Below are 57,671 nucleotides of genomic sequence, written 5' to 3' on the forward strand. Positions count from 1 at the left end.
CCAAGGCACCTTGCTCTCCTTGCAAAGGCCGAAAGTGTAACCCATGTCTCCGGAATGAACTGTCACCCATCTCTCGGGAAGGGCATCATGCCCACTGACAGCCAGTACATCCTCGAACGCATCCGCCAAGGATGCGTGGAGTTGTCCGACGACGAGTTCGTCATCGACAGGCTGGCAAAATATGTCGGCAACGGCAGGATCCGCTGGCATGTCGAATTGCGTAGGCACCGCATCGAACTGACGACCGGCCAGATCAAGAAGCAGCCGACCTTTCGCAGGAAAATCCTCGAACAGGCTGGCGTGCTGCCGCCGCAGCGTACCGGGGCCGACTACCGGCGATGGGCTCTCGATCTGAGGCGGAACGCCATCGAGCTTCCCTGGCGGGACAGGCCGGTCGATGCCGGTTTTGCCATCGACAGGCTGACCAGCCACGGCGATGGGCGCTGGACGGTGGAATACCAGGGCAAGGCGATAAAATTCACGACGACCAAACTGCGCAGGCAGCTCAGCTTCCGTAAACGCATGCTGGCCAAGGCCAAGGTGCTGCCGCCCGAACTGGCCCCAGCCGCTTATCGAAAGTGGATGGACTGGCTTATTCAAAACGCCACTGAGGCGGCACCACAGGCCGGCGAAATCTTGATGACGGAGAAAAGCTGGCTGGACGACCTGCCGGAGCTGGCCGGCTGGCAAGATGAGGCGCCGCCCGAGAATTGATTGGGTTCCAATGATGTCATACGCCGCTGGCGTCCGATCCGGTCGACGCTGTTGGGCACTTCACGCAAACAGGCTAAGATCGGTCCCGGCAGGGAGGACATTTGCAATGGCCGAACCAGAGGACAGAGATATCAGGGAATCGCGCCGCATCCTCCGGGACATCAAGCAACAGAACGGCCCGGCAGGCTTTAGTCGTCTCCCTTACGAGGACCGGTTGCTTAGCCTGAGCGAGAAATATCCTGATCAGATCGTACGGTATTGGCCAGTTGGACTTATCGTTGTCTTTGGACTCCTCGCCCTGTTGATCTATTTCGCCCAGCGCAGTGGGCATTGCCCTCGGTGCGCTTTGACGAGGTTCCTCGGCATCCCAACGCGGATCTATCCGCATTTTAACTAATGTAGACAATCTCACGGAGAACGTTCTCCCGGCTGGTGAGCAGTGTGGAATGGACTAACCTTGTGGATGAGGATGAGCTTCCGGCACCCAGCCGATCAGGCCGCTGGCGCGCAATAGCTTTGGCGGCACTCCAAATCGTCCCACCGGTCATTTCGGTGGGATGCGCCATCATGGCCGGCTATTTCACCTATGTGGCTTCAAACAACAAGCCGCCCGCGGACATGGCCGCTTTGGCCGTGTCGATCATGAAATCCGGCGATGCCTCTCCGGAACTGCGCGATTGGGCAGCGGACGTTCTGGGGATACAGACCGATATCGGAATGCCTGCCAAAATTGCCCAGCAATAATCGCCTACCCGCCTCATATTCCTCCGGCGGGAATTTGGTCGCCGCCCAAATCAGCGGCCGGCGCCGCTCATTCAAGAGATGGCCTGAGGAGGCGCCGGCCAGGCGGGCATTGGGGTACCCGCCGACGCTACATTAGCATTCACGCATAGATTTGGAATGGCGCGAACGCGGAAGGCCGGCTGCCTTCACAGCAGCATTACCGCAATTTTTCCCAAGACCAGGAACCCGCAACGGTGCAAGGGTTGGAACGCCCAGCGTTTCGGCGCGGCTTGCCTGGAGACAATCATGGCGACGTTTCTTACCGCTCTCGCATCCGAAGGTCCGCCAGCCGACCGGGCGAAAGACATGGACCTGTATGGATGGTTGATCGGCAGTTGGGACATGGAGACGCTCCACCACCGCAACGACGGCACAATTCAGAAATGGGATGGCGAGTGTCACTTTGGTTGGGTGCTCGAAGGCCGCGCCATTCAGGACATCTGGATCAGGCCCAGGCATGTATGGCACGACCTTGCGCGTCTTCGATCCCGGGATTGGTGGCTGGCACATTATCTGGAGCGATCCGCTCAACCAGGATTACTCGCGCCAGATCGGGCGGGCCGAAGGCAAGGACATCGTCCAGATGGGCGCCGACTCGCGCGGCCTGCAGGCGCGGTGGCGGTTCACCGAGATCACCGCCGACAGCTTTCACTGGATCGGCGAGGAGAGACGCGCGGAGAGCGACCCCTGGCGCGTGACCTATGAACATTTCGCCCGCCGGGCGGTTTCTGAAGCACGCCTGCGCGTTCCGCCCTCGTGCCCTTGCGCAACGCTCGATCATTTTCCCAACCGGCGCGATAACCCTCGTCCCGGTCGACGCCCCCGGCGAGAGCACGAAGGCGGTGGTCCCGCCGCCTGCCCCGCCCGCGAAAGGCAACAGCGCGCATACCGGCGTTTGAGCGAAAGACGGAAGCTTACTCCGCCGCTTTCGTAGCCTGCGATGCCCCTGATCGAGAGGAAATCCTCGAGCCTGTATCCGGCGTATTCGGCCGTTGCCGGATTGCTTTGCGCCGCCCGACCGGCAGCCTGCGCCAGCCGGGATGGTTGATGCAGACATTGTGGTGCGCATGGCGGGCGAGGTACGACCATAGATTAGCGATAGCTCAATTAACACCAAACGAGTATCTCAAAACCCGCCGGTACAAGCGCGCCCAAGAACCTTCATATGTACTGAGCGCGAACAGAGGCTAGACAAGCGAAGATTCCAATAGCATTGTTGGCACTGGGACGGGGCTCGACCGGCAAACGCAAACGATGCTTGTCGGTGGTTGGCAACTGCTAAACCGTACAGCCGTAATTGCCACGGCTGCGAGACCAAGGAGTCCCAAGGATGCCGAACCCAAGCCAAACCAGCGATCAATGGTGGGTCAACGACCAGACGCCGGACAACCCGTACGGCAAAAGCGAAGATTACGGAGCCTTCCTCACCTATCTTGGAGCGCTGGACCGGTCGATAACGCCGGCGATCGCGGCGGGAACGCTGAGGATCAATGTCTCCGAGCTCAATGACCATCCCGAATACAAGGCCGCCGCGATCGGCGCCTTGCAGATGTGGGCCAGTGTCACCCCGTTGAAGTTCGAAATCGTCGACAATGCACCATACAACAGCGCAACGGACTGGATGCAGGTTGTCAGCCCCGAACTGGGCGAAGAGGACGACGGCAGCGCCTATTCCAACGACCGCTATGTCAGCATCGGCCAGCGTTTCCACGACACCGAGGTCAACAAGACGGATATTGGCGGCTATGTCTTCGATTCCTTCATCCATGAATTCGGTCATGAGTTCGGCCTGAACCACCCCGGGCTCTACAATTACAGCGGCCCCGGCGGCGTACAGATCAATTATCTGAACAATGCGACCTGGACCTACGACCGTCAGCAATACAGCGTCATGTCCTATTTCGACGGGATCGATGTCGGTGAAACCAGCCGCTGGTCGGCGTCAACGCCGATGATGGCCGACATCGAGGCAGTCATCCGCCGCTTTTTCTCCACCGTCGACGAGAACGGCGTGCGCACCTATCAGCATATCGATCTCAACACGGGCGACAACGTCTACGGCTTCGGCAGTGCCGTGGATGGCTACCGGCTGACCTCGTCGGGCATGCAGCACGATATCGGTTTCGTCATCCATGACACCGGCGGAACCGACACGATAGACTTCTCCGGCTCGACGGCCGGCACGATCCTCGATTTGCGCGCCGGACAGTTCTCCAGCGTCAACGGCCACAGCAACAATGTGTCGATCTTTGCCGGGCACAACGCCGATGGCACCGATTATTACATCGAGAACGGCATCGGCAGCAGCTATGATGACGTCCTGATCGGCAATGACGGAGCCAACGTGCTGGATGGCCGCGGCGGCGGCGACCGCATGGCCGGCAATGGCGGCGACGACACCTACTTCGTCGATTCTCTCGACGACATCGTGCGCGAGGAAGCGAATGGCGGGAATGACACGGTCGTTCTGCTGAACCGGAACTTGAATATCCGGAAAATCGCCAACGTCGAACACATCATCTACGCCGACGAGTCGACACTCCAGCCTGGAGACGGCGGCACCGAAACCGCACCGACCATCGGCGACAACACGATGACCAGCGTCATCTTCGGCGACAATGGCAACAATACGCTCGACGGCGGCGCCGGCGACGACACGATCTTCGGTCAGGGCGGCGATGATCTCATCATCGGCGGCCGCGACTCGCTCGCCAGCCGCGACATCAACAACACCATCGATGTCGCCGACCTTCCAGACCAGACCGAGAGCGACGACGGCAATGACACGCTCTATGGCGGCCGCGGCAACGATACGATCCTCGGCGGCCAGGGCAACGACATCCTCGACGGCGGCGACGGCGACGATACGCTGAGCGGCCAGGATGGCGTCGATATATTCAGGGGCGGCGCCGGCGTCGACACGGTAGACTTCAGCAAGGAGAGCCCCTTCCAACTGCTCGTCAACCTCGAGACGAACGTGGCCAGCGGCGGAACCGCCACGGGCGACACCTTCTACAGCATCGAGAACCTGATCGGCTCCGATGACCGCATCGACCGTTTCATCGGTACGTCGGCGGCAAATCATTTCTGGGGCCGGGGCGGCGGCGACTATTTCAACGGCGGCGGCGGCAACGACATACTGGATGGCGGCAATGACGGCGACATCCTGTACGGAGAGGCCGGCAACGACACGATCATCGGCGGCGCCGGCCAGGACTATCTGGATGGCGGCGCCGGCATCGATACGGTCGTCTACGAAGGCAGCTCCGCCAGCGTGACGATCGACCTCGCCAATGGCACGGCCAATGGCGGCGATGGCGATGGCCCGGTGCAGATCGTCGGGCGCGGCACCGTTATCCGACACGACATCCTGGTCGGATTCGAAAACGCCGTCGGGTCGTTCTTCGACGACCATCTCATCGGCAACGCCCAGGCCAACAAACTTTCCGGCGGCGCCGGCAACGACACGCTGACCGGCGGTGGCGGCGCCGATATATTGAATGGCGGCGCCGGCAGCGACACGGCGGACTACGCCGACGCGGCCATCGGGCAAAACCTCAAGCTGGGTGGCGGCAAATCCGGCGGCGACACCTATATCTCGATCGAAAATCTGGCTGGCTCGGGCTTCAAGGATCACCTGACCGGCGATGGCGCGGCCAATGTGCTGACCGGCCAGGGCGGCGCCGACAAGATCGACGGCGGCGGCGGCGATGACACCCTGCTCGGCGATTTCGCCTATCAGGGCGATGCTCCGCCACGCCCGGGCATGGGCACCGGCTACGCCACGCTCGGACCGGACGCGACCAACAATTCGGTCTCGACCGCCTTCGACATCTCGAACAACTTCTCGCTGACGGCTGACCCCGACATCTTCGATTCGACGACCACCCTTCACACCACCGTCAATGCCACCGGAAACGGCCTCGGCGGATATTACAGCATCAACCTGGCGGCCGGCACGATCATCACCATCGACATCGATGGCATTGCCGACCCCAATGTCCATGACAGCATCGTCAGGGTGCTGGACAGCGATGGCAATATCGTCGCCCAGAACGACGATGGCGGCAACGACCCCGGCTCCAACAACGGCCGCGATTCGAGCACCAGCTTCATCGTTCAGGAAACCGGAACCTACTATATTGTGGAGGGCGAATGGTCGGACTCGGCTCCTGGCGATGGCTGGGTCGAATCCGTGCCGGAGGGCTCGACTTACAAGCTGAACGTGTCGGTCGAATTCCCGCCGGCACCAGCTCAGCCGGGCGTTGCGGGCGCGGATACGCTAAACGGCGGCGGCGGCAGCGACCTTTTGGATGGCGGGCTGGCTGCCGATACGCTGACCGGCGGCGCCGGCGACGACTATTTCCGCTTCTCGACAGAACTCGGGAACGGCAATATCGACTGGATCAAGGACTTCAAGGTCGCCGACGATACGATCCTGCTGGACAACCTCATCTTTGCCAGCGTTGGCGGCGACGGCGCCCTCGCTTTGGGCTCATTCTACAAGAGCGCAGCCGGCGCTGCTCATGATGCCGACGACCGCATCATCTACGACACCGACAGTGGAATATTGTCTTACGACGCCGATGGTTCCGGACAGGGAGCAGCCGTTCAGTTTGCACACCTGAACACAAATCTGGATCTTTCGGCTGCAGACTTCATCGTCATTTAACGCGTTGCCGGGGGAGGGGTGCCGTCAGGCTCCCCTCCCGCATACCCCAGCGCAGTGAAAAGGGAGAGGACGCGATGACCGACCGCCGCACAGTGTTAATGGCCGCCGGAGTTGCGGCAGTCGCCGCGGCCACCGGGGCAGCGGCAGCGCAATCGCCAGATATTCGCGCAACAGATATTCGCGGCGCCGTCACCTTTGTGGGCGGCAAGGCTATCCCGGAAGGTCATCTCGAGATCTATCTTGAGGATCCCGCCATTCAGGACAATGGGCGACGCCGCGCCGCCAAAACCAGCCTCAAGAGCGAGGGCGGCTCAAAGATCATAGAATTTTCCTTGCCCCTGCCCGCAAGCTCGACCGCTTCACCAACGCTGCAGGTCGTTGCGCGCCTGGAGCGTGCGGACGGCTGGCTGGTGGCGCGGGGCAGCGCGCAGTTCCAGGCCGGCTTGCCCGTCCATGTCACACTCAAGGCAGTTATCTATTGAAGGGACGAGATGCCATATCCTGATTGCGAGGCTGCATGCAGCTGACGCCATCGACGCCGCTTACGCTGGTCGGAATCCTGACGTCCTTTCGACGTGCGTTTTCGGGCATCGTCCTGATGAGCGGGGTCGTCAACGTGCTGACTCTGACCGGCTCGTTCTTCATGTTGCAAGTCTATGACCGCGTCGTTCCGGGTCGCAGCGTGCCGACGCTGGTCGGCCTGGCGGTGCTTGCGGGAACATTGTTCGTGTTTCAGGGCGTGCTGGAGTTGATCCGCTCTCGCCTCATGGTTCGGCTGGGACAGGGGCTGGACGCAAAGCTGAGCCCGTCGGTCTATTCGGCGCTGATGCGCCTGCCGCTGCGCGCCAAGCCTTCCGGCGACGGGCTGCAACCCCTACGGGATCTCGATCAGGTCCGCTCCTTTATCGGCAGTGCCGGACCGACCGCTTTGTTCGACCTGCCATGGATGCCGCTCTATATCGGCATCTGTTTCATTTTTCATTTCTGGATCGGCGTTACCGCGCTTGCCGGCGCCGTTGTCCTGTTTGCACTGACGCTTCTGGCCGAATTCCGGACCCGCGGCCCGACAAGGATCGCCGGGCAGCACGCGGCCGTCCGCAGCACGTTGGCCGAGGCGACAAGGCGCAATGCCGAAGCCATGCAGGCCATGGGTTTTGGCGGGCGTATCGCCGAGCGGTGGTCTGCCGTCAATGCCGAGTACCTGAACGCCCATGCGGCAGCCAGCGATGTCGCGGGAACGCTTGGCACGATTTCCAAGATCCTGCGATTGATGTTGCAGTCGGCAATGCTGGCGATCGGCGCTTATCTGGTCATCAAGCAAGAGGCGACCGGCGGCATCATGATCGCAAGCTCGATCATGATGGGCAGGGCGCTGGCTCCGATCGAACTGGCGATAGCGCATTGGAAGGGTTTCATTTCAGCGCGGCAAAGCTGGGCACGCCTGAAGCAGCTGTTGTCCGCGCTGCCGGAAGGCGCAACCGGCGTGACCCTGCCCGCGCCTGTCAGCGCCCTGGCGGTCGAGAATGTCAGTGTCGCGCCGCCGGGCGAACGCACGCCGGTGGTGTGGGATGCAAGTTTTTCACTGGCCAAGGGAGCAGGCCTGGGGGTCATCGGCCCGAGTGCTTCCGGCAAATCATCGCTGGTGCGTACGCTTGCAGGTGTCTGGCTGCCGGCGCGCGGCGCCGTGCGGCTGGACGGAGCGACGCTTGACCAGTGGCCGGCCGACGAGTTGGGCAAACATATCGGCTACCTGCCGCAGGATGTGCAGTTGTTCGACGGCACGATTGCGCAGAACATCGCCCGCTTCGACCCGGATGCGTCATCCGACATGGTGCTTGCGGCAGCCAAGGCCGCCGGCGTGCATGATCTCGTCGTGCATCTGGCCGACGGTTACGACACGAAGGTTGGCGAAGCCGGCGCCTCGCTGTCGGCGGGGCAACGGCAGCGTGTCGCCCTTGCCCGCTCTCTCTATGGCGATCCGTTCATGGTCATCCTGGACGAGCCGAATTCCAATCTCGACTCGGAGGGTGAAGTGGCCTTGTCCGCAGCGATCCAGGGCATCAGGGACCGCGGCGGCATCGTTATCGTCGTCGCGCACCGGTCCAGTGTGCTGGCCAACGTCGACACCGTGCTGGTGATGGCCAATGGCCATGTGCAGGCCTTCGGTCCGAAGGACGAGGTGCTGAACAAGGTCTTCCGATCGGCGGCACCGCTCAAGGTCGTTGCCGCCACGGAAAGAGGCGTTCCTGCATGAACGAGGACAGAAGCGCTTTGCATCATCGACAGGTCCGCCGCTATCTCGTGGCTGGCGTTGCTACCTGTCTGCTGCTTGTCGGAGGTGTTGGCGGCCTGGCGGCGGTGACCAAGATGTCGGGTGCGGTGATCGCAGCTGGCCGGCTGGTGGTCGATTCCAATGTAAAGAAGGTTCAGCATCCGACGGGCGGCGTGGTCGGCGAGATCAGGGTGCGTGAAGGCGACCGGGTAAAGGCGGGCGATATTCTGGTGCGGCTGGACGAGACGACAACGCGCGCCAATCTGGCGATCGTCTCAAAAGGCCTGGATGAGTTTTATGCACGGTTGGCGCGCCTGGAGGCGGAGCGTGACGGCAAGGACACGATCAGCTTTCCGGACGTTTTGACATCGCGGCGCGACGAAGCCGGTGTCGCCGCATCGATGGCCGGAGAACAATCGCTGTTCGATTTCCGGCACCAGGCGCGGTCTGGCCAGCGATCGCAATTGCGCGAACGGATCGCGCAGTTGACGCAGGAGAGTGCCGGCCTGACCGAGCAGTTGCAGGCGAAACGCCGCGAGATCGAGCTGATCCAGATCGAGCTGGAAGGCGTGCGGTCGCTCTGGCATCGCAAGCTGATAGGAATCGACCGCATGACGTCGCTGGAACGGGACGCGGTGCGGCTCGAAGGCGAGCATGGCCAGTTGACCGCGGGAATTGCCCAGGTGAAAGGCAAGGCGTCCGAGATCGAACTGCAGATCATCCAGATCGACCAGGATCTTCGCAGCGAGGTCGCGACCGATTTACGCGATACCCAGGGAAAGATCTCCGAGTTCGTCGAACGCAAGGTAGCGGCCGAGGACCAGTTGAAGCGCATCGATCTGCGCAGCCCGCAGGATGGCGTGGTGCTGCAGTTGGCGGTGCATACGATCGGCGGGGTCATTATCCCCGGCGAACAGGTGATGCAGATCGTACCGGTGACGGACGACCTGACCGTTGAAGCGCATATCGCACCGCAGGATATCGACCAGGTGACGATGGGCCAGAATGCGATTTTGCGCCTGTCGGCGTTCAATCGGCAAACCACGCCGGAGCTGACCGGGACGCTGTCGCGGATCTCGGCCGATCTCACCATCGAAGAGCGCACCGGAGCAGCCTTCTATGTGGCGCGGGTGACGCTGCCCAAAACCGAGGTCGCCAAGCTGCGCGGGCTGGCGCTGGCGCCAGGCATGCCGGCCGAAGTGTTCTTCCCGACGGGCGACCGGACGATGCTTTCCTATCTGGTGAAGCCGCTGTCGGATCAGATCCAGAAAGCTTTCCGGGAAGAGTGAAGCCGCACGTTTGAGAGCTGAAGCCTTGGGACCGGCTGGTTGCCGGTCCCCAAGGGGCAGCCCCTACTCCGCTGCCTTATACCCCGCGATGCCCTTGATCTCGAGGAAATCCTCCAGCCCGTATTCGGCGTATTCGCGGCCGTTGCCGGATTGCTTGTAGCCGCCGAATGGCAGGCCGGCGTCCCATTGCGGATAGTTGATGTAGACATTGCCGGTGCGCATGCGGGCGGCGACTTCGCGGGCCTTCTCGATATCCTTGGCCTGGATGTAGGACGCCAGCCCATAGACAGTGTCGTTGGCGGTGCCGATCGCCTCTTCCACGGTGTCGTAAGGCATGATCGCCAGCACCGGCCCGAAGATTTCCTCGCGCGCGATGCGCATATCTGATGTGACGTCGGCGAACACGGTGGGGCGGACATAGTAGCCGCGGTTGAGCTCGGCCGGACGCCCCGGTCCACCCGCGACCAGCGTGGCGCCTTCATCTATGCCGGCCTGGATCAGGTCCTGGATCTTGTCGAACTGGATCTGGCTGACCACCGGGCCGAGCTTAGTGCCGGCCGCATCGGCCGGGCCGACGGTCAATTTTTCGGCCGCCGTCTTGGCGTAGCCGGTCGCCTCGTCATGGCGGTCGCGCGGCACGAACATGCGGGTCGGCGCGTTGCAGGACTGGCCCGAGTTGCTGAAGCAGCCGGCGACGCCCTTGCTTACGGCCTTTTCGAGATCGACATCGGGAAACAGGATGTTGGCCGACTTGCCGCCGAGTTCCTGATGCACGCGCTTGACCGTGTCGGCGGCCGCCTTGGCGACCAGGATGCCGGCGCGGGTCGACCCGGTGAACGACATCATGTCGACATCGGGATGGCTGGACAGCGCCTGGCCGACGCCCGGGCCGTCGCCGTTGACGAGGTTGAAGACGCCCTTGGGAACGCCTGCCTCGTCGATGATTTCGGCAAAGATGATGGCGTCGAGCGGGGCGATTTCCGAGGGCTTCAGAACCATGGTGCAGCCGGCGGCAAGGGCGGGACCGACCTTGCAGGTGATCTGGTTCAGCGGCCAGTTCCACGGCGTGATCAGGCCGACGACCCCGATCGGCTCCTTGACGATCAGCGACGAGCCCTTGACGTGGCGGAATTCGAACGACTTCAGCACCTCGGCCATCTTCCGCAGATGTGCCAGGCCAATGCCGACCTGGCTGTCGAGTGCCATCTGGCGCGGCGCGCCCATCTCGCGCGATACGGCCAGCGCCAGATCGGCGCTGCGCTTCTTGTAGACCTCGATTATGCGGTTGAGGATATCGAGGCGCTCCTCGACCGAAGTGAAGCCGAATGTCTCGAAGGCGCGCTTGGCGGCCGCAACCGCCTTGTCAACATCGGCCTTTGAGCCGAGCGAAATCTGCGCGAAAGCATCTTCGTTTGACGGGTCGATGACGTCGAGTGTGCTGGGCACGACAGGATCGACCCACACGCCGTCGATATAGAACTGCAGATTGTGTGACACGGGCTTCTCCTCGGGGGATTCTGAATTGATGGGGGCGATCGCCAGATCGTCGTATCGGTTCAGGGATAACGATGGGGCAAGAGCGATGTCAAACGCAAGGGCGGGCGATTGAGCCTACGGCTACAGAAGCGTGTGCCCCGCCGCGACCAGAAGCCCCCTTGCCGCGGCTTCATCCTTGGCTTTGACGAGCAGATGGTCACCATCGAAGGTGGATACCAGAAAAATGCCGAGTTCGCTTTCCGACAATGGCTTTATCACCGACAGGACGATGCCGGTTTCGTCGAAGGCAAAGGGACCTTGGAGTTTCAGGGCGACCCAGTCCCTGTCATGCTTCACCCCGTCCGGCACCCGATCCTGCAGGCAGACGACCGAAAGCTCGTCCTCTGTCCTGGTGATGCTGACGAAGCCCGGCCCGTCCGCCCAGCCGGGAATGCTGTCTTTTGCTTCGAGGCGCGAAACCGCATACCGCCCCGTGAGCGGCTTCAACCGGACCCTGACTGCCATCCGATCCTCCCTGTTATCGGCCATCACCCAGTTTCTTGCTCATATAGACCGTCATGCCGTTCATGAACGGCTCCTCCCGGTCGATCGTATAGCCATGCCGTTTGTACAACAACACATTGGCCATGAAGGCGCCGTTGGTCAGCAGGCGCAGCTCGAAGCAGCTGGCCTCCAGCGCCTTCTGCTCCGCCCGTTCCAGCAACAGCCGGCCGATGCCCCTGCCCTGCGCCTGTGGCGCGACGCAGACATTCTCGATCCAGAGATGATCGTCGGCCAGGATGGTCTCGATCATGCCGACGATGCGGCCATTTTCGATGGCGAGATCGAACGGATGTTCGGCGACCGCCTTGTCATAGTCGGCGCGCATCGGCAGCGGCTCGCGGCCGATCAGAGGCACCCATTTGGCATAGGCGGCACGCACAATGTCCCTGATGGCGGCAGCGTCCGCCGGTTGGGCCGGCCGAAACAGGATGGAAGAATTGGACATGGCAAAGGCTCCAGACATGAAAACCCCGCCGGCAGACATCGCGGGCGGGGCTGGAACGAACGAACCGGAATTTTATTGGGCCGGTCCTTTTCGTCGCGCAAACAGCTTGCCGCGCTGCGTGGTGCAGGAACGGCGTCGCTTGGCGATGGCGAACGAGAAAACGAACATGACGCCACGCTGGAGCAGGAAGCGCGGCGCTGTCAAGATTTTGGCGTTGGCCCAGCCTCCGAGTTGACCCGCGCGGCTAGAGCGGGCGGCGCCGGCAAGGCCATAAGTGTACTGCCAGGCAACGCCAGTTTTCACCTTGCGCGGTGGTTGCTCGCCTAAACTGCTGCGCCGTCGAGTAGGGCTCTCGTACGCGTACAAAAAAACAGCAACAGCTAATATTGTTGGACATTCAACCTACCATTGGTTCAAATTTCTATTTGATCTAATCTTGGCATCATAATATAAGCGGAGAAGCACTGGACGGGCTGACGGGGGGGGCGCCATGCATCGAGGGCTGGCAAAGCGTACAATCTCACGTTTGTTAGGCGCGATGACGGTCGTCTACGCGCTCGCGGGCACGACGTCAGCGCTCGGGCAGTCTTGTAGTCCCACACAGACAGCTCATGCTTTTAGCTTTACTGGCGGCGACCAGTCCATCTCGGTTCCTGGCAACACCCATTCCGCCACAGTATATCTCAAGGGAGCGCAAGGCGGGGTTGGCAAGAGCGGCGCCGGCACCATCGGGGGCAGCCCATTGAGCCCAGGCGGCGCCGGCGGGCTCGGCGGCCAGGTGAGCGGTTCCTTGACTGTCGCGCCGGGTGACATCCTTTCTGTCGGCGTTGGCGGCCGTGGCTCGCTCGCGGTCAATCCCGGTGGCGCGAGCGGTACTCCCGACGGCGGTAATGGTGGCGGGGCGACCGACCTGCGGCTGGGCGGAACCCGCCTGGCAATTGCTGGCGGCGGTGGCGGCGGTGGCAACGGGGGCTGGCACACTACAAATTCGATAGCTGGTGGCGCCGGTGGCAAGAGCGGGGGATCCGGCTCGGCAGGAACCGATGTTTCGGGCGGCCTTGGCCCCTTTGGCGGTGAAGGTGGCACTGTAGGTGCCGGTGGCGCGATCGGCGCTGGGTGCGATAGTTTTCCTGGCACGGCCGGTCAGACAAATGGCCAAGGCGGAACTGCACGAAATTTCTCAGGGTCTTTCCTGGGTGCCGGATATGCTGGTGGCGGCGGTGGCGGGGCTACTGTCGGCGGCGGTGGTGGCGGCGCAGGCGTCGGCACGACCTCGTGCCAGCAGAACTGGAACGGCGCCGGCGGCGGCGGCGGCGGCGGATCATCGGATGCCGGCTCGCTGCAATCGGTTGCGGTGGCGGAAGGCGTCAATTCAGGCGATGGGTCCGCATTGATCTGTTTTGATGAGCCGCTCTATGTGATCAGCGGCACGGCGAGCGGTCAGACCGGGACGGTGAGTTTGAAATTGACATCAAGCTCGCCGGCAGGGACGCAAACCAGGGACGTGAATGTCGGCGATACCACCTTTGCCTTTGCGGATGGCCTGCTGACCGGCTCCAACTGGAGCGTTGAGGTTACTGCCAAGCCGGCCGACCAGACATGCACGGTCACGACGGCCTCGGGCACGGTGGCGGGAGCCGACGTGACCAATCTTGTCCTGTCCTGCACCACGGTGACGGTGGAGTTTTCGCCGGCAACATTGCCGAATGCACATATTGGCACGCCGTACAGCCAGACCATCACCGCAAGCAGCCCCAATGGCGGCGCCGCACCCTACACCTTCACCGTGGTTTCCGGCTCGGTGCCTCCCGGCCTCGCACTCTCGCCTGGGGGTACACTGGCTGGCACACCCACTGTCGCGGCCAATTACGATTTTACGGTGCGGGCCACGGACAGCAACGGCTTTACCGGCCAACGTGACTACACTGTGGTCGTCGAGATCCACTTGCCGTCGGCACAGGACCACACGCTGGACGTGATGGCCGGAACGACCGGGTCCCTCGACCTGACGCAAGGGGCTACGAATGGGCCGTTTACCAGCGCCACGATTGCCTCGCCGCCGCCGAGCGAAGCGGGCACGGCTTCCATTGTGCCCGATGGCGGCGCTTATATCCTGCAGTTTGCCGCGGCAGCCACCTTTGCCGGCACAACCAGCCTGACCTACACGCTCTCGAATGCCGACGGAACGTCACCTCCGGCAACCGTGACCATCAACGTCACGGCACGGCCCGACCCCTCCCGCGATCCGGAAGTGATCGGCCTGATTCGGGCACAGGTGGAGGCGGCAAAGCACTTCGCCGACATTCAGATCCAGGGATTTGGACAGAGGCTGGAACAGCTCCACAATGAGGGCGACCAGCGCCACAATTCGATAGGCCTCAGCGTTGCCGTCCAGCAATCGTCGGACAATCCCGACGCATACGCTCAGCAGCAGAATGCGGCGAACGATCCGGCGCTCGCCGCAATCGCCACGGCATCGTCGCAGTCCACTTACGGAGCGCCCAATCCGGAGCGCATTCAGCCCAACGCCAACGCAAAGCAGGACAGGACTTCGACCGGCGCGTCGCCGATCAAGACCGGACAGTCTTCAACTGGCACGGACGTGGACACCCAGACGTCGTCACTGCCGGCCGAGAACCCATTTGGCGAACTGGCCTTCTGGAGCGGCGGCTACGTCAATTTCGGCACCGATGACGATGGAGCCATCAAGCTCGACCATACGCTGGTCGGCGTGAGCGTCGGTGCCGACTACCGCTTTTCCCCGACCTTCACCGCCGGTCTCGGGTTTGGCTATGGCCATGACGTCACCGACGTCGGGAGCAACGGCACCGAAAGCCGCGCCCATGCCATCTCGGTCGCCGCCTATAGCAGCTACCGCCCGGCGCCAGATTTTTTTGTCGATGGCCTTGCCGGCTATGGCGCCCTCAATTTCGACAGTGAGCGCTATGTGACCGATACCGGCGATTTCGCGTCTGGAACGCGCGACGGAAGCCAGGTCTTCGGGTCGCTGACGGCGGGCTACGAATTTCGCCGGCCGGACTCTCTGATATCACCCTATGGACGTCTGTCGGGGTCCCACTCCACGCTTGACGGCTTCACCGAGACGGGTGGCGACATCTATAATCTGACCTTCGGCAAGCAGACCGTCGACACGCTGTCGGGCACCCTTGGCCTGCGCATCGAGAACAACATTCCTACCAGCTGGGGGTCTGCTCACACCGCGCGCGCGCTTTGAGTATACGCACGACTTTGCCGGCTCCAGCCGCGTCAGCCTCGGCTATGCCGATATCGGCACCACGCCCTACGCGCTGAACGCAGATGCCTTTTCCAACGACTATTTGTCAATCGGGCTCGGCGTCGATGCGCAAATCGGCGGTATTGCCTTCGGGCTGAACTACAGCACCGCGGTCGGCAGCAACGGCGACAGCCAGGACCATACGATCGCCGCGCGAATTGGGATGAAATACTAGGGCATGATCCCAAAAAGTGGGGTTAGATCGTGAGGGAATTCATCATGATCTAGGGCGGCTCCAGGTTTCGCCCGGCCGCTCTTTCTCATTCTGACCTCGGCCGCCCTAAACGTTCACAAAAATCGATCATTCCAACAAGAACAATTCGTTGGAAAGATCGATTCTGGAATGACATTCTCCTGAGGTACTTGCCTGGAGAATTGCATTGTCTTCCGCCGCCCAGCTAGCGAACGATATTCCGATCAGCATGATTTCCGCCGACCTGGCCGTGGGCCGGAAGCGGCTCGATTCCATGTGGAATGGCGTCATCCCCGGGACCGTGCTGGTGGCGATGATCACGGGGGTGGCCTTCTCGGCCCATAATGTCTCCGGCTTCGCGCTGTTCAGCCCGATGATCCTCGCCGTCGTCGCCGGCATGATCTATTCCAACGTGCTCGGCACCCCCGCCCACGCCAAGGCCGGCATTGCCTTCTCGCAGAAGCGCCTGCTGCGCTTTGCCGTCGTGCTGCTCGGCTTCCAGCTGACGCTTGGCCAGGTCGCCTCCATCGGCGCGGGCGGCGTCGGCATCGTGGCAGCCACCCTTGGCGCCACCTTCGTCTTCACCATCACGCTTGGCCGGCTGCTCGGCGTCGACGCCAAGCTGGCGCAACTGATTGCCGCAGGCACCTCGATCTGCGGCGCTTCGGCGATCGTTGCCACCAACATCGTCACCGATGCGCGCGACGAGGACGTCACTTATGCCGTCGCCTCGATAACGCTGTTCGGCACCGTCGCCATGCTCGGCTTTCCGCTGCTGGCGCCGGTGCTCGGCCTCGACCAGCACGCATTCGGCCTGTGGGCCGGCGCCTCGATCCACGAGGTGGCGCAGGTCATCGGCGCCGGCTTCCAGAACGGCGCCCAGTCCGGCGAAATCGCCACCGTCGCCAAGCTGACCCGCGTCGCCATGCTGGCGCCGATGGTGATCGCGCTCGGCCTGATGACGCGCCGCAAGAGCAATGGCGATCGCCCAAGCAGCCAATCCGGTGCGCGGCCGCCGATACCGTGGTTCGTCGCCGCTTTCGTCGCCGTCGTGGCGCTGAACAGCCTGGTTGCCGTGCCGGCCGAAGTGAAGTCGGCCATGGCGTTCGCCACCACCATCATGCTGACCATGGGGCTCGCCGCCATGGGTCTGCAGGCCAACATTTCGCAGCTGCGCTCGCGCGGCCTTCGCCCGCTGGCGCTCGCCTCCTGCGCCTTCCTGTTCATCGGCTGCTTCAGCCTGATGCTGGTGAAGTTCGCTTAGTCCTCGAACGAACTCGCCGCGACATAGATCGCGGCAAGCGCCTCGATGCCGGCCTGGTCGTCCTTGTCGAAGCGGCCGGGCGTCGGGCTGTCGAGGTCGATCAGGCCGAAGACGCCGTCACTGTCCCTCAGCAGCACGACGAGTTCCGAGCGCGAGTCGGCGTCGCAGGCGATGTGGCCGGCAAACTCGTGCACATCCTTGACCAGCATCGACATTTCGAGATCGATCGCGGTGCCGCACACGCCCTTGCCGACGGCGATGCGCACGCAGGCCGGCTTGCCCTGGAACGGTCCAAGCACCAGCTCCTCGTCGGACGCCAGGAAATAGAAGCCGGCCCAGTTGAGATCGGGCACCATCTGGAAGATCAGCGCCGATGTGTTGGCGGCGTTGGCGACGGAGTCGCTCTCGCCTTCCAGCAGCGCCTTCAACTGGGTGGCCAGTTCGCGGTAGAAGGCCGGCTTGTCGGTGCTGTCGATGGTCTGGGCCGCAAACATGGCGTCGTCTCCATTGCCGGCGGGCCAAAAAGCCCGCTACATTTCCTGTCTGCCACCAATGACGCTCCCAGGAAATACACAATTGTGAATACCGACCGTGCCAGCCAAACACACGACCGGGCGCAACCCGCAGCGAGCGAAGGTCCCCTCACCTTCGCCGTGCTGGTCTTTCCCGGCTTTCCGATGATGGCGTTCAGTTCGGTGATCGAGCCATTGCGCGCCGCCAACGTGCTGGCCAAGCGCGATTGTTACCGCTGGGTGATCGTCGGCGCCGACCAGGGCACGGCCGAGGCGTCCAATGGGGTTGTCATACAACCGGGGTTCTCGGCCTCCGGCGCGCCGAAGGTCGACCGCATCGTCGTCTGCTCGGGCGGCAATGCGGACCTGCTTGTCGCCGACGATGCGGTTGCCTGGATGCGCAAGAGCCTGCGCGCCGGCGCTCACATAGGCGCAGTGGCCGACGCCGCCTTCTTCCTCGCCAGGGCCGGCCTGCTCGACGGCCATGCCTGCACCTTGCACTGGACCAGCCAGGCGGCATTCACCGAGGCCTTCCCGGATATCGAGCTTCGGCGCGACCTCTATGTCATCGACCGCAAGCGCTTCACCTCGGCCGGCGGCGTCGGCAGCCTCGACATGATGCTGGAGATCATCACCAACGATTATGGCGGCGAGCTCGCGGCGGGCGTTGCCGAATGGTTCGTGCACAGCCCCTTGCGCTCGAGCGTCGACCGCAAGCTGATGCCGCTCAGGCTGCGCACCGGCGTCCAGAACGAACTGGTGCTGTCGGCCATCGCCATCATGGAGGATGCGGTCGAGGAGCGGCTTGGCATGACGGAACTGGCGGCAAGGCTCGGCGTCTCCTCCGACAAGTTGGAGCGCAATTTCCGCGCCCAGCTCAGCATTTCGCCCAATGGATATTACCGGCGGCTCCGGCTGCGGCGCGCCGCCGACCTGTTGGCCCATTCGACGCTGATGGTGCGAGATGTGGCGCTGGCCTGCGGCTTCGCGTCCATGTCAAGTTTTGCCCGAGCGTTTCGCGAGGAGCATGGGCACGCGCCGAAGGCGATGCGGCGGCATTAGAGGGCGCTGCGCGCTAACGCGGTGAGATGCTGGCGGGACAGCGCCCCCCTCTGTCCTGCCGGACATCTCCCCCACACGGGGGGAGATCAGATGTCGCCTCGGCTTTCGCCAATCACCAACGTTGCAGGGCGAGCGGGACGCGAAAGCTGCTAATCTCCCTCCTTGTGGGGGAGATGTCCGGCAGGACAGAGGGGGGCGCGAAGGATCGCAACATTGCCCTTTGTATCCATGCCCTTCTTGCGGCATTTCGCACGACATCTGCGGATTCTCGCACAGACATTTTTCGGCGCATGGCTATGGTCTAGCCCTTCAGGAGGCGCACCCAATGAGCATCGTCGTTTTCGACCCCGACAGCACCGAGGATGTGGATTTCAAGGACCGCATGCGCCACCCGGTCGCGGCCGACTCCGCCGGCGGCATGTGGCTGTCGGATACCGAGCCGTCCTTCATCGATGCCGACGCCTTGCGCAAGGGCCGGCTGGCCAAGCTGCGCGGCTGGATGCGCGAGGCGGGCTATGGGGGCGTCGTTTTGTTCGACCCCTACAACCAGCGCTACGCAACCGGCTCGCGCAACATGTTCGGCTATTTCCTGCGCAACTCGACGCGGTATTTCTTCATCCCGACCGACGGGCCGATCGTGCTGTTCGAGTACCCGCAGAGCTACCATGTCTCGATGGTGCTCGACACGATCGACGAGGCGCGGCCGTCCAAGCTGGTGTGGTCTTCGGTGTCGGGCCGTGACGACGAAACCGCTGGTCCCTTCGCCGACGAGATCGCCGAGCTTTTGACGAAGCACGGCGGCGGCTCGATGAAGCTCGGGCTCGACCGCTGCAGCCATTTGCAGGCGCTGGCGCTGGAAAAGCGCGGCTGCGAGGTCAAGGATTGCCAGGGCGAGATTTTGGCGGTGCGCGCGGTCAAGACGCCTGAGGAGGTCAAATGCCTGCAGGTGTCGATGGCCGGCGCGGAAGCCGCTGTTTATGCCGTGCGCGAGGCGATAAAACCCGGCGTCTCCGAAAACGAGCTGTTCGCCATCATGTATGGCGAGGTGATCCGCCAGGGCGGCGAGTTCATCGAGACGAGGCTCCTCACCTCGGGCCAGCGCACCAATCCGTGGTTCAACGAGGCCAGCGGCCGCAAGATCCGGCCGGGCGAGCTTCTGGCGCTCGATACCGATACGATCGGCTGCTATGGCTATTATTCCGATTTTTCGCGCACCTTCCGCTGCGGGCCGGGCAAGCCGACCGGCTATCAGAAATCGCTCTACCGCATGGCGCACGACCAGGTTCAGCACAACATTTCGATCGTCAGGCCGGGCATGGCTTTTCGCGAGATCGCCGAAAAGGCGTGGAAAATCCCGGACCGTTTCGTCGACCAGCGCTATACCTCGGTGATGCACGGCGTCGGCATGCATGGCGAGACGCCGTTCATAGCGCACGCCATGGACTATGAAACCTACGGCCGCGACGGTGTTGTCGTGCCCGGCATGGTGGTGAGCGTGGAAAGCTATATCGGCGAGAAAGGCGGCCGCGAGGGCGTCAAGCTGGAGGACGAGATCCTGATCACCGACACCGGCACCGAGCTTCTGTCGCGCTTTCCCTACGAGGATGAATTTCTGGAGAAGCAGGTTTGATCGCAGCGTCACTCACTAACGTCAGCGCGGTATCGCAAACCTTCGGGAATAGTCGCGGCAGCTATGCCTTCGTCATCCTAGGGCGAAGCAAGGAGCGCAGCGACGCGGCGCAGACTCTAGGATCCATGCCGGGACTCATCCGCGCCGCAACGGTGCAAGTTCTGCTCCGCCGCACTCTCCGACCAGCGTCACGGCATGGATCCTCGGGTCTCCGCGACGGAGCTTCGCTCCTGCTTCGCCCGTGGATGACGAAGGTGGGGAGGCACCGGCCAATCACCACTGTTTGCGCGACTTCGCTGAACGGAATGGCGTTGGTCGCGAACCAAGGCCTATCCGCATGAAAAGCCCCATCTCGATCAAACGCGGCGCGGTCGCCGCGGCGTTCATCGACCTCCAGGAAGAGCATCGGCAGGACAAGCGCTATCTGGTCGAAGGTTTTGGCGAGGTGCTTGCCAACGTCCAGCGCCTGCAGGCGGCGGCGCGGCGCAACTTCGTGCCGCTCTATCACTGGGCCTATGTCGTCGATACCGCCAAAGCGCGTCCGTTCCATCCGCTCGACGCCGACGGCAAGTCCGCCTTTTCCGACAAGACCGATCCGCTGACCGAGATTTGCCATGAGGTGGCGCCTGCGGCCGGCGAGACGATGCTGGTCAAGACGCAGGCCAGCGCCTTCGGCGCCGGGCCTGTCGCAACCGAACTCAAGGCGCGCGGCATCGAATGGCTGATCGTCGCCGGCGTCTGGACCGAGGCCTGCATCGACGCCACCGTCAAGGACGCGGTCGCATCCGGCTTTCGTGTGCTTCTGGTCAAGGATGCCTGCGGCAGCGGCAGTGCCGCCATGCACCAGACCGCCATCCTCAACCTTGCCAACCGGCTCTATGGCGGCGCCGTCACCAACACGATAGACGCGTGCCGGCTGATGGCGGGCGACACCGTCGATGCATGGCGGGTCGAGGGCTCGGTGCCGCTGCGCTTCACCTTTGAAAACGCCGAACGTCTCTACGGCGAGCTCTGAGAGATGGGCACGGTCCACAAGCTCAAGACCACCAGGCGGGGGAAATACGCCACCCTGCTCGACCCGGCGCTGTGGGAGCATATCGACCTAGTCAATGACTGGTTCCCGCCAGAAATCGCCGAACTTCCGATCGCCGAGCAAAGGTCGGTCTATGATGCGATGTGCCGCGCCTTCCATCAGGGTTATCCCAAGGGGGTTTCGGCCAGCGACGGCATCATCGCCGCCCATGAGGGACACGCCATCCCGATCCGCTACTACCGGATGGCGGGCAAGCCCGTGCGCGCCGTCATCCTCTACTATCATGGCGGCGGCTTTGTGCTTGGCGGGCTCGACAGCCATGACGACATCTGCGCCGAGATCTGCGCCGGCACCGGTTTCGACGTCGTCTCGGCCGACTACCGGTTGGCGCCGGAGCATCCGCACCCGGCCGCCTTCGACGACGCGCTGACCGTGTTCGAATGGGCGGCGGTGACAACGGACCTGCCGATCGTGCTTGTCGGCGAAAGCGCCGGCGGCAACCTTGCCGCCGCGGTCGCGCACGCCTCGCGCCGCCACCTGCGCCGGGCGGTCGGCCAGGTGCTGATCTATCCCGGCCTCGGCGGCGACGAGAGTGCCGGCTCCTATGTCGAACATGCCGAGGCACCGCTGTTGACACTGCGCGACATCGCGTTCTACCGCACCATTCGCGCTGCCCCGGCACAGTCGCCCGACGACCCGACTTTTTCGCCGCTGAGCGACAATGACTTCTCCGGCCTGCCGCCGACTGTCATCATCACGGCCCAATGCGATCCGCTGTCATCGGACGGCGAGACCTATCGCGACCGCATCGTTGCGGCAGGCGGCCGCGCCTGGTGGTATGAGGAGAACCGCCTCGTGCACAGTTTTCTGCGCGCCCGCAAAAATGTTCCGCGCGCCGGCGAGGCGTTCGTGTGCACGCTTGCAGCCATCGCCGCCGTCGCCGTGCTCGGCAAGAACGACGAAGCGCTGATCTCCCCCCTCGTGGGGGAGATGGCCGGCAGGCCAGAGGGGGGCGCGAAGGATCGCGGCCCTTCAATATCCTAAATCAGCGCAACGATCATCTGTGAAGATACTCCAGTCGGCAGACGGGATGGCGGGACAGCGCCCCCCTCTGTCCTGCCGGACATCTCCCCCACAAGGGGGGAGATTGGCAGTCTACCTCTGCGGAGCAGTGCACAAGAATTGCGGAAAAGAGAACATTTCCCTGGGTCGGCCCGCTTTATCATCACCTGCTCAGGCAACGGCGCGCCCGATGGTCGCCTCCGCCCCCAGCGGAGACGGACCGTCGGGGCGCCCAACAAAAGAGGGAACGACGATGAAATTCATGCTGACCGACCGCAATTTGCACCCGCAGGCGAAGCCCGTTGCCGATGATTTCAGGAAGGGCGGCGTCAACCGGCGCGAATATCTCGCCATCATGGCCGGCTTTGGCGTCAGTGCCGCCGGCGCGCTGGCGCTGGGCGGCCTTTCCCCTTCGCCTGCCCGGGCCGAAGAGCCGAAACGCGGCGGCACCTTGCGCGTCGCCATGAACGTCAAGGGCTTCAAGGATCCACGTACTTTCGACGGCGTCGAGATGTCCAATGTGGCGCGCCATTGCAACGAATATCTGGTGCGCTGGAACCGCGACTTCACCTTCGAGCCGTGGCTGCTCGAAAGCTGGGAAACCAGCGACGACGCCAGGACGCTGACGCTGCATGTGCGCAAGGGCATCGCCTGGTCGAATGGCGACACCTTCAACGCCGACGACGTCATCCACAATCTCACCCGCTGGTGCGATGCTTCCGTCGCCGGCAATTCGGTCGCCGCACGCATGGGCGCGCTGGTCAATGCCGACACCAAGAAGCCGGTCGATGGCGGCATCGAGAAGGTCGACGACTTCACCGTAAAGCTCAATCTGCCGAAACCCGACATTTCGCTGATCGCCGGCATGGCCGACTATCCCGCGCTGATCATGCATCGCACCTATGAGGGCGGCGACGATCCGATGAAAGCGCTGGCGATCACCACCGGCCCCTGCGAACTGGTCAGCTGGAATGCCGAGCCCAGTGCGGAGGTGAAGCGCAAGGACAAGCCCTGGTGGAAGGGCGACTTCTACCTCGACGGCATCAAATGGGTCGATTACGGCTCCGACCCCAACGCCATGCTGTCGGCGTTCGAATCCGGCGAAATCGACACCGACCACGAGACCGCGTCCGACGCCGTGTCGCAGACCGAGCAAATGGGCTTGTTGAATTCCGAGATCGCCACCGGCTCGACCATCGTTGCCCGCTTCAATGTCGGCAACGCGCCCTATGACGACGTCAAGGTGCGCCGCGCCGCCCAGCTTGCGGTCGACAATTCGGCCGTGCTGGCGCTCGGCCTCGGCGGCCGCGGCAAGCCTGCCGACAATCACCATGTCGGCCCGATGCACCCGGAATTTGCCGATATCGGCCCGGCCAAGCGCGACACGGAACAGGCCAAGAAATTACTCGGCGAGGCCGGCAAGACGGACCACGAATTCGAGTTGATCTCGGTCGACGTCGAATGGCAAAAGAGCACCGGCGATGCGATCGCCGCGCAGATGCGCGAGGCCGGCCTGAAGATGAAGCGCACCGTGCTGCCGGCCGCGACCTTCTGGAACGACTGGAGCAAATACCCCTTCTCCACAACCGAATGGCTGGGCCGCCCGCTCGGCGTCCAGGTGCTGGCGCTCGCCTACAAATCGGGCGCTGCCTGGAACGAAAGTGCTTATGCAAACAAAGAGTTCGACGAACTTCTCGACAAGGCGCTGGCAACGCCGGACGCCGCCCAGCGCAAGGAGATCATGGCCAGGATCGAGCAGAATCTGCGCGATGCCGGCATCATCATCCAGCCCTACTGGCGCTCGGTCTACCGCACCTATCGCAAAGGCGTGCAAGGCTGCGAACAGCACCAGTCGCTGGAACAGCATTTTGAGAAGGTGTGGCTGGAGGGGTGATCGTTCTAGGATTAAGGTGGCCGGCGCTGCGTTTAAAGCCGCGCCGGCTTGATCGCGCCACTACCTGCGCCAAAAGCTAGTTAGACAGGAAGCCCCTCGTGCTTTTCGTCAATCGCTCTAACTCGAGCCTCATAGGGCTCCCACGGGTTACGATAGAACGACATCATGTGGTCTATCGCGTAGGAACTTTTTTCTAGGCCGTCTCCCTTAGCAGTACTGACATGGCGGAATGCGAGCGCTCGATCCGGCTTTCGGGCGAAGCCGGCACGGCGCCGCATCCTGCGATCCTGCACCCATGCGACGCTCAAGCAATTCGCGGCAGCCGAGCGTGAGCGCGAAAATTTCCGCAGGCATGTCGAGAGCATTGCGCCCGAGCGGCGCTTCCTCAGCAACCCGGCACGGGCCTCGCTAGCCGTCGGCGCCGCCTTGCTCGATGGCGAGTTGGCCTACCACCAGGGGCAGCATGACGACTCTTACGCCCATCTGCGCCAATCCGTCGAACTCGACGACAATCTGTCCTACACCGAGCCCTGGGCCTGGATGCACCGCCGCGCCATGCGCTGGCGGCACTGGTCCTCGACCAGGGCCACACTGACGAGGCCGAGCAGGTCTATCGCGACGACCTCGGCCTGAGCGGCAAGGTCCAGCGCTGCGCCCAGCACCCCGACAATGTCTGGTCGCTGCACGGGTTGGTGGAATGTCTGAAGCGGCGCGGCGAGAGCGTGGAACTGCCGGGGGTGCAGGAGAAGCTCGACGTAGCACTGGCCAAGGCTAATGTGGCGATCACGTCGTCATGCCTGTGCCGGACGAGACCGCAGGCGGACCGTAGCTGCTGTCGTTGAGAGGGCAGCCAACCGACCGAAATCGGCGACGTTCGCTCACGAGAAAATCTCAGCCAGATCGTCGATGCTGGTGCCTTCCTTGAGCTGTCGCAACTCCACATACATGACGACGATGGCGATCGATACCACCAAGCCTTGGGCTGTATCGACCAGGGCGTTGAGCAAAAAGCCCAGTGTCAGACCAAATGAGAAAAGAAGGCGTTCGCCCAAATATCCACGGTGATTGAAGGCACGAGCACGACAAGCCAGATGCACAGCAACGGCCAGCGGCTGCCTTTGGTCAGGTCGCGGCTGCGTTGCATGCTGGCGAACACGCCACGCCCTTCACCGACAATTACCGGCGTCGTGACCGACCAGCGCGCCAGCAGCAACAGTCCGGGAACGATGATGAGTACCAGGCCCAGCCAGAAGGCGAATGTGATCAGGATCGAGGCGGCGCTTGCCGGTAGCAGAAGCGCACAGGCTGTTCTGATGCAATCGCGTGCCGACGGCCGTTCGCCGCGCAGATCCATCAGGGCCGCTCGCGTCAATGCCGCCTGCATGAATGCCCCCAGCACAAAAAAGCCCAACATGAAGATTGCCGTGATCGTCAACCGTCGCATCGAGTATTCGGGCTCTACCGACGCAACGGATACCCAGAACCAGTAGGAAAATCCAAACTCCGGCAAGGCGTATACGAACAACGCCACTCCCAAGCACAGCACCGGATTGCGCCGGATAATCGCGAACGTATCGCGGAGAACCCTGCCGATGCGAAATTTGCCTGGCTGCTCCGGCGTCATCGACGTCACGATTGCCCTACCCCGGTCGATGTGCCGTTACGAAAAAATCTGCGCCAGTTCGTCGACGCTGGTGCCTTCCTTGACCTGGCGCAGTTCGACATAGGTGACGGCAATGGTCACCGACAGCATCGTCGAAAAGATCGTCGACACCAGAGTGCTGCCGAGCGCTCCGACCAGGACACCGACGCCGGTGATGCCGCCGGTGGTGGCGACCGCCAGTCCGAAAAACAAAGTGAACACCGCCTGGATGAGCATCGCCGCCACGCCAATGATCAGCAGCAGCCAGAATATCGACCAGCGGCTGCCTTTGGTCAGGGCACGGCTGCGCGATATCGAGCCGAACACGCCAAGCCGCTCCTGAACCGCAATGGGCACGGAAACCGATACGGAAATCAGCCACATGAAAGCGGGGATAAACGCCAGGGCAAGCCCGATCAGCCACCCGATAGGTGGAATGACCCAGGCGATGAAAACCATCACAAAAACAGCCACCACCAGAGTGACAATGATCAGAATGCCTATGCCCAGCGTGGGCAAGAAGCTGCGCAATGCTATCTGGATGCAGTCGCCGATGACCGGCCGCTTGCCGTTCAAATCCTCGATTGCCGCTCTGACAAGCGCCGCTTGCACCAGCAAGGCCAGAACGAAAATGATCAAGGAAGCGACTATCGATAAGCCCGAGTAGTCTCCCATGGCCGACGTCTCGAAAGCGGCGGCGTTCCCGGCGCTGTCGACGTTCACCAATGTAGCGACCCGGGACAGGTTCCAGAGATTGTACAGCAGTGCGGGCAGTGTCGAGAAAAGTCCGACAACCACAGCAAGGAAACCCAGATTGCGGCCAATGACCGCGAAGCTGTTGCTGAAAACCCTGCCGATGCGAAATTTTTCCGGTCGGTCCTGCGCCAGTGACGTTATGATGCCTCCTCCCCGCACTGCCTTGACCCAGCCGGGTCAAGGCAGTGCAAAGCCGTCTGCTTATGAGAAAATCTCGGCCAGTTCGTCGACGCTTGTGCCTTCCCTGACCTGGCGCAGCTCGACATAGCTGACTGCGGCGGCGACCGACAGCAGCATCGACATCACGCTCTGCACCAGCCCAGCGACGATGGCCGCGGCGATGCCGTGAAACAGGTAGACAACCACGCCGACTGCACCCTGGATGACCATGGCAATGATGATCAGGACCAGGAACAGGCCGAACAGCGACCAACGGCTGCCCTTGGTCAGGGCGCGGCTGCGCGACATGGAACCGAACACGCCGAGCCGCTCCTGGATCAGGACCGGCACCGAGACCGACCAGCCAAGCCACAGGATGATGCCGGGCACAATCAAGGCGATCGCGGCCAGGCCCGCCCCCAGGGCAACGAGGAAACCTATCGCCAGCGTCGGCAGCAAAAAGCGAATGGCAATCTGCAGGCTGTCGCCGAAGGTCGGACGCTTGCCGTTCAAATCCTCGATCGTGGCCCGTACAAGCGACGACTGAAGCAGCAGCGCGAAAATGGAGCTGATGAAAATGGCGACGAACGTGACCCAGGAATTGCGAAGGGCGAAAGTGGGATCGGCCGCGGCGCCAGGATCGGCCTGCAGGAGCGCTTGCATGCGCGAGCCGGTCCACAGCTGGAGCAAGATCGTCGGCAAACCGGAAAACAGCAGTGCCAGTCCGACGCTAAGGCCGACATTGCGGCCGATGACGGAGAAGATGTTGTTGAAGACCCTGCCGATCTGAAATTTCTCAGGCCGTGCAAATGTTGCCGAAGTCATGATGCGCCCCCTGTTCCACCGCCGAATATTGTCCGGCAGCCGCAGTAGTAAATTTGCCAAGATTAACGACTGGCGTCTAGCCCACTTGCAAAAGTTACGCTGCATTGCCAGTGTCGGCTCGCGAACCGCAGGTTCATGGGGGCGAAAAGGTGACTGCTGCACAGCCGGACGCTGCGCAAGCCGAATGGCTGGCCAAACTGCACAAGCAGTTGCTGTCGGACGATTCGATCCAGTTCGACCTGCCGGCCTACAGACCACCCGAGACCCCCGAGTGGCTAAGACCGCTGGGCGAGTTCCTGAAATCGCTCGGCCCGTACATGATCTATCTGTTCTGGGGAGCCGTGATCACAGGTGCCGCAATCATTCTGCTGCTGATTTTGCTTGAGGTGAAAGGCGTCGCCTGGCGCCTGCCCTGGTGGCGCAAAAAGAGCGTGACCGAGGCGGAAGCGACATGGCACCCCGACGTGGGCGCCGCGCAGGTCCTGCTGTCGGAAGCCGATGCGCTGGCCGCCCGGGGCGAGTATGACGAGGCGGTGCATCTCCTGCTGCGCCGCAGCGTTGCCGACATTGCCGGCCGCCTGCCCGACTTCCTGCGCCCGTCGCTGACCGCGCGCGATATCGCGGGAGCGGCGTCGCTGCCAACGCGGGCGCGCAGCGCCTTTACCCAGATCGCGCGCATCGTCGAGGCAGCGTTGTTCGCGCGCCGGCCGGTCGGGCCGGAAGGCTGGCAGGAGGCGCGCAGCGCCTATGAACGATTCGTCTTCAGGGATGCCTGGACGTGAGTGACGCGACAGCCGACATCGCCCAGCAGGAACCGTTCAGCCGCAGGACGCTGTTCTGGGGCATTTTCGCCAGCCTACTCGCGGCCGCGGGCTTCTTCCTGTTGTCCACCTATGCGCCCGACTTTCGCCAGCCGAGCGCCGGTGGCGCAACGCCGCTGTCGAAGAGCGGCATCGGCTATGCCGGCCTGGCGCAATGGCTGAAGCTGACCGGCAAGGCGCCCGATATGGCGCGGTCCGACAGCGATCTCGAGACCGAGATGCTGCTGATCGTCACGATTTCGCCCGACAGCGACCCAGATGCGCTCGCCAACATCATCAAGCTTCGCAAGGGCCTGGATACGCTGTTCGTTCTGCCCAAATGGGCGACCTTGCCGCTGGCCTTGCACGAAGGCTGGGAGATGAAGATCCAGCGGCTGCCGGACGTCGTGGTCAACGACTGGCTCGCCCGGATCGCCAAGGCCAAGCTCGGCGAAGGTGAGACCACGGTCAAGCAACTCGACGTCTCAGGGCAAATGGTCAGCGTTCCCGACCAGTTGCAATGGGTGGCCGACGAACACCCGCTGATTGCCGCCGGCAACGGCACGGCCGTGCTGACCGAGGTCGAAGACGAGCGGTTCTACATTCTGACGGACCCCGATCTCATCAATAACGCCGGCTTGAAAGATCCCGACAGGGCGGCGGCGGCGCTCAAGCTGATCGAGCTCCTGCAGCCCGAAGAGGGTGCTGTCATGTTCGACCTGACGCTGCATGGCGTCGGGCGAAAATACGATCTCGCCAAGCTTCTGGTCGAGCCGCCCTTCCTGGCGCTGACGCTGACCATCCTGGCGGCGGCGGCACTTGCCTTCCTGCATGGCCTTGGCCGGTTCGGGCCGCCACGGGCCGATCAGCGCGCCATCGCCTTCGGCAAACGCGCGCTGGTCGACACCACGGCGATGCTGTTGCGCCGCGCCGGCCGGCTGGAAGAACTGGGCGACCGCTATGGAGCACTGGCACGCGTACGCGCCGGCGCGCTGCTCGGCGCGCCGCACGGTTTGCAGGGCGAAGCGCTCGACCGCTGGCTCGATTCCCGCGATAAGGACGAAGCCGGCGGGTTCACGACCCGCCTGCAAGCTGCGAACGCGGCAAAGACCCTGACACAAATGCATGATGCAGCCGAAAAGCTGCACGACTGGACGGCAAGGAGGCTCGGTGAACGTCGATGATGTGAAGGCCCTGGCGACACAGATCAGGGAAGAGGTGGCCAAGGCCATCACCGGGCAACACGATACGGTCGATCTGATGCTCACGGCATTGTTCGCCGGCGGGCATATATTGCTCGAGGGACCGCCGGGCACGGCCAAGACGATGACGGCGCGCTGCTTTGCCCAGGCGCTGGGCGTCGCCTATGGCAGGATCCAGTTCACGCCCGACCTGATGCCCGGCGATATCGTCGGTTCCAACATCTACAATTTCCAGACCGGGCAGTTCACGCTGACGCGCGGCCCGATCTTCTGCGATCTGCTGCTCGCCGACGAAATCAACCGAACGCCGCCGAAGACCCAGGCAGCCCTGCTGGAGGCGATGCAGGAGCATGCCGTCACCTTCGACGGCACCACCCATGCGCTCGGCCCGAACTTCATGGTGGTCGCGACGCAGAACCCAATCGAGCACCAGGGCGTCTATCCCCTGCCCGAAGCCCAGCTCGACCGTTTCCTGTTCAAGCACCGGGTGAGCTACCCCGGCCCGGAAGAGGAAAAGGCGATCATCATCCACCATGGCGGCGGCACCGCCTCGCACGACATCAAGCAGTACGGCATCAAGGCCCAGGCCGACCGCAAGACGCTGGAAAAGGGGTTGGCGACCGTCGGCGAGGTTACGCTGGTCGATGATGTCGTCGACTATATCGCCAGGCTGGTGCGGGCCACGCGCGAAAGCCCCGACCTCGAGGTCGGCGCCAGCCCGCGCGCGGGCGCCATGCTGGCGAGAGCTGCACGGGCTCGGGCAGCGCTCGACGGGCGTGCCTATGTCATCCCCGACGACGTCAAGGCGCTTGCCGTGCCGACGCTGCGCCATCGCGTTATCCTGTCGCCGGCGGCGCAGATCGACGGCCGCCTGGTCGAACAGATCGTGACCGACCTTGTAGACCAGACGGAAGCGCCACGTTGATTTATCCGAGCGGCCGGGCAGTCTGGGCAGGTGCGGCCGGTGCAATACCGGCCTTCCTGATCGCGCTCGCGCTGCCGTCGATGTGGTATCTCGGCCTGTTGTGGATCTGCGCGCTGCTTGCTTTCCTGGCCGTGGACGCGGCCGCCGGGCGCGGACGGGCTTCTCTGAACGCCAGCATCCACGCCCCGCCGCAGGTCAGCGTCGGCGGCCAGCTCACCGTCAATGTCACCGCCAGGCTCGGCGGACGACCGCGCGCCGTGCAGGCGCGTCTTGGCCATGACGAGCGGCTGCAACCGCTGGGCGGCACCGGCGGCGCGTTGACCGCCGAGGCCGGCAGCGCATCGCTCGATCTCAGATTTCAGGCGCTGCGGCGCGGCATTGCCAGGTTCGACCGTCTGTGGGTGCGCTGGCGCGGGCCGTTCGGCTTGGTCTGGAACCAGGTCGTGCTGCCGATGGACGGCAAGGTGGCGGTGCTGCCCAACGTCAGCAGCGCCCGCGACGAGGCGATCACGCTTCTGCAGCGCCAGGCGCTGCCCGACGGACATGCGCAGCGCCGCGCCGGCCAGGGCCGCGAATTCGAGGCGCTCAAGGACTACCAGCCCGGCATGGGCCGGCGCATGATCGACTGGAAGCGCAGCGCCCGCCACGGCAGGCTTCTGGCGCGCGAATTCCGTATCGAGGAGAACAACAACATCGTGCTGGCCATCGATAGCGGCCGGCTGATGTGCGAGCCCGTCGACGGCGTGCCGAAGGTCGACCGCGCGGTCACCGCCGCCTTGCTGTCGGCGTTCATTGCGCTGAAGGGCGGCGACATGGTCTCCCTGTTCGGCTTCGATGCGCGGCCGCGCGTCTCCAGCGGCGCCGTGCGCGGCTCCGCCAGCTTCGCCATGATCCAGAAGCGGGCGGCGGAGATCGACTATTCCACCGAAGAGACCAATTTCACCCTGGCGTTGACGACCCTTGCAGCAAAGCTCGACCGGCGTTCGCTGGTGATCATCTTCACCGACTTCGTCGATCCGATCAGCGCCGAACTGATGCTGCGCACCGTCGGTCGGCTCACCGAACGGCATCTGGTGCTGTTCATGATGATGAAGGATGTCGAACTGGAGACACTGGCCGACATGCCGCCGGACGCACCGGAGGATGTGGCGCGCTCGGTCGTCGCCGGCGGGCTGCTGCGCGAAAGGCAGGTCGTCATCGGCAGGCTCAGGCTGCTCGGCGCGCATGTCATCGAAGCCGACCATCAGAGGCTCGGACCGGCGCTGGTCGAGCGCTATCTCGAGCTCAAGCGGGAGGATCTGTTGTGAACGCGCTGGTCGGCAAGGATGCGGTGCGCCAGTCGCTGGCGAGCTTCCGTTCGGAGCGCGAGGCCGACTGGAAGGCGTTCGAGGCGCTGCTTGCCCGGGTCGAGAAACGTGCGCCACGCACGCTATCGGAAGACGAACTGCTGTCGCTGCCATTGCTCTACCGCTCGGCGCTGTCCTCGCTTTCGGTGGCGCGGGCGACCTCGCTCGACAATGCGCTGGTCAGCTATCTCGAAGCGCTTTGCCTGCGCGGCTACTTCTACCTCTATGGCGCGCGTCGCGGCTTGCGGCAGCGCATCGGCGATTTCTTTCTGCATGACTGGCCGCATGCAATTCGCGATTTGTGGCGCGAGACCTTGCTGTCGGTCGTCCTGACCTTTGTCGGCGCCGGCGCCGGCTACTGGCTGGTGGCCAAAGACAAGGGCTGGTTCGACGCCATCATTCCGCCGAGCTTGGCCGGCGGGCGCAACCCGGATGCCTCAGTCGAAGTCCTGCGACAGGTGCTTTATGACGGCGCCGACAGCAATTTCCTGTCGGGCTTCGCCGCCTATCTGTTCACGCACAATGTCCAGGTGGCGATCCTGGCCTTCGCGCTGGGCTTTGCCTTCGCGGTGCCGAGCGTGCTCTTGATCCTGATGAATGGCTGCCTGCTTGGCGCGATGTTCCAGATCTACATCGCCAAGGGGCTCGGGCTGGAGCTGGGCGGCTGGCTGTCCATCCACGGCACCACCGAGATGTTCGCGATCGCCTTGGCGGGCGCCGCCGGCATGCGCATCGGCACGCGCATCGCCTTCCCCGGCGAACTGACGCGGATGACGGCGGCAGCCGATGCCGGGCGCGTGGCCGCAACCACCATGGTCGGGGTGACGATCATGCTTTTGTTTGCCGGCCTGCTCGAAGGCATCGGCAGGCAGGTGATCACCAGCGACGTGACACGCTATGCCATTGGCGGCGTCATGCTGACGCTGTGGCTTTGCTATTTCTATGTGTTCAGGGTGGTGCGGCATGGCGACCGCTAGGCGCGCTGCCGTCTCGACGATACGGCCGCTGATCACGCCGGAAGGGGTCGATCTCCGGATCAAGCTCGCCGATGCCGGCACCCGCGCCGCCGCCTTCCTGCTCGACTTTGTCATCATCATCGTCACGGCGATCGTGATCTCGATCGTTGCACTGTTCGGGCTGGCCGGCCTCAAAGGCGAAGGCGCGCAGCCGCTGTTCATCGTCTGGATCATCCTGATCTTCTTCCTGCGCAACGCCTATTTCATCGTCTTCGAAGCCGGCCGCCGCGCCGCCACGCCCGGCAAACGGATGCTCGGCATCCGGGTGGCGTCGCGCAGCGGCGCCGGCCTGTCAGTCGATCAGGTCATTGCCCGCAACCTGATGCGCGAGATCGAGATCTTCCTGCCGCTGTCGATCATCCTCGGCCGCAGCGAGATGGGGCTCGCCGACACGCTGACGACGATCTTCGGACTGGTGTGGACGCTGCTGTTTGCGCTCTTCCCGCTGTTCAACCGCGACCGCATGCGCATCGGCGACCTTTTGGCCGGAACGTGGGTTGTCGAGGCGCCGAACCTGGCGCTGGTCGAAGACCTGTCGCAACGCCAGGACACCACCACCCGCGCATTCCGCTTCACCCAGGCGCAGCTTGACGCCTATGGCATCGCCGAACTGCACAAGCTGGAAGAGGTGCTGCGCCGCGACGACTATTTCGCGCTGAAAGCGGTGGCCGAGACGATCGGGCGCAAGATCGGCATGATGGTCGATGCCGTCGATTCCAGGGCCTTCCTCACCGCCTATTACGGAGAGCTGCGGGCACAGCTCGAACGCAAGCTGCTGTTGGGCAACCGCAAGGCGGATAAGTATCAGCGGTGAGCTGTGCCTCAGATGGGAGTCGATACATGAGACATTGCTTCCTGAACATAGTTGATAAAAGTGTGTTTGCAATTCCGATGGCTACCACCCGCGACGGCTGGGAGAAGTTCGCAGGTCCCGTCATTTTGATTGGCGAGCTACCTTCGGTCTCCGACAAAGAGATCGGTCTAGCAACACTCAACGCGCTTGGTGCTTATGCCAGCGATGTGCCCGACGACATCGTACACACGGTTCTTCTTGACAGCTCGGCTTCGCGGTTCGGCTTCAAGTCGTACAACTCCCTCCTTCAGAAATCCCGTCAGATGTCGGTCGACCAGGGAAGGGACGACAAATTCACACTTACCCCCTATGCCAAAGTCAACAGAGAGAGTGCCGTGCCGCTGGACACGATCTTGTCTTCAACAGATACGCCAGAGGATCTCGGGCGTGCTGTTCGAGAGTGCATTTCGCTTTGTCGTTAACAGCGTCGAGTAATCGGTCACCATGAACACCTCTCCATCCGAGCTCGAACTCCAGGAAATGGAGGCGCGCGTGCTGCCGCAGCTCAGCCCGGCCCATGGAAATCATGGGTCGAGGGTCGGGATTTGCTGAGCAGATCGAATTTCATTCAAACCGACGAAGGCGCGGATCGCGGCGACGATATCGAAATGGCCAGCGCCACGGCCGAAGACCAGGATTTCATGGCTGCGGCGCGGCAGGACATGCCTCGCCTGATCGCCGAAGTGCGCAGGCTGGGCGCACTTCTCAATCAAACGAAGTAAAAGCGGCGAGGCCGCCTACCCCACCCACGTTTCATAGTCGGACACCAGCAGGTGCACCGGCGCAACGTCCTCGTGGATGTTGGAGAAGCGGCCGATCGGTTCGCGGAAGACGTTGTCGGTGAGATCGTCATTGACGGTCGAGACCTCGCCGATCAGCACATCCTTGCCCTCGGCCCAGAAGGCGTGCCAGACGCCGGGCAGCAGCGTGACGCTCTGGCCCGGGTCGAGCTTCAGGAGCCCGCCTGCCGGCAGCCTGTGGATGGTGCCGTCGACCGGCACCGTCACTTCGGCCTTCGGATCGATGCCGCCGTCGCGATCGTGCATGAACAGTTCAAGCACGAGCTTACCGCCGCCGCGGTTGATGATGTCCTCGGCCTTGACGTTGTGGCGGTGCATCGGCGACAGCTGATCCTTGCGCGAGATCATGATCTTCTCGGCATAAAGCATGCCCATGCCCTTCTTCATGTCGGCATAGACGCCGTTGCGAACGGTGAACAGGAACAGGCCGAGTTCGTCGAATTTTTCCTGGCCGTAATCGGTGATGTCCCAACCGAGCCGCGAGCTGAAAATCGCGGCGGAGTCGGCCTTGCGCGCCTTCATCTCTTCCGGGCTCCAGTAGGCGAAGGGCGGCATGATGTAGCCGAACGAGCGGATGAAGGCGTCTGCATCGCGGATGATGTCGTTGACGGTGGAGCGTTTCATGATTGTGATCCCTTCGCGTCGCGTTCCCTGGAGTTATCTGAAGCGCATAGCCGAACAGCGCTGCGGTGTCGACGCAAACTGCGTGCTGGCCCCATGACATCCGTGCGGATCGGGGCCATAAGTCAGCCAGATTTCCCAGGGTGATATTTCATGCAAGGCATAGACGACCTCGACACGCCGGCGATCCTCATCGACGCGGCCCGCGCCGAAGCCAACATCGCACGAGCGCAGGCGCATGCCGACCGCCACGGGCTGAAACTCAGGCCGCACATCAAGACGCACAAGCTGCCTTATTGGGCGAAGAAGCAGATGGCGGCCGGCGCGGTCGGCATCACCTGCCAGAAGATCGGCGAGGCGGAAGTGATGGCCGATGCCGGGCTGACCGATATTTTTCTGCCCTACAACATCCTTGGCCGCGCCAAGCTGGAGCGCCTCAAGGCGCTGCATGGCCGTGTGACACTGTCAGTGACCGTGGACAGCCTCGAAACGCTGGATGGGCTCGCCGCCACCTTCACCGATACCGGGCACCCCCTGCCCGTTCTGGTCGAATGCGACACCGGCATGGGCCGTTGCGGCGTGCAGAGCGCCGCCGAGGCGCTGGCACTGGCGAAGTTGATCGACCAAGCCAAGGGGCTCACTTTCGGCGGGCTGATGACCTACCCCGCGGCCGGCCGCGCCGCCGAGGCCGAATCCTGGCTGGCCGGCGCCAAGCAAACGCTCGCGGCCTCGGGTCTCGCCTGTGATCGCATTTCAAGCGGCGGCACGCCGGATATGTGGCGCTCCGGCGAGGACAGCTTGGTTACCGAATATCGCCCCGGCACCTACATCTACCTCGACCGGTATCAGGTCGCCAAAGGCGTCGGCACGCTCGACGATTGTGCGCTGACGGTGCTCGCCACCGTGGTCAGCCATCCGACGCCGGCCCGCGCCATCCTGGACAGCGGCAGCAAGGCGCTGTCCAGCGACACGCTGGGGCTCGCCGATTTTGGCGAGCTGCTCGGCATGCCCGGCGCCCGCGTCACCAGCTTGAGCGAGGAACATGGCACGGTCACGCTTGCGAATGGCGCGAGCCTGCGCATCGGCGAACGCGTTCGCGTGGTGCCTGATCATTGCTGCGTCGTGACCAACCTGTTCGACCAGGTGCATCTGATCGACGGTGACAAGGTGCTGGAAACGCTGAAGGTGGAAGCGCGTGGGCGGATGGGGTGAGGCTTTTCGTTTTGGAGGCTCGCCCTATTTCGACATTGACGAATTGTAATTTATAACTTACTAGTCCCCATGGCAATCCTGAAGCAGACAGCCACCTTTCGGAGGTGGCACCAAAAGCTGAAAGACGGAAGAGCCAAGGCGGCAATTGCCGTTCGGCTGCAACGTTTGATTGTAGGAAATCCCGGCGACGTGGCCCCAGTGGGTGAAGGCATCAGTGAATTGCGCATTCACTATGGGCCCGGCTATCGCGTTTATTTCACAAGCGCGGTGAAACGGTCATCCTGCTCCTGTGCGGCGGGGATAAAAGTTCACAAGAAACCGACATACGGACAGCAAAGCGCCTGGCCGTAGAATGGAGTGACGACAATGGTTGAAAAAATCTATGATTTCGATCCCGCCGAAATGCTCGATTCCGATACGGCAATCGAGGCGTTTCTGGCAGAGGCAATGGAAACCGGAGACGCCAAATTCGTCGCGTCCGCCCTCGGTGTCGTTGCCCGCGCCAAGGGGATGAGCAACATTGCCAGAAAGACCGGCTTGGCTCGCGAGCATCTTTATACCTCGCTCAGCGAAAACGGTAATCCTACGCTGGAAACCACACTGGCGGTCATGAAAGCATTCGGCTTTCATTTGGCCCCAAAGCACGATGCAACTCAGGTCTAATCTACGCCAGCGCGCGTCGAGCGCGAGGTTGTTCGGGCCAACTGAAATCAGGACTGATAAACCGGACCCAGCGCCGCCTTCAGCGGATCCAGCGCGTCGCCATACAGCTTCCAGCGCTCGACCGAGGATGAATAGATCGGCTGGCGCACCTGCCAGCGGCTCGGCGTCCGCACGGTGCGCTCGGTCTCGTTGAAACGCAGGCAGGCATCGTCCCACTCAACGCCGAGGAATCCGATCAATCCGCGGGCGCGATTTTCGAAATCGGCGACCGTTTCTTCGTAGGGCATGTCGTGGATATTCAGCGGGATGACCTTGGTCCAATGGCGCATCAGGCGGTCATACTGCCGGTAATACTGCCCAAGCTTGGTCAGATCGGCATTATAGCCGTGCGCCTCGGAAAAATTATGCATGAAACAGGACGCGCAATTGTCCATCGGGTCACGCCGGCAATGGATGATGCGGGCATTCGGCAAGATCAGGCTGATGAAGGCCAGCAGCTCGAAATTGTGCGGCATCTTGTCGACGACAAGCCGCACCGTGTTGTTGCGCTTTTTGAGATCGTCGAGATATTTCGATCCAAGCTCCTTGGCCTTGGCTGCAGTGAGCGCCGCCATGGCCTTGGTGAAAATGGCTGGGTCGAGCTTGTCGAACCCAAGTTCGCCGGCAAGTGAACGAATGGTCGACAACTCCCCGGCGCCATGGATATCGCGATGACTGGCGCATATCTGCTCGGTCAGCGTCGTTCCCGACCGTGGCATGCCGACGATGAAGACCGGGCGTCTGGATGGATTTCCCAAATTGGCTCGCGCCTCGAAGAAGCCGGCGTCGAAAGTGTCGATGAAGCTGTCGTAAAGCTGGGTGTGCCGGTCGATGTCGAAATCATTGCCGGAAATCGCCTTGGCCCTCGCGAAATGGCGGATGGCCGGGCTATACTCGCGCTGATCATTGAGCATCTTGCCAGCGGCGTGGTGCAGCACTACCCGCTCGCGATCGGTCGTTGTCGGCAATTCCAGGCGTTTCAGCACCAAAGGCAACGTCGGATCGTCCTTGACCGCCCGGCGCGCAAGCGCCATTCCAGCCAGCGCCTCGACATGGCCCGGGTCGATGGCAAGGGCCTTGCTGAAGCATTCGACCGCCTCGGCCGGCCGGCCAATGTCGGTGAGCAAATCGCCCATACCGGCAAGTGCCATCACCGACTGGCCGTCGATAGCCAGCGCCTGGCGATAGAACCCTTCGGCAATGTCGCCCTCGAGCTGGCTGCGGTAGGAGCGGCCGAGATTGCACAGCGCTTCGATGAGCCCTCCATCGAGCTCGATCGCCTTTCTCAGATGTCTGCGCGCCTTGTCGACGTTGCCGGTGACATTGTAGGCGTTGCCGAGATTGTTGCGGAAGATGGCGTTGTCCGGTTCGAGCTTGACCGCCCTTTCCATATAGGCAATGGCGGCGTCATGATGCTCGGCCTCGATGGCGAGCGTGCCCATCAGGTTCAGCGCCATGGCATTTTTGGGCTGCGTGCGAAGCACCGTCTGGTAGCAGAACTCGGCCTCACGAAAACGCTTGCGCCGTTGCAGGTCGATGCCGCGCTGCAATGTCTTTTCCGCCGGTTCACCGGCGGACGGCAGCGAAGCTGGGATCATTGCCGGCAGGCCCAGGGGTTGCCGGCGTGGCAAGAGCGGCATCCGTCAAATCCCGGTCGCGGCCTGCGACGAACCAATCAGAACTTCAGGGTAACGCCAAGCTGGAGATTGTGGGAGTACAATTTGGCGTTCTCGTATGTGCCGCCGCCATCATTGTCGTCTAGATCCACGCTTGTCACGGCCTTAAAGCGGTAACCGAAATCGAGGTCGACATTCTGCGTTACCGCGTAGGTAACACCGGCGCCCACCTGGCCGGCGAAACCCCAGCCGCCAGGCCCGTATCCATAAGCGTGGCCATCAAAGTGAGTATCGGCGGTAACATAGGCCGCGCCGAGACCGCCGCCGACATAGAGTTTGGCATCACCAAAATGCGCAACATCGGCCCAGACGTTGGCGAGAAGATAGGTGGCCGACAGATTGCCGGAAGCCGGATAGTTGCCGACGCCCGTGTAGCTGTATTCGCTTGCCTTGTAGCGCGCGTAGGACAGTTCGCCTTCGACACGAAACACATCGTTGATGCGCCGACCGACAGCGCCGCCGATTACGAACCCGGTATCAAGATCGACTGAATAGCCAGTACCATTGTAGTCCGTTTTCACATGGTTCGGGAAACTGGCGCCGCCGAAGAGCGTGACGTACCAGAGATCCTCTGCCCTCGGAACGTCGACGATCGCGTCGGCGGCATACGCCGAACTCCAGCCAAGCACCAATGCAAATGTCGAGACGCCAGCCAACAAGCGCAGTTTCATCGCCGATTCCCTCGCTACAACTAGTGACTGGTATCACTCTTGCTTCGCGGCCGAGCTGTCAAGAAAGCAAACGAGATCAAGGAGCCAAGCGAAGTCGGGAACAATCTTTTGAGAATTCTTGTTGCTGCACCGCAACATAGCAGCACATGCTAATGTTTGGCGGCAGGCGTATGGCTTCGGTTTTGAAAATCGCGCTAGTCGGCCTGCCGTGCCGCCACCCTGCGCATGGCGATCACCCGCCGGCGGCGGATTTCGGTGCGCATCGCCGTCAAATGCAGCGCGAAGAACAGCACGGTGAAGCCGAGCGCCATCACCAGCAGCGGCCATAGCAGGCTGGGATCGATCGTCGGTCCGCCGAGCCGGAACACCGAGGCCGGCTGGTGCAGCGTGTTCCACCAGTCGACCGAGAATTTGATGATCGGGATGTTGATGAAGCCGACGAGCGTGATGATGGCGGCGGCCCAGGCGGCACGGCTGGCGTCATCGAGCGCACGCGTCAGCGCGATGATGCCGAGATACATCAGGAACAGGATGAAGACCGAGGTCAGGCGGGCGTCCCAGACCCACCAGGTGCCCCACATCGGCTTGCCCCAGATCGAGCCGGTGACCAGCGCAAGCGCGGTGAAGGTGGCGCCGATCGGGGCTGCCGACTTCAGCGCGACATCGGCCAAGGGATGGCGCCAGACCAGCGTGCCGAGCGCGGCGACGGCCATCACCGTGTAGCACATCATGGCGAGCCAGGCGAAAGGCACGTGGATATACATGATGCGCACCGTGATGCCCTGCTGGAAATCCTCAGGCGCGGCAAAGCTCATATAGAGACCGATGGCGAGCAGGATCGCGGCGATCGACGCCAGCCACGGCACCAGCCTATCGGCCAGCCCGACAAAGCGCGTGGGGTTGGCGAGGTCGGTCCAGCCGGCGAGGCGTGAGGAGGTATCGCTCATAAGGTCTAGATAGACCGGCGGCGCGTTCGGGGCAATCGAGGGAGTGTCGCAGTCTTATTTACCCTCCCCCTCGTGGGGAGGGTCGCTGCGAAGCAGCGGGGTGGGGGTGGTGGGGCACCACCCCACCCGGACCCTACGGGTCCGACCTCCCCACAAGGGGGAGGTAAAAAAGCTTACGCCGCTTCGATATTCACGGTGCGGCTGAGGCGGCGGACTTCCTCGTCGTTGAGCAGGCCGCCGGCGCGCAGCAGGCTGGCGAAACGGCCATTGCGCAGCGACAGTTCGGCGAAGCCGCCCATCTCGACCACCTTGCCCTTGTCCATGAACACGACCAGGTCGGCGTCGCGGACGGTGGTCAGGCGGTGGGCGATGATGAAGGTGGTGCGGTTGCGCCTCAGTTCGTCGATGGCTTCCTTGACGCGGTCCTCGGTCTCGACATCGAGCGCGCTCGTTGCCTCGTCGAGCACCAGGATCGGTGCGTCCTTGAGCACGGCGCGGGCAATGGCGATGCGCTGACGCTCGCCGCCTGAAAGCTGGCCGCCGCGCTCGCCAACGACGGTGTCATAGCCGGCGCTCTTGGCAAGGATGAAATCCTGCGCGGCAGCCGCATTGGCGGCGGCGTGAACCTCGTCATAAGTCGCCTCGGCACGACCGACGCGGATGTTGTCCTCGATCGAGCGGTTGAGCAGGCCGGCATCCTGGAAGACGGTGGCGATCGAATGACGCAGCGACTTGCGGGTCACCGTGCGGGTGTCGATGCCGTCGATCAGGATACGGCCATGAGACGGCGAGAAGACGCGCTGCAAGAGGTTGATCAGCGTCGTCTTGCCGGCGCCGGTCGGGCCGACGATGGCAACCGTCTGCCCGGCCTGGACTTCGAAGGAGACGTCGTCGACGCCCTGCCTCGAATTGGCAAACTCGAAGCCGACATTCTCGAAGCGGACGTGGCCGGTGACGTTGGTGAGGTCGCGCAAGCCGTCCGGCTCGGCGGAGTCGGCGGCCGAATCCTCGAGGTGATAGAAGTCCTCGAGCTTGGCGCGGGCTTCCGAAATCTGGTTGGCGAAAGCCGACATCTGGTCGAGGCGGGCAATCAGCAGCGTGGCAAAGCCGGTGAAGGCGATGACGTCGCCGATCTTGAGCTGGCCATGGGTGACCAGATAGGCGCCGATCAAAAGCACAACCATCATCGAAATGGTCGACGACAGGCGGTGCAACGCATTGGCCATCGCCCACCAGTCGAGCACCGGGTTCTGCGCGTCGAGCAGGTTCTTGACATAGCGGCGCAGCGTATCGGCCTCGTGGCCGAGACGGTTGTAGCTCTGCAGCACGGCGACATTGCTGACCGAGTCGGTCACATGCGCGAAGACCTGATGGTAGTGACGCTCGACCGCGGCCTGGCCCGCCTTGGTGCGCTTCATCACAAGCCGGCCGATGCCGACATAGAGAACGCCCAGCGCCATCAGCACCAGCGACATGCGAAGATCCATGCTTATCGCGGTCGGAATCAGCAGAGCCAGCGCAACCGCCGTCGACAGATGCTGGCGCATGAATTCAAGCCACAGGCTGAACAGCGTCTCGACGGCGCGCAGCAGCGTGTGCAGCGCGTTGGAGGTGCCGCGCTGGTGGTGCCAGGCGAGCGGCATGGTGATCACGCGCTCGAACGACTGGCACAGCACCTCGCTGCGCCGCTTGTGGGCAAAACGGTCGGCGCCGCGCGCCACCAGCACGAAGGCGACGATGTTAAAGGCGCCGAGACCGGCCCACAGCGCCAGCGTCGAAAACACCGAACCCTTATCGGAGATGGCGTCGATTACCCGGCCGAACATGATCGGCTCGAGGATGGCGATAATGGCGAGCGCGACATTCGCACCGCAGATAAACGCAACGCGCTTCCTGTCGGCTGCGAGATAACCCAGCGCTCTCCAGTAGATTTGCAGAAGTGACACTTCAGCTACTCCGCCCAAAACATTATTGTGCACCGCACCATTTCTTGACACGTACCGGTTAACGGGTCGCAAAACAATGCCCGTCTACCTCTTCCGTTCCCATTCTGCGAACAAAAGATGACGACGTTGCGAAATCTGCCGTGATCACCTAACGGTTTGAGATAAAAGGTGAAATGTCAGTCTTGCGGCAAAATCATGGCAGCAGCTGGCGCTGCCACATTTTTAGTCACTGCACGCTTGGACCGCCGGTATCCGGGAAGGCACGCCGTTCTGCGCCAGGAGCATGCCGAAGTAGAAAACGCGCGCCTCGAGAGGCGCGCGTCAACAACCTGAAGCCTTTGATTTCACGCGGGTATCTTGACGACCACCTCGGTCTTGTCGCCGGCTTTCGGCTGAAAACCGGAAGACTTTGTCTTGGTTCCATTGACTTCGAGCGAGATGGATTTGGCCTTTTTGTCGCGGATGACGCGAACCTTGATCTCCGACCCCAGCATCTTCAGCGTGGCAGAATAGCCGTCCCAATGGCTGGGCAGTTTCGGCCGGAACGTGATCTGCTTGCCCCGCCGCTCGATGCCCAGAATGCCTTCGACCGCAGCACGGTAGAGCCATCCCGCAGAGCCCGTATACCAGGTCCAGCCGCCGCGACCGCCCTTGCCCTCACCGGAATAGATGTCGGCGGCGACGACGTACGGCTCGACGCGGTAATGCTCGGCCGATGCATCGTCGAGCGCATGGTTGACCGGGTTCAGCATCGAGAAGCAGCGATAGGCATCGTCGGTGCGGCCCATTTCGGCGAGCGCGATCACGAACCAGGTCGCCGCATGGGTGTACTGGCCGCCGTTCTCGCGCACGCCCGGCGGATAACTCTTGATGTAACCAGGGTCCTTTCTCGTGTTCTGGAAGGCCGGGGTAAACAGTTTGACGATCTTGAGCTTGTCGTCGACCAGCAGGTTCGTCGCCTGCTGCATCGCCGTGGTCGAGCGCGCGGGGTCGCCCTCGCCGGAGAGCACGCTCCACGACTGCGCGATGGAGTCGATCTTGCACTCGTCCGAATTGTGCGAGCCAAGCGGCGTGCCGTCATCGTAGCTGCCGCGGCGATACCACTGGCCGTCCCAGGCGGTGCTTTCCAGCGCCCGCTTCAGCACATCGGCGTGTTTTGTCCAGGCCTGCGCCCGCTTGGTGTCGCCCTGCCCCTTGGCCACGGTGGTAAAGTCGCCCAGCGTCTTCAAAAGGAACCAGCCGAGCCAGACACTCTCCCCCTTGCCGGCTTCGCCGACGCGGTTCATGCCGTCGTTCCAGTCGCCGCCGAGGATCAGCGGCAGCCCGGCCGGGCTGCTGCGCTTGATCGCAAGGTCGAGCGCGCGCGCGCAATGGTCGTAAAGCGAAGCGTTCGTCTTGGAGATTTCCGGCGTGAAGAAGGCGTCGTGCTCGCCCTCGCCCAACACCTGCCCGTCGATGAAAGGCAGCTGCTCCTTCAGGATCCCTGTATCGCCGGTCACCTCGATGTAGCGATTGGTGGCATGCGCCAGCCAGACCACATCGTCGGAGATCATGGTGCGCACGCCGGCGTCGGTGCGCGGCAACCACCAATGCTGGACGTCGCCTTCGGGGAACTGCCGGCGCGCCGCATTGAGGATCTGGTCGCGCGCCAGTTTCGGATCATGCGCAAGCAGGGCCAGCGTGTCCTGCAGCTGGTCGCGGAAGCCGAAGGCGCCGCTTGCCTGATAAAAGGCCGAGCGGGCGCGGATGCGGCAGGCCAGGCTCTGATAGGGCAGCCAGTGATTGACCATGGCGTCGAGCGCCTTGTCGGGCGTCTCGACCTGGATGGTGTCGAGGAAGCCGCGCCAGACGCGTTCATTATCGGCCAGCCGCTGGTCGAAATCCTTGCCCGAATGGGTCTGCACCAACGCGCTCGCTTCGGCTGATGTAGCGGCGTCGCCAAGCAGCCAGACCAGCGTGACGTCGCCGCCGGCAGGGATGTCGATGTCGCTGGCGACAGCTGCGCACGGATCGTCGCCGGCCTCGACGCGGCCCGACAGGCCGGCGCCGCTGACGACAGTGTGCGGGAAGGCGCTGGTGCCGTGCCTGCCGATGAACTCGCCACGATCGGCTGTCACCGAATGCACCGGACCGGTGGCGGCCAGGAAGGCCACCCGGTCGCCGAAATCGAGACCGTAGGGGTTTTGCGCCAGAAGCGCGCCGGTCGCTGGATCCCTGGACGGGATGATGGTCGCAGCAGTGCTCGAGCGATGGCTGCCGAGAACCCATTCGGCATAGGCATAGACGCGCAGCCGCGCCGGCCCCGAGCCTGAGTTCTGGATGCGCAGCCGCGTGATCTTCACTGGATCGACGGGATCGACGACGTGCGTCAGATCCATCGACAGCGGGCCGCGTTTGGACCGGAAGGTGGAGAAGCCCTGGCCGTGCCATGTCTCATAGGTCATCGAGGGATCGCGGACCACGGCAGCCAGCGGCGAGAATGCCTTGCCGCTGGCCTGATCGTAGATGTAGATGCCCTCGCCCGGCCGGTTGGTGACCGGATCGTTCGACCATGGCGTCAGCTGGTAATCGCGGCTGTTGCGGCTCCAGGTGAAGGCAGCGCCTTCGGCCGAGACATGGAATCCGAACGAGGCGTTCGAGACGACGTTGATCCAGGGCTGCGGCGTCGAGCGCCGCCCGGCAAGGCGGGTGACATAGTGGCGGCCGTCGCCCTCGAAACCGCCAAAGCCGTTCCATTGGCTGAGGCCGCTGCCGTCGGCGCTGCTGTCGGACGCGGCATGGTATGCAGGCGCCGCCGGCACCGGCAGAGACGGCTCGCGCAGCGACGCGGGGGCCACCGGCTGCAGGGCATCGCGTGCTTGCAAGGCTGCCGCCTCGGCGCGTTCGATCTGGTCGAAGATGGTGCCGTTGCGCGTGTGCAGAACCACGCGGGCAACCGCCAGCAGCGTCTTGTACGTCGCCTCGTCCATCAGGTCGCGGCGCACGGCGAAGATGTGCTGGCGCGGCCCGAGTTCCTTGCCGCGCAGGCGGCTGTTTTCGCACAGCGTCTCGACCGCGCGCTGCAGGTCCTGGACATAGGACGATGCCTGCTCGTTGACGACCACGAAGTCGATCATCATGCCGCGGGCGCGCATATACTCCTGGAAGCGCAGCGCCTGGGCGACAATTTCGAGGTCGGCCACGTCGCCGATGCGGACCAGGAAGATCGGGAAATCGCCCGAAATGCTGGTCGGCCACAGGCTGGACTGCTTGCCCAGCCCCGAAGCGATGGATTCGCCGGGCAGGCGCAGGAACGGATCGGGATAGATCAGGAAGCGCGCCAGCTTCTGCACGTTGGCGGCGTCGGTCAGGCTGAGACCAAGATGGCGGGTCTGCACCTGCGAACGCGTCCAGGCAAGCATCGCCTGGCGGGCAAAACTTTCGGGATGGTCGAGCCTGGCGATAGCCTCGTCCAGTTCGGCGCGGTTGGCGCCGACGGCGGTCCAGAAGGTCAGCGATATCTTCTTGTTGGCCGGCACCCGCACCTGGCGGCGCAGGGCCGCTACCGGATCGAGGGTGAAGCCGTGGTGACCGCCAAGCTTGGCGCCGGGATCGAAGGCCGCCGCTTCCGCGATGGTACGGCCACGGCCGATGAAGGCACGGCGGTCGGTTTCGGCCTCGGCATCGCGCGCCGACCCGGACGGATCGGTGACGAAATGCACCATGGTGACGTCAGGCTCGTTCTTGTCGCGCTTGCGCCTGGTGGCAAAGATGGCGCCGTTGTTGGCAGCGATCTCGGTCTCGATAAACATTTTCGAGAACGCAGGATGGGCATTGTCGGACGCTTCGTTGCCCAGCACCAGCTCGGCAAAGGAGGTCACCTCGATATGCCGGTCAGTGGCGCCGTCATTATAGAGCGTGACGCGCCGTCCCTCGCCATTGCCTTCCGAGATGACGATGCATTCGACCTCCGAACGCAGCGAGCCCACTGTTTTGACGAAGCTCGCCTTGTCGTCGGAAAACAGCGTTTGCACTCTCTCGCCGGTCGCCTGCTTCGGCTCTGCGGTGGCCGACCACCAGTCGCCGCTGCCGGCGTCGCGCAGGAAGATGTAGGAGCCGAGCCGGTCTTCGGTCGGGTCGGGCTGCCAACGGGTGACGGCGAGTTCGCCCCAGCGGCTGTAACCGGAACCGGTGGCCGAGACCATGACGGAGTAGCGGCCATTGGACATGACGCTGGTGGCGCGCAACGCCCTCAGCGGGTCGAGGATAATGCGCGAGTCCGGGCTCTCAACCTCGGTCTCGTCCTTCGAACGCTCGTCGGCTTCGGTCCTGACCGTGGCGGTCGGGATGTCGCGCGGCGCCCTCTCCTGCAGCAGGAGTTCGGCAGACTCGATCACCGGATCGCTGTGGAAGCGGTCGCGCAGCCGGCCCTCGAAGATGGCGTCGGCAACGGCGGCGATCGACATGCCGGAGTGATGCGCCATGTAGTTCAGGACAACGGCATGGTCGGTGCCTTCCGGCACGCGCTGCGGCGTGAAGTCGACGGCGTCGTAAAAGCCATGCCGGCCGAGAGCGCCGATGGAGCGCAGCCTGGCCAGATTCTGGACGGATTCGCGCGGTGTGAACTGCGCCGCGAGGATCGTGGCGTAAGGCGCGATCACCGTGTTCTGGCCAAGGCCGCGCTTGAGACCAAGTCCGGGCACGCCGAAATTGGTATACTGGTAGGTCAGTTCGCGGTCGCGGGCATTGTAGGCCGCTTCCGAAATGCCCCAGGGCACGTTCTTCGAACGCGCGTACTGGATCTGGCGCTTGATGATCAGCTTGCTGGTCTGGTTGAGGATCGACCCCTGCGGCTCCTTCATTACCAAAGGCGGCATCAGATACTCGAACATCGAGCCCGACCAGGACATCAGCGCACCCTGGAAGCCGATCTCGACGATCGGCCTTCCAAGCCGGAACCAATGCTCCGTCGGCAGGTCACCCTTGGCGATGGCGAACAGGCTGGTCAGCCGCGCCTCGGAGGCGAGCAGATCGTAGCAGCTCTCGTCGAGCTGGTGCTCCTCGACCCGGTAGCCGATCGAGAGCAGTTTGCGCTCCTGACGCATCAGGAAAGAGAAATCCATCTCGAAGGCATAGCGGCGGCAGCGTTCGCGCAGCGCCAGCAGCTTGGCGCGCAAGGCTTCGACGGCGTTTTCGTCGCTGTGCGAGTCATGCACATGCGCCTCGCAGGTCGCTTCCAGCCGTGCCGCCCAGTCGGCGATAATGTCGCTCCGCTGCGATCCGGCCTCGGTGTGGATGGCGGTGGCGAGCTTGCGGATCTCGCCGGCAAGCACGGCCAGGTTGATCGTGCGGATTGAGGCCATCTCCGGCTGCGCCTTGATGGTCATGACGGCGCGCCGCATGCCGTCGAGGCGGTCGGCCAGACGCTGGCGCAACGGCCGCAGTTGCCGGCGGTCGTCAGGCAATTCCTCGAGGCTCTCGTCAAGGATGCTCACCGTGTCGAGGACGCCTTCGAAATCGCCCTGCAGGTGAACGGACGGGGCTTCCGCCCATTCGGCGCAGGCAGCCGCCACCGCGACCAGATGTCCGGCGAGATTGCCGCTGTCGACGGCCGAGATGTAAAGCGGATAGAGCGGCTTGAGCGTCGTCGTGTCGTACCAGTTGAAGAGGTGGCCACGGTTGCGCGGCATGCTCTCGATGGTCGTCATCGTGGCGTCGATCCGGGTGATGGCGTCGGAGAGCGCAATCCAGCCGAAATCGCGTGCCGACACCACCGACAGCAGGTAGACGCCGATATTGGTCGGCGACGTCCGCGGCGCTACAACCGGAGCCGGGCTTTCCTGGAAATTGTCGGGCGGCAGATTGTGGTGCTCGGCCGTGACGAAGGTTTCGAAATAATGCCAGGTGCGGCGCGCCACGGTGCGCAGCGCGTGGATGTCGGCCTGCGATATGCGCAGGCGGTCCTCGGTCTCGGCCGAGCGGCTGATCCAGCAGGCAACCGCCGGCGAACCGATCCAGAACAGAGCGAAGAAGAAGGCGACGAAGGCACCGGTGGAATCGGCCAGCACGGGGATAGCGAGACCGACGACGCCGATGATCACGGCGCCATACATCATGCTGTAATAGGAGCCGATATCGTTGTCGCCGCCCTTGTGCGCCTGCGACGCGGTGCGCCATTCCAGCAGGTTCTGGCGGCTGACGAACAGGCGGTAGAGCGTGCGCACGATGGCGTCGCCCATCATCCAGGCATTGTGCGCCATCAACAGCACTTTCAGCGCCACAAGGGCCGTGCCGAAGACGGTGTCGTGCGCCAGCGCGGAGAAATGGCCGCGCGGCGTCTGGTCGCCGCTCTTGGGCAGGACGGCGTTGACGACATCGAAGGTCGGCGCCATGAACAGCGACAGGATCAGCAGCGCCTGCCACTGCGCGGCCTGCGTGAAGGGCAGCAGCGTCCAGCCGGCGATCGCCGCCATCACCCAGAAGATCGGGGTCAGCGAGCGGCGCAGATTGTCGACCATCTTCCAGCGCGACAGCGCCGGCACGCCGGAACGCGGCGAGAAGATGAAGCGCAGCAGCTGCCAGTCGCCGCGCGCCCAGCGGTGGTGGCGCGAGGCGTCGACCGAGTAGCGGGTAGGATAGTCCTCGACCAGTTCGACATCGGTGACAAGTGCTGCGCGCGCCAACGCACCTTCGAGCAGATCGTGGCTGAGGACGGTGTTTTCCTCGATGCGGCCCTGCAGCGCCGCCTCGAAAGCGTCGACGTGATAAAGGCCCTTGCCGGTGAAGGAGCCGTCGCTGAAGACGTCCTGGTAGAGGTCCGAAACGGCAAAGACGTAAGGATCGAGACCGCTGTTGGACGAGAAGACGCGCTGGAAGAAGGAAGCGTCGTCGCCGCTGGTGAGCGAGGCTGTGATGCGCGGCTGCAGGATGGTGTAGCCGGCGGTGACGACGCGCTTTGTCGCGTCGAAATGCGGGCGGTTGAGCGGATGGGCGAGCTTGCCAACCAGTGACGACACGGCGTCGCGCGTGGTGCGCGTGTCGGCGTCGAGCGTCATGACATAGACGACCTTTTCCGGCAGCGGCACGTCGAGCGGCAGGAAGGTGGTGTCGCTATCGCCGCGCAAGAGAAGGTTCAGCTCATGCAGCTTGCCGCGCTTGCGCTCCCAGCCCATCCAGGCGCCCTGCGCCTGGTTGTAGAGCCGGCGGCGATGCAGGATATAGAAACGCGGCGCGCCTTCCGAGGGATAACGGGCATTGAGCCTGGCGATCTCGTCGCGCGCATATTGCAGGATCTCGATGTCGGCGGCGTCGATCTCGGTCTTGGAATCCGGCCAGTCGGACAGCAGCGCGAAATGGATTTCTTCGGCCGTGTTGGCGAGGTGATGCACCTCGATGTTGCGGATGTTTTCCTCGACATCATCGCGCGAGCCGATCAGCGACGGCACCACGACCAAGGTGCGTGATGCCGCTGGAATGCCGTGCTTGTAATCATAGCCGACGAGCCGCGTCGGCTTCAGGAACAGTGAAACAACGGTGTTGAAGAAGGCGAGCGCGCCTTCGCTGGCAGGCACCGCAAACAGCGCCAGCATCAGCGTGATGGATTCCACCGACAGGCCAAGATGGGCAAGCGCATTGCCGGAGACAACCAGCAGTAGCACCGTAAGCAGGAAGACCGGCACAACGATGCCGAGCCAGCCCGTGGCGGTGAAGGCGCGCTTGAAGGTCACATGGAAGGGCGGCCGGTAGCCGATCGCCTCTTCCAGATCCGGCCGGCGCGGGCCGACCAGGAAGAAGCCGACATCGGTATGCATGGCCGGATCGGCTGATGCATCCGGCACGCCGGAGGCATCGGTGACGCCGGGGACATGGCTGGCCAGTTCGATGGCCTTTTCGGCGACACGGAATTCGGACAGGTCGGAGCGGCGCGCCAGTTGCTCGATCGACGTGCGGTACTGGTCGCGCGAAAAGAAATCGAGCGCGGCGAAATCGGTGCGCTCGCGCAAGAGCGTGTCGATGCGGCTGACGCCCTCGAACCACACCGTCCAGTCGACGTCGTTGATGAGGCGCAGGCCGCGGATGATGTTGCCGGTGGTGACATTGCCGCTGGACAGCGTGCGATGCTCGGAAATGATGATTTCCTCGGCGTCGGAGCCGGTTTTCTCGAGCTCGACCTCCAGCCATTCCAGCGCCCTGCCGGCATTCTGCGAGCCGTCGCGCAGGCGGTAGAGCAACTGGGTGGCGAAGGTGGTGTCCTGCGCATGCGCGCCGTAGCCCGACAGGATCTTCCGGCGGTCTGCATTGTCGTCGGTCGCCAGCACGCGGTCGGCGACCTCGTTGGCGATATGGCGCATCTGCCTGGTGCGGTCGACGCGCACGGCGATGCGGCGCAGATTCTCGATCAAAACGAAGCGCAGCAGCGACGGCAGCGCCCAGAGCTCGCCGATCTTGAGCGGCTCGACCGACTGAAAACCCTCGACGATGGATTTGAACATGGTCGCCGAAACCGAACTGTCGGAATGGGCAACATAGCTCCAGGCCAAGGCCAGCGCGCGCGGCACTGCGGCGCGATCGGCCACTTCCAGGGTCGGCAACTGCCGGTAGAAACGGCGCGGCAGGTCGCGCTTCACCTGAAAAATGGTCTCCTCGACGAGATAATTGTTGTCGAGCAGCCATTGCGCGGCAGGCGTGATGGTTTCGCCCTTGGCCTGGGCGGCATTGGTCGAGCGGTAGACTTCGAGGATTTTCTTTGCGCTGTCGCGGATGCGGGCCTGGAAATCGAACTGCGTCAGGCCGAACAGGTCCTTGATGTCGCCCTTGGCGAGGCTTTCGCCCAGCGCGCGCAGCCGCTCTTCGGGCAGGAAATTGGAGCGTATCGGCTCTTCGGTGATGACCGGGAAGCCGGCGCTGGACTTTTCGATATGGGCAGGATTTGTCTGGATATTCATTGAAAATTCCGCATGGGGGACGCGATGCGGCGCCACCGCCACGGCAATGTCCCTAAAACCGATTCAAATGCAATTGGTTGCATGATTACACTGGCCGAAAGTTTTGCTTCGCACCACGCCAGAGGCGTTATCCCTTCGACATTTTAAGTGGGGCTTTCGACAACTTAAGGACGAGCACCCCTGCCCTCCCGTCCGCCTTGGAACGACGGAAGGATTCGGGCTTTTTCGTGATCCAGACAACAGCTTACGCCAGATTTCTCCGGCGTGCGATCATGTTTGGCAACAGGCGTTAATCGTTGTGCTGGCGGTGCGGCTAGCCCAGGCTGGCTATCCGGACGACGAACACGATCGTCGGCCGCACCGGTTCAAGCCGCAGTTTCGCGGCCTGCGGTCCGAGCAACAGCGTGTCGCGAGGTCCAAGGCGCGACGATGTCGCGCCCGTCACGCCGACCTCACCGTCGAACGGCAGGATCAGGGTCATAGCGATGGTCGGCCGGATATCGGTCGGAACCGAAACCATCAGACGCTGGACCGAGTGCGTTGCCCGCCCGCGGCGGGTCATGACGTTGAGGTCGGTGATCGGACCGGAGATCAGCGCGGCCGTAGTCGGCACATCGGCCGGAAAGGACAGCGGGGCGGAAGCCGCCGTCACTTCGGCCGGCCGCCGGCCAGCAATGTCGAGGACGATGCCCTCGCCTTCCAGCACGGCCAGCGTGCGGTCGACGCCGGCAAAGCCCGAGAACGGCCCGCTATCCTCGACTCGCGCCATCGAAACGCGCCAGTCGAAATCGTCCAGCCCGGCGCCGTCCGGCGAGACGGCGATCTCGGTGGTCGTGCCGCCGCCATTCTTCCACGGCATGACCCGGTAGTCGGCGGCCCATAGGATGCGCATCATTTAAGCCAATCAGCCTAGAATACCGGGCAGATTGAGCTGGTGCTCCTTCGCGCACTCGATGGCGATGTCGTAGCCGGCATCGGCGTGGCGCATGACGCCGGTCGCCGGATCGTTCCACAACACGCGCTCCAGGCGCCTTGCGGCGTCCGGCGTGCCGTCGGCGACGATGACCATGCCGGCATGCTGCGAGAAGCCCATGCCGACGCCGCCGCCATGATGCAGCGACACCCAGGTCGCGCCCGACGCGGTGTTGAGCAACGCATTGAGCAGCGGCCAGTCGGAGACGGCGTCGGAGCCGTCCTTCATCGCTTCCGTCTCGCGGTTCGGCGAAGCGACCGAGCCGGAATCGAGGTGATCGCGGCCGATGACGACGGGCGCCTTCAGTTCGCCCCTGGCCACCATTTCGTTGAAGGCGAGGCCCAGCCTGTGGCGGTCGCCGAGGCCGACCCAGCAGATGCGCGCCGGCAGGCCCTGGAAGGCGATGCGCTCACGTGCCATGTCCAGCCAGTTGTGCAGATGGGTGTTGCCGGGGGTGAGTTCGCGCACCTTGGCGTCCGTCTTGTAGATATCCTCGGGATCGCCCGAAAGAGCAGCCCAGCGGAACGGGCCGATGCCACGGCAGAACAGCGGCCTTATATAGGCCGGCACGAAACCCGGGAAGGCAAAGGCGTTCTCGAAGCCTTCGTCCTTGGCGACCTGGCGGATGTTGTTGCCATAGTCGAGCGTCGGCACGCCGGCATTCCAGAACGCGACCATCGCCTCGACATGCTCGCGCATTGAGGCGCGGGCGGCCTTCTCGACAGCCTTGGGATCGGAGACGCGCTTCTCGCGCCACTCAGCTATCGTCCAGCCCTTGGGCAGATAGCCGTTAATCGGGTCATGCGCCGAGGTCTGGTCGGTGACCATGTCGGGGCGGATGCCCCGCTTGAACATTTCCGGCACGATGTCGGCCGCATTGCCGAGCAGGCCGACCGACTTCGCCTCGCCGGCCTTGGTCCAGCGCTCGATCATTTCCATCGCTTCGTCGAGCGTCTCGGCCTTCTCGTCGACATAGCGGGTGCGCAGCCGGAAATCGATCGAGTCCGGATTGCATTCGATGGCGAGGCAGCAGGCGCCGGCCATGACGGCGGCAAGCGGCTGGGCGCCGCCCATGCCGCCGAGGCCGCCGGTCAGGATCCATTTGCCCGTAAGGTTGCCATTGTAGTGCTGGCGGCCGGCCTCGACGAAGGTCTCGTAGGTGCCCTGCACGATGCCTTGCGTGCCGATATAGATCCAGGAGCCGGCCGTCATCTGGCCGTACATCATCAGGCCTTTTTTATCGAGTTCGTTGAATTTGTCCCAGGTCGCCCAATGCGGCACGATGTTGGAGTTGGCGATCAGCACGCGCGGCGCATCGGTGTGCGTCCGGAAGACGCCGACCGGCTTGCCGGACTGGACCAGCAGCGTCTCGTCTTCATTGAGGGTCTTCAACGAGGCGACGATGCTGTCGAAATCGTTCCAGGTGCGCGCGGCCCGGCCGATGCCGCCATAGACGACGAGCTCATTGGGGTTTTCGGCGACATCGGGATCGAGGTTGTTCATCAGCATGCGCAGCGGCGCTTCGGTCGTCCAGTATTTGGCGTTGAGCTTGTCGCCGCGGGGCGCGCGCACTTCGCGGATGTTGTGGCGAGGATTGTTCATCATTGTCCCTTTGGAGTAAGGCGGCGTCTCAGCGCCCGGCCCAGTCAATGGCGGATTGGAGGATTTTCGTCAGTGTGGCGCGCATCGGCGCGGCGAACTCGGCATCATAAGGCACCGGCCAATTGTCCGGTTCGCCCTTGCCCTCGGGCTCGCGCAAATAGCCGCGATCGGCAAGTTCCATCTGCAGCGCATGGTAGCCGCCTTGCGGATTGCCGAAATAGCGGGTGATCCAGCCGCCCTTGAAACGACCGTTGATGACATTGCTTTCACCGCTCTCGGCCATGATCTGACCAACCAGCGCCTGCAGCGTAGGATCCGCGGTCTGGCCGTCATTGGTGCCGAGATTGAATACCGGCAGCGTGCCGTAGAACAGGCGCGGCAGCACCGACCGGATCGAGTGGCAATCGTAAATGACGACCTTCTCATGCAGGCCGCGCAGCCTGACGGCCTGGGCCGCCAGCATTTCATGGTAAGGCACGAAATACGCTATGCGGCGCTGGTCTATCTCCGACGGCGTCGGTTCCGCGCCGGGCAGATACAGCGGATCGCCGTCGAAGGTCTCGGTCGGGCATAGCGTCGTCGTCGTCTGCCCGTGATAGAGCGAGGCGCCGGAAGGATCGCGGTTGACGTCGATGACGGTGCGCGAGATCGACGTGTGCACGACAGTCGCGCCAAGGCCGGCGGCAAAATCGTAGAGATTGTCGATCCACCAGTCGCAATCGCGGCGGCCGAGCCAGGGCGAGACCAGCCGATTGTCGATGCCGGCGAGATCGATACCCGTGTGCGGGATGGACACCAACAGGGGTGCCGTGCCTTCCGTCACTGTCAGCCAGTCGGTCATGTCAGACTCCCGAGATCGAAGGCAATGTCACCGCGCTCGCAGCCTTGACGGCAGCGCCGCTGCGGACCATGGCGATGGCTTTTTCCATGTCAGGGTGGAAATGCCGGTCATTGTCGAGATGCGGCACCTCGGCGCGGACCAGCTTGCGAACCGCTTCCAGAGCTGCACTCGACGCCAGCGGCCCATGGAAATCGCAGCCTTGCGCGGCGGCCAGGAGTTCGATGCCGATGACGGCCGTGGCGTTTTCGATCATGCCGATCAGCCGGCGAGCGCCATGTGCGGCCATCGAGACATGGTCTTCCTGGTTGGCCGAGGTCGGGATGGAATCGACACTTGCCGGATAGGCCTTCTGCTTGTTCTCAGAGACGAGCGCCGCCGCCGTCACCTGCGGGATCATGAAGCCGGAGTTCAGGCCGGGCTTCGGCGTCAGGAAGGCCGGCATGCCGGACAGCGCCGGGTCCACCAGCATGGCGATGCGGCGCTCCGACAGCGAGCCGATCTCGCAGACGGCAAGCGCGATCATGTCGGCGGCGAAAGCCACCGGCTCGGCGTGGAAATTGCCGCCGGACAGCGCTGTGTCGTCCTCGGCGAAAATCAGCGGATTGTCGGTGACGCCATTGGCCTCGGTGCCGAGCGTATCGGCAGCCTGGCGCAGCACGCTGAGCGCCGCACCCATCACCTGCGGCTGGCAGCGCAGGCAGTACGGATCCTGCACGCGCTCGTCGCCGACGCGGTGAGATTCACGAATGGCGCTGCCGGCCATCAGGTTGCGCAGCGCTTCCGCCGTCTCGATCTGGCCGGGATGTTTTCTGAGGAGATGGATGCGCGGATCGAAGGGCGCGTCCGAACCCTTGGCGGCGTCGGTCGACAGCGCGCCGGCGACCAGCGCCGACTGGTAAAGCACTTCGGCCTCGAAGAGAGCGGCCAACGCATAGGCGGTGGAGAACTGCGTGCCGTTGAGCAGCGCCAAGCCTTCCTTGGCGCCAAGCGTCACCGGCTCCAGGCCGTGCGAGACGAAAGCGACCTTGGCCGGGAAGCGGCCATGCGGGGTAAAGCATTCGCCAACGCCGATCATCACTGCCGTCATGTGCGACAGCGGCGCGAGATCGCCGGAGGCGCCAACCGAGCCTTGCGCCGGCACGACGGGGATGACGTCGTTGGCCAGCATCGCTTCCAGCAACTCGATCGTTTGCGGCCGCACGCCCGACGCGCCCTGCGCCAGGCTGGCGAGCTTCAGCGCCATCATCAACCGAACCACAGCGACCGGCATCGGCTCGCCGACGCCGGCGGCATGCGACAAAACGATGTTGCGCTGCAAGGCCTCTAGATCCTCGGCCGGAATGCGGACGCTGGCCAGTTTGCCGAAGCCGGTATTGATACCATAGACCGGCTCGCCCTTGGCGACGATGCGGGCGACTGCCTCGCCGCTGGCCTTGATTTTTGGCCGGCAGGAGGCGTCGAGCTTCGGCACGGCGCCGCGATAGATAGCGCGCCAGTCGGCCAGCGTCGCATTGCCGGGCTTCAGGTTAAGTTCGGTCATTGTCCTCTCCAGATGCGGGCATGGAGCGGGTTGAAGCCCATGCGGTAGACGAGTTCGGCCGGACGCTCGATGTCCCAGATCGCCAGGTCGGCGGATTTTCCTGCCTCCAGCGTGCCGGTCTGGCCGAGCAATCCCAGCGCGCGGGCAGCCTCGCGAGTGGTGCCGGCCAGGCATTCCTCGACGGTCAGGCCGAAAAGCGTCGCGGCCATGTTCATGGTCAGAAGCAGCGAGGTCAGCGGCGACGTCCCGGGATTGTTGTCGGTGGCGACCGCCATCTTGACGCCGTGCCGGCGGAACAGGCCGACCGGCGGCTTCCTGGTTTCGCGGATGAAATAGTAGGCGCCGGGCAGGATCGTCGCCACGGTGCCGGCCTTGGCCATGGCTGCGGCACCTGCTTCATCGGTGTATTCGAGATGGTCTGCCGACAGCGCACCATAACGGGCGGCGAGTTCGGCGCCATGCAAATTGGACAGCTGGTCGGCATGGAGTTTGACCGGCAGGCCAAGCGCCTTGGCCTTGTCGAAGACGCGGGCAATCTGTTCCGGCGAAAAGGCAATGCCCTCGCAAAAGCCGTCTACGGCGTCAGCCAGGCCCTCGGCGGCGATTGCGGGGAGGATGGTGTTGGCGACGAGATCGACAAAAGCGTCCTTGTCGCCTTTTGCTTCCGGCGGCAGCGCATGCGCGCCGAGGAAGGTGGTGCGGACCGTGACCGGGCGTTGCTTGTCCAGTTGCCGCGCGGCGCGAAGCGACTTCCGTTCATTTCCGAGATCGAGCCCGTAACCCGACTTTACCTCTACCGTGGTGACGCCCTCGGCCATCAGCGCGTCAAGGCGCGGGAGAGTCTGCGCAACCAGTTCGTCTTCGCTCGCGGCACGCAGGGATTTGACCGAGGAGACGATGCCGCCGCCAGCACGGGCGACTTCTTCATAGGTGGCGCCGGCCAGCCGCATCTCGAACTCGTTGGCACGGTTGCCGGCATGGACGAGATGGGTGTGGCAGTCGATCAGGCCGGGCGTGATCCAGCGGCCTTCGCAATCGGTAGTCTCGCCGCCCTGAGCCAACGCTGACGGCATGTCGGCTTCCGGGCCGGCATAGACGATGATGCCGTCACGGGAGACGATCGCGCCCTTTTCGACGATGCCAAGTCCGGCAACGCCTTCAGCCATGGTTGCCAGGCGCGCATCACGCCAAAGCTGAAGGCCCCCTGCCCGGCTTTTGTCTTGTGCCGCCATCATCTTTTTCCGTTGCTTGGATGGCGATTATGTATATACATATTGAAACGCGCTGCAAGTGCATTGTTTATGGAATTCGGAGAAAAACGTGACGGCGATCTTTGCGGAACAGGCGCTGCTGACCGATGGCTGGCATGACAAGGTGCGGATCGTCGTCACGGACGGTCGCATCGCAACCGTCGAAGTCGACACGTCGCCGCGGAGCGGTGACGAACGCCACGCCATTCTGGTCCCCGGCATGCCGAACCTGCACAGCCACGCCTTCCAGCGCGGCATGGCCGGGCTTGCCGAACTGCGCGG

General features: G+C 63.3%; 47 protein-coding genes and 1 pseudogene (1 of these 48 running past the window's edge). 29 read left to right on the forward strand and 19 right to left on the reverse strand.

From position 1 onward, the window contains the following. Positions 1-87 precede the first annotated feature (87 nt). The 7 genes from NKJ64_RS27555 (at position 88) to NKJ64_RS27585 (ending at position 9,730) form a co-directional block, all read left to right on the forward strand. Positions 88-714 (forward strand): hypothetical protein, encoded by a 627-nt coding sequence (locus tag NKJ64_RS27555; protein ID WP_031196791.1) that lies wholly within the window; start codon positions 88-90, stop codon positions 712-714. A 567-nt stretch (positions 715-1,281) separates the two neighbouring features. Then, positions 1,282-1,458 carry a hypothetical protein gene (locus NKJ64_RS27560; RefSeq protein WP_023826091.1) on the forward strand — a complete coding sequence of 59 codons (177 nt, stop codon included), beginning with the start codon at positions 1,282-1,284 and terminating at the stop codon, positions 1,456-1,458. 496 nt (positions 1,459-1,954) lie between these two features. Next, a complete protein-coding gene (locus tag NKJ64_RS27565; protein WP_352463635.1) occupies positions 1,955-2,431 on the forward strand; it encodes a hypothetical protein in 477 nt (158 codons plus the stop codon). A 396-nt stretch (positions 2,432-2,827) separates the two neighbouring features. After that, positions 2,828-6,169, forward strand: a complete 3,342-nt coding sequence (locus tag NKJ64_RS27570; protein ID WP_352463636.1) for a M10 family metallopeptidase C-terminal domain-containing protein — start codon at positions 2,828-2,830, stop codon at positions 6,167-6,169. Positions 6,170-6,243: 74 nt separating this feature from the next. Then, positions 6,244-6,651 (forward strand): hypothetical protein, encoded by a 408-nt coding sequence (locus NKJ64_RS27575; RefSeq protein ID WP_352463637.1) that lies wholly within the window; start codon positions 6,244-6,246, stop codon positions 6,649-6,651. Between the two features lie 35 nt (positions 6,652-6,686). Further along, positions 6,687-8,423: a type I secretion system permease/ATPase gene (locus tag NKJ64_RS27580; RefSeq protein ID WP_352463638.1), complete on the forward strand. Its 1,737-nt coding sequence runs from the start codon at positions 6,687-6,689 to the stop codon at positions 8,421-8,423. Then, the gene (locus tag NKJ64_RS27585) at positions 8,420-9,730 is read left to right on the forward strand and encodes an HlyD family type I secretion periplasmic adaptor subunit (RefSeq protein ID WP_352463639.1); all 1,311 of its coding nucleotides are present in this window, start codon (positions 8,420-8,422) and stop codon (positions 9,728-9,730) included. Before NKJ64_RS27580 ends, NKJ64_RS27585 begins: the two co-directional genes overlap by 4 nt. A gap of 63 nt (positions 9,731-9,793) precedes the next feature. On the opposite strand, the gene NKJ64_RS27590 is transcribed toward NKJ64_RS27585, so the two are convergent. The 3 genes from NKJ64_RS27590 to NKJ64_RS27600 all read right to left on the reverse strand — a co-directional run bounded on the left by NKJ64_RS27590 (position 9,794) and on the right by NKJ64_RS27600 (position 12,215). Next, on the reverse strand, positions 9,794-11,227 hold the full coding sequence (locus tag NKJ64_RS27590) for an aldehyde dehydrogenase family protein (protein ID WP_352463640.1): 1,434 nt from the start codon (positions 11,225-11,227) through the stop codon (positions 9,794-9,796). A gap of 120 nt (positions 11,228-11,347) precedes the next feature. Further along, positions 11,348-11,731 (reverse strand): ACT domain-containing protein, encoded by a 384-nt coding sequence (locus NKJ64_RS27595; RefSeq protein ID WP_023705798.1) that lies wholly within the window; start codon positions 11,729-11,731, stop codon positions 11,348-11,350. 13 nt (positions 11,732-11,744) lie between these two features. Next, the gene (locus NKJ64_RS27600) at positions 11,745-12,215 is read right to left on the reverse strand and encodes a GNAT family N-acetyltransferase (protein ID WP_023705797.1); all 471 of its coding nucleotides are present in this window, start codon (positions 12,213-12,215) and stop codon (positions 11,745-11,747) included. On the opposite strand from NKJ64_RS27600, the gene NKJ64_RS27605 reads away from it, so the two are divergent. The 4 genes from NKJ64_RS27605 to NKJ64_RS27620 all read left to right on the forward strand — a co-directional run bounded on the left by NKJ64_RS27605 (position 12,214) and on the right by NKJ64_RS27620 (position 16,967). Further along, positions 12,214-12,450 carry a hypothetical protein gene (locus tag NKJ64_RS27605; protein WP_155923299.1) on the forward strand — a complete coding sequence of 79 codons (237 nt, stop codon included), beginning with the start codon at positions 12,214-12,216 and terminating at the stop codon, positions 12,448-12,450. The genes NKJ64_RS27600 and NKJ64_RS27605 overlap by 2 nt on opposite strands. A gap of 507 nt (positions 12,451-12,957) precedes the next feature. Next, entirely contained in the window at positions 12,958-15,450 is a 2,493-nt protein-coding gene (locus NKJ64_RS27610) for an autotransporter domain-containing protein (protein WP_352463641.1), read from the forward strand. Next, positions 15,383-15,685, forward strand: coding sequence for an autotransporter outer membrane beta-barrel domain-containing protein (locus tag NKJ64_RS27615; protein ID WP_352463642.1), 303 nt, complete (start codon positions 15,383-15,385; stop codon positions 15,683-15,685). Before NKJ64_RS27610 ends, NKJ64_RS27615 begins: the two co-directional genes overlap by 68 nt. Before the next feature lie 247 nt (positions 15,686-15,932). Beyond that, positions 15,933-16,967: a YeiH family protein gene (locus tag NKJ64_RS27620; RefSeq protein ID WP_502902892.1), complete on the forward strand. Its 1,035-nt coding sequence runs from the start codon at positions 15,933-15,935 to the stop codon at positions 16,965-16,967. Here NKJ64_RS27620 and msrC read toward each other — a convergent pair. Continuing rightward, a complete protein-coding gene (msrC, locus tag NKJ64_RS27625; protein ID WP_023730524.1) occupies positions 16,964-17,461 on the reverse strand; it encodes a free L-methionine (R)-S-oxide reductase MsrC in 498 nt (165 codons plus the stop codon). The genes NKJ64_RS27620 and msrC overlap by 4 nt on opposite strands. Before the next feature lie 183 nt (positions 17,462-17,644). Here msrC and NKJ64_RS27630 point away from each other — a divergent pair, with 183 nt between their 5' ends. The 6 genes from NKJ64_RS27630 (at position 17,645) to NKJ64_RS30570 (ending at position 24,793) form a co-directional block, all read left to right on the forward strand. Continuing rightward, positions 17,645-18,541 (forward strand): GlxA family transcriptional regulator, encoded by an 897-nt coding sequence (locus tag NKJ64_RS27630; RefSeq protein WP_352463667.1) that lies wholly within the window; start codon positions 17,645-17,647, stop codon positions 18,539-18,541. Between the two features lie 325 nt (positions 18,542-18,866). Further along, positions 18,867-20,171 (forward strand): M24 family metallopeptidase, encoded by a 1,305-nt coding sequence (locus NKJ64_RS27635; RefSeq protein ID WP_352463644.1) that lies wholly within the window; start codon positions 18,867-18,869, stop codon positions 20,169-20,171. Positions 20,172-20,508: 337 nt separating this feature from the next. Beyond that, positions 20,509-21,186 carry an isochorismatase family protein gene (locus NKJ64_RS27640; RefSeq protein WP_352463645.1) on the forward strand — a complete coding sequence of 226 codons (678 nt, stop codon included), beginning with the start codon at positions 20,509-20,511 and terminating at the stop codon, positions 21,184-21,186. A gap of 3 nt (positions 21,187-21,189) precedes the next feature. Continuing rightward, positions 21,190-22,248 (forward strand): alpha/beta hydrolase, encoded by a 1,059-nt coding sequence (locus NKJ64_RS27645; RefSeq protein WP_352463646.1) that lies wholly within the window; start codon positions 21,190-21,192, stop codon positions 22,246-22,248. A 271-nt stretch (positions 22,249-22,519) separates the two neighbouring features. Further along, positions 22,520-24,160, forward strand: a complete 1,641-nt coding sequence (locus NKJ64_RS27650; RefSeq protein ID WP_352463647.1) for an ABC transporter substrate-binding protein — start codon at positions 22,520-22,522, stop codon at positions 24,158-24,160. A 426-nt stretch (positions 24,161-24,586) separates the two neighbouring features. Continuing rightward, a complete protein-coding gene (locus NKJ64_RS30570; RefSeq protein ID WP_502902891.1) occupies positions 24,587-24,793 on the forward strand; it encodes a hypothetical protein in 207 nt (68 codons plus the stop codon). Positions 24,794-25,038: 245 nt separating this feature from the next. Here the strand turns inward: NKJ64_RS30570 and NKJ64_RS27660 are convergent, their stop codons facing one another. The 4 genes from NKJ64_RS27660 to NKJ64_RS27675 form a co-directional block, all read right to left on the reverse strand. Further along, the gene (locus tag NKJ64_RS27660; protein WP_156939255.1) at positions 25,039-25,212 is read right to left on the reverse strand and encodes a hypothetical protein; all 174 of its coding nucleotides are present in this window, start codon (positions 25,210-25,212) and stop codon (positions 25,039-25,041) included. Then, the gene (locus tag NKJ64_RS27665; RefSeq protein WP_352463648.1) at positions 25,179-25,793 is read right to left on the reverse strand and encodes a hypothetical protein; all 615 of its coding nucleotides are present in this window, start codon (positions 25,791-25,793) and stop codon (positions 25,179-25,181) included. The genes NKJ64_RS27660 and NKJ64_RS27665 overlap by 34 nt, the downstream gene beginning before the upstream one ends. 27 nt (positions 25,794-25,820) lie before the next feature. Then, complete coding sequence (locus NKJ64_RS27670) at positions 25,821-26,441, reverse strand: hypothetical protein (RefSeq protein ID WP_352463649.1); 621 nt, start codon at positions 26,439-26,441, stop codon at positions 25,821-25,823. Between the two features lie 318 nt (positions 26,442-26,759). After that, positions 26,760-27,704, reverse strand: a complete 945-nt coding sequence (locus NKJ64_RS27675; protein WP_352463650.1) for a hypothetical protein — start codon at positions 27,702-27,704, stop codon at positions 26,760-26,762. Between NKJ64_RS27675 and NKJ64_RS27680 the strand changes: the two genes are divergently transcribed. The 8 genes from NKJ64_RS27680 to NKJ64_RS27715 all read left to right on the forward strand — a co-directional run bounded on the left by NKJ64_RS27680 (position 27,692) and on the right by NKJ64_RS27715 (position 34,406). Continuing rightward, positions 27,692-28,324 carry a DUF4129 domain-containing protein gene (locus tag NKJ64_RS27680; protein ID WP_352463651.1) on the forward strand — a complete coding sequence of 211 codons (633 nt, stop codon included), beginning with the start codon at positions 27,692-27,694 and terminating at the stop codon, positions 28,322-28,324. The genes NKJ64_RS27675 and NKJ64_RS27680 overlap by 13 nt on opposite strands. Next, the gene (locus NKJ64_RS27685; protein WP_352463652.1) at positions 28,321-29,526 is read left to right on the forward strand and encodes a DUF4350 domain-containing protein; all 1,206 of its coding nucleotides are present in this window, start codon (positions 28,321-28,323) and stop codon (positions 29,524-29,526) included. Before NKJ64_RS27680 ends, NKJ64_RS27685 begins: the two co-directional genes overlap by 4 nt. Then, positions 29,513-30,469 carry an AAA family ATPase gene (locus tag NKJ64_RS27690; protein WP_352463653.1) on the forward strand — a complete coding sequence of 319 codons (957 nt, stop codon included), beginning with the start codon at positions 29,513-29,515 and terminating at the stop codon, positions 30,467-30,469. Before NKJ64_RS27685 ends, NKJ64_RS27690 begins: the two co-directional genes overlap by 14 nt. Then, positions 30,466-31,776 (forward strand): DUF58 domain-containing protein, encoded by a 1,311-nt coding sequence (locus tag NKJ64_RS27695; protein WP_352463654.1) that lies wholly within the window; start codon positions 30,466-30,468, stop codon positions 31,774-31,776. The genes NKJ64_RS27690 and NKJ64_RS27695 overlap by 4 nt, the downstream gene beginning before the upstream one ends. Then, a complete protein-coding gene (locus NKJ64_RS27700; RefSeq protein ID WP_352463655.1) occupies positions 31,773-32,792 on the forward strand; it encodes a stage II sporulation protein M in 1,020 nt (339 codons plus the stop codon). Before NKJ64_RS27695 ends, NKJ64_RS27700 begins: the two co-directional genes overlap by 4 nt. After that, the gene (locus tag NKJ64_RS27705) at positions 32,779-33,645 is read left to right on the forward strand and encodes an RDD family protein (RefSeq protein WP_352463656.1); all 867 of its coding nucleotides are present in this window, start codon (positions 32,779-32,781) and stop codon (positions 33,643-33,645) included. Before NKJ64_RS27700 ends, NKJ64_RS27705 begins: the two co-directional genes overlap by 14 nt. A gap of 26 nt (positions 33,646-33,671) precedes the next feature. Further along, complete coding sequence (locus tag NKJ64_RS27710) at positions 33,672-34,106, forward strand: hypothetical protein (RefSeq protein WP_352463657.1); 435 nt, start codon at positions 33,672-33,674, stop codon at positions 34,104-34,106. A 123-nt stretch (positions 34,107-34,229) separates the two neighbouring features. Further along, positions 34,230-34,406: a hypothetical protein gene (locus NKJ64_RS27715; RefSeq protein WP_023689648.1), complete on the forward strand. Its 177-nt coding sequence runs from the start codon at positions 34,230-34,232 to the stop codon at positions 34,404-34,406. 15 nt (positions 34,407-34,421) lie between these two features. On the opposite strand, the gene NKJ64_RS27720 is transcribed toward NKJ64_RS27715, so the two are convergent. Further along, on the reverse strand, positions 34,422-35,108 hold the full coding sequence (locus NKJ64_RS27720; protein ID WP_352463658.1) for a D-lyxose/D-mannose family sugar isomerase: 687 nt from the start codon (positions 35,106-35,108) through the stop codon (positions 34,422-34,424). A 150-nt stretch (positions 35,109-35,258) separates the two neighbouring features. Here NKJ64_RS27720 and NKJ64_RS27725 point away from each other — a divergent pair, with 150 nt between their 5' ends. The 3 genes and pseudogenes from NKJ64_RS27725 (at position 35,259) to NKJ64_RS27735 (ending at position 36,980) form a co-directional block, all read left to right on the forward strand. Further along, entirely contained in the window at positions 35,259-36,317 is a 1,059-nt protein-coding gene (locus tag NKJ64_RS27725) for a D-TA family PLP-dependent enzyme (protein ID WP_023734205.1), read from the forward strand. 69 nt (positions 36,318-36,386) lie between these two features. Further along, positions 36,387-36,691 (forward strand): annotated as a pseudogene (locus NKJ64_RS27730) (type II toxin-antitoxin system RelE/ParE family toxin). Then, positions 36,684-36,980: an addiction module antidote protein gene (locus NKJ64_RS27735; protein ID WP_023672893.1), complete on the forward strand. Its 297-nt coding sequence runs from the start codon at positions 36,684-36,686 to the stop codon at positions 36,978-36,980. The pseudogene NKJ64_RS27730 and the gene NKJ64_RS27735 overlap by 8 nt, the downstream one beginning before the upstream one ends. Before the next feature lie 47 nt (positions 36,981-37,027). Here NKJ64_RS27735 and NKJ64_RS27740 read toward each other — a convergent pair whose 3' ends face one another. The 10 genes from NKJ64_RS27740 to hutI form a co-directional block, all read right to left on the reverse strand. Continuing rightward, positions 37,028-38,617: a tetratricopeptide repeat-containing sulfotransferase family protein gene (locus tag NKJ64_RS27740; RefSeq protein ID WP_352463659.1), complete on the reverse strand. Its 1,590-nt coding sequence runs from the start codon at positions 38,615-38,617 to the stop codon at positions 37,028-37,030. Positions 38,618-38,694: 77 nt separating this feature from the next. After that, positions 38,695-39,366, reverse strand: coding sequence for an outer membrane protein (locus NKJ64_RS27745; protein WP_352463660.1), 672 nt, complete (start codon positions 39,364-39,366; stop codon positions 38,695-38,697). 194 nt (positions 39,367-39,560) lie between these two features. Beyond that, positions 39,561-40,313 carry a heme ABC transporter permease gene (locus NKJ64_RS27750; protein WP_023682911.1) on the reverse strand — a complete coding sequence of 251 codons (753 nt, stop codon included), beginning with the start codon at positions 40,311-40,313 and terminating at the stop codon, positions 39,561-39,563. A 173-nt stretch (positions 40,314-40,486) separates the two neighbouring features. Continuing rightward, the gene (locus NKJ64_RS27755; protein WP_023672897.1) at positions 40,487-42,259 is read right to left on the reverse strand and encodes a glucan ABC transporter ATP-binding protein/ permease; all 1,773 of its coding nucleotides are present in this window, start codon (positions 42,257-42,259) and stop codon (positions 40,487-40,489) included. 344 nt (positions 42,260-42,603) lie between these two features. Continuing rightward, the gene (locus tag NKJ64_RS27760; protein WP_352463661.1) at positions 42,604-51,183 is read right to left on the reverse strand and encodes a glycoside hydrolase family 94 protein; all 8,580 of its coding nucleotides are present in this window, start codon (positions 51,181-51,183) and stop codon (positions 42,604-42,606) included. 313 nt (positions 51,184-51,496) lie between these two features. Further along, positions 51,497-52,075 carry a HutD/Ves family protein gene (locus tag NKJ64_RS27765; protein WP_352463668.1) on the reverse strand — a complete coding sequence of 193 codons (579 nt, stop codon included), beginning with the start codon at positions 52,073-52,075 and terminating at the stop codon, positions 51,497-51,499. Between the two features lie 12 nt (positions 52,076-52,087). Further along, positions 52,088-53,758 carry a urocanate hydratase gene (hutU, locus tag NKJ64_RS27770; protein WP_023805061.1) on the reverse strand — a complete coding sequence of 557 codons (1,671 nt, stop codon included), beginning with the start codon at positions 53,756-53,758 and terminating at the stop codon, positions 52,088-52,090. A gap of 28 nt (positions 53,759-53,786) precedes the next feature. Next, positions 53,787-54,599 (reverse strand): N-formylglutamate deformylase, encoded by an 813-nt coding sequence (gene hutG / locus NKJ64_RS27775; protein WP_352463662.1) that lies wholly within the window; start codon positions 54,597-54,599, stop codon positions 53,787-53,789. A gap of 1 nt (position 54,600) precedes the next feature. Beyond that, positions 54,601-56,139, reverse strand: coding sequence for a histidine ammonia-lyase (gene hutH, locus NKJ64_RS27780; RefSeq protein ID WP_352463663.1), 1,539 nt, complete (start codon positions 56,137-56,139; stop codon positions 54,601-54,603). After that, positions 56,136-57,371, reverse strand: coding sequence for an imidazolonepropionase (gene hutI, locus NKJ64_RS27785; protein WP_352463664.1), 1,236 nt, complete (start codon positions 57,369-57,371; stop codon positions 56,136-56,138). The genes hutH and hutI overlap by 4 nt, the downstream gene beginning before the upstream one ends. Positions 57,372-57,459: 88 nt before the next feature. Here hutI and NKJ64_RS27790 point away from each other — a divergent pair, with 88 nt between their 5' ends. Next, a protein-coding gene (locus NKJ64_RS27790) for a formimidoylglutamate deiminase (RefSeq protein WP_352463665.1) crosses the window boundary here: on the forward strand, positions 57,460-57,671 show its 5' portion. 1,141 nt of this gene lie beyond the right edge of the window; only the first 212 of its 1,353 coding nucleotides appear in the window; it begins with the start codon at positions 57,460-57,462; the stop codon falls past the right edge of the window.

Origin of the sequence: Mesorhizobium sp. M0062 (genome assembly GCF_040323125.1) — a bacterium.
Taxonomy (GTDB): domain Bacteria; phylum Pseudomonadota; class Alphaproteobacteria; order Rhizobiales; family Rhizobiaceae; genus Mesorhizobium.

Excerpts from the sequence above, each read along its gene's own strand:
- hutI (WP_352463664.1), bottom strand. The coding sequence starts at position 57,371 with ATGGCGGCACAAGACAAAAGCCGGGCAGGGGGCCTTCAGCTTTGGCGT.
- NKJ64_RS27765 (WP_352463668.1), bottom strand. The coding sequence starts at position 52,075 with ATGCGCATCCTATGGGCCGCCGACTACCGGGTCATGCCGTGGAAGAAT.
- NKJ64_RS27555 (WP_031196791.1), top strand. The coding sequence starts at position 88 with ATGCCCACTGACAGCCAGTACATCCTCGAACGCATCCGCCAAGGATGC.
- NKJ64_RS27710 (WP_352463657.1), top strand. The coding sequence starts at position 33,672 with ATGAGACATTGCTTCCTGAACATAGTTGATAAAAGTGTGTTTGCAATT.
- hutG (WP_352463662.1), bottom strand. The coding sequence starts at position 54,599 with ATGACCGACTGGCTGACAGTGACGGAAGGCACGGCACCCCTGTTGGTG.
- NKJ64_RS27705 (WP_352463656.1), top strand. The coding sequence starts at position 32,779 with ATGGCGACCGCTAGGCGCGCTGCCGTCTCGACGATACGGCCGCTGATC.
- NKJ64_RS27725 (WP_023734205.1), top strand. The coding sequence starts at position 35,259 with ATGCAAGGCATAGACGACCTCGACACGCCGGCGATCCTCATCGACGCG.
- NKJ64_RS27605 (WP_155923299.1), top strand. The coding sequence starts at position 12,214 with ATGGCAAAGGCTCCAGACATGAAAACCCCGCCGGCAGACATCGCGGGC.
- hutH (WP_352463663.1), bottom strand. The coding sequence starts at position 56,139 with ATGACCGAACTTAACCTGAAGCCCGGCAATGCGACGCTGGCCGACTGG.
- NKJ64_RS27760 (WP_352463661.1), bottom strand. The coding sequence starts at position 51,183 with ATGAATATCCAGACAAATCCTGCCCATATCGAAAAGTCCAGCGCCGGC.
- NKJ64_RS27745 (WP_352463660.1), bottom strand. The coding sequence starts at position 39,366 with ATGAAACTGCGCTTGTTGGCTGGCGTCTCGACATTTGCATTGGTGCTT.
- NKJ64_RS27650 (WP_352463647.1), top strand. The coding sequence starts at position 22,520 with ATGAAATTCATGCTGACCGACCGCAATTTGCACCCGCAGGCGAAGCCC.
- NKJ64_RS27595 (WP_023705798.1), bottom strand. The coding sequence starts at position 11,731 with ATGGCAGTCAGGGTCCGGTTGAAGCCGCTCACGGGGCGGTATGCGGTT.
- NKJ64_RS27575 (WP_352463637.1), top strand. The coding sequence starts at position 6,244 with ATGACCGACCGCCGCACAGTGTTAATGGCCGCCGGAGTTGCGGCAGTC.
- NKJ64_RS27580 (WP_352463638.1), top strand. The coding sequence starts at position 6,687 with ATGCAGCTGACGCCATCGACGCCGCTTACGCTGGTCGGAATCCTGACG.
- NKJ64_RS27720 (WP_352463658.1), bottom strand. The coding sequence starts at position 35,108 with ATGAAACGCTCCACCGTCAACGACATCATCCGCGATGCAGACGCCTTC.
- NKJ64_RS27645 (WP_352463646.1), top strand. The coding sequence starts at position 21,190 with ATGGGCACGGTCCACAAGCTCAAGACCACCAGGCGGGGGAAATACGCC.
- msrC (WP_023730524.1), bottom strand. The coding sequence starts at position 17,461 with ATGTTTGCGGCCCAGACCATCGACAGCACCGACAAGCCGGCCTTCTAC.
- NKJ64_RS27560 (WP_023826091.1), top strand. The coding sequence starts at position 1,282 with ATGGCCGGCTATTTCACCTATGTGGCTTCAAACAACAAGCCGCCCGCG.
- NKJ64_RS27735 (WP_023672893.1), top strand. The coding sequence starts at position 36,684 with ATGGTTGAAAAAATCTATGATTTCGATCCCGCCGAAATGCTCGATTCC.
- hutU (WP_023805061.1), bottom strand. The coding sequence starts at position 53,758 with ATGAACAATCCTCGCCACAACATCCGCGAAGTGCGCGCGCCCCGCGGC.
- NKJ64_RS27600 (WP_023705797.1), bottom strand. The coding sequence starts at position 12,215 with ATGTCCAATTCTTCCATCCTGTTTCGGCCGGCCCAACCGGCGGACGCT.
- NKJ64_RS27585 (WP_352463639.1), top strand. The coding sequence starts at position 8,420 with ATGAACGAGGACAGAAGCGCTTTGCATCATCGACAGGTCCGCCGCTAT.
- NKJ64_RS27640 (WP_352463645.1), top strand. The coding sequence starts at position 20,509 with ATGAAAAGCCCCATCTCGATCAAACGCGGCGCGGTCGCCGCGGCGTTC.
- NKJ64_RS27565 (WP_352463635.1), top strand. The coding sequence starts at position 1,955 with ATGTATGGCACGACCTTGCGCGTCTTCGATCCCGGGATTGGTGGCTGG.
- NKJ64_RS27635 (WP_352463644.1), top strand. The coding sequence starts at position 18,867 with ATGAGCATCGTCGTTTTCGACCCCGACAGCACCGAGGATGTGGATTTC.
- NKJ64_RS27630 (WP_352463667.1), top strand. The coding sequence starts at position 17,645 with ATGATGGCGTTCAGTTCGGTGATCGAGCCATTGCGCGCCGCCAACGTG.
- NKJ64_RS27740 (WP_352463659.1), bottom strand. The coding sequence starts at position 38,617 with ATGATCCCAGCTTCGCTGCCGTCCGCCGGTGAACCGGCGGAAAAGACA.
- NKJ64_RS27750 (WP_023682911.1), bottom strand. The coding sequence starts at position 40,313 with ATGAGCGATACCTCCTCACGCCTCGCCGGCTGGACCGACCTCGCCAAC.
- NKJ64_RS27570 (WP_352463636.1), top strand. The coding sequence starts at position 2,828 with ATGCCGAACCCAAGCCAAACCAGCGATCAATGGTGGGTCAACGACCAG.
- NKJ64_RS27620 (WP_502902892.1), top strand. The coding sequence starts at position 15,933 with ATGATTTCCGCCGACCTGGCCGTGGGCCGGAAGCGGCTCGATTCCATG.